The organism is Streptomyces sp. NPDC013455 (assembly GCF_040632975.1).
Taxonomy (GTDB): Bacteria; Actinomycetota; Actinomycetes; order Streptomycetales; family Streptomycetaceae; genus Streptomyces.
Genome location: NZ_JBEYCX010000005.1, coordinates 168,370 through 225,438, shown reverse-complemented (window position 1 = coordinate 225,438; position 57,069 = coordinate 168,370). Strand labels below are relative to the sequence as shown.

At 72.6% G+C, this 57,069-nt stretch carries 50 protein-coding genes (1 of these 50 only partly in view); 30 read left to right on the top strand and 20 right to left on the bottom strand.

What is annotated here, in order from left to right; all coding sequences use genetic code 11:
• The 4 genes in view from ABZ576_RS11415 to ABZ576_RS11400 are tightly spaced (at most 38 nt apart) and all read right to left on the bottom strand, a layout consistent with a single transcriptional unit that may run on beyond the window.
• Positions 1-479: the 5' end (the start) of a cysteine synthase family protein gene (locus ABZ576_RS11415; RefSeq protein WP_360738895.1), read on the bottom strand. Its footprint begins 550 nt before the window's first position; the window shows 479 of its 1,029 coding nt (coding positions 1-479); it begins with the start codon at positions 477-479; the stop codon falls past the left edge of the window.
• A gap of 27 nt (positions 480-506) precedes the next feature.
• Positions 507-1,868: an alanine racemase gene (locus ABZ576_RS11410; RefSeq protein ID WP_360738893.1), complete on the bottom strand. Its 1,362-nt coding sequence runs from the start codon at positions 1,866-1,868 to the stop codon at positions 507-509.
• Entirely contained in the window at positions 1,859-2,860 is a 1,002-nt protein-coding gene (locus ABZ576_RS11405; protein WP_360739150.1) for an ornithine cyclodeaminase family protein, read from the bottom strand. Before ABZ576_RS11405 ends, ABZ576_RS11410 begins: the two co-directional genes overlap by 10 nt.
• A 38-nt stretch (positions 2,861-2,898) precedes the next feature.
• Positions 2,899-3,927: a TauD/TfdA family dioxygenase gene (locus ABZ576_RS11400; RefSeq protein WP_360738890.1), complete on the bottom strand. Its 1,029-nt coding sequence runs from the start codon at positions 3,925-3,927 to the stop codon at positions 2,899-2,901.
• Positions 3,928-4,225: 298 nt separating this feature from the next.
• On the opposite strand from ABZ576_RS11400, the gene ABZ576_RS11395 reads away from it, so the two are divergent.
• The 4 genes from ABZ576_RS11395 to ABZ576_RS11380 are packed head-to-tail and all read left to right on the top strand — an operon-like array spanning position 4,226 to position 9,145.
• A complete protein-coding gene (locus ABZ576_RS11395) occupies positions 4,226-5,779 on the top strand; it encodes an ABC transporter substrate-binding protein (protein ID WP_360738888.1) in 1,554 nt (517 codons plus the stop codon).
• Positions 5,764-6,777 carry an ABC transporter permease gene (locus ABZ576_RS11390; protein WP_360738886.1) on the top strand — a complete coding sequence of 338 codons (1,014 nt, stop codon included), beginning with the start codon at positions 5,764-5,766 and terminating at the stop codon, positions 6,775-6,777. Before ABZ576_RS11395 ends, ABZ576_RS11390 begins: the two co-directional genes overlap by 16 nt.
• The gene (locus tag ABZ576_RS11385) at positions 6,774-7,601 is read left to right on the top strand and encodes an ABC transporter permease subunit (RefSeq protein ID WP_360738884.1); all 828 of its coding nucleotides are present in this window, start codon (positions 6,774-6,776) and stop codon (positions 7,599-7,601) included. Before ABZ576_RS11390 ends, ABZ576_RS11385 begins: the two co-directional genes overlap by 4 nt.
• A complete protein-coding gene (locus ABZ576_RS11380; protein WP_360738882.1) occupies positions 7,598-9,145 on the top strand; it encodes an ATP-binding cassette domain-containing protein in 1,548 nt (515 codons plus the stop codon). The genes ABZ576_RS11385 and ABZ576_RS11380 overlap by 4 nt, the downstream gene beginning before the upstream one ends.
• A 493-nt stretch (positions 9,146-9,638) precedes the next feature.
• Here ABZ576_RS11380 and ABZ576_RS11375 read toward each other — a convergent pair whose 3' ends face one another.
• Complete coding sequence (locus ABZ576_RS11375; RefSeq protein ID WP_360738879.1) at positions 9,639-10,058, bottom strand: CBS domain-containing protein; 420 nt, start codon at positions 10,056-10,058, stop codon at positions 9,639-9,641.
• 321 nt (positions 10,059-10,379) lie between these two features.
• Between ABZ576_RS11375 and ABZ576_RS11370 the strand changes: the two genes are divergently transcribed.
• The 6 genes from ABZ576_RS11370 (at position 10,380) to ABZ576_RS11345 (ending at position 20,319) form a co-directional block, all read left to right on the top strand.
• On the top strand, positions 10,380-11,279 hold the full coding sequence (locus ABZ576_RS11370; RefSeq protein WP_360738877.1) for an NAD-dependent protein deacetylase: 900 nt from the start codon (positions 10,380-10,382) through the stop codon (positions 11,277-11,279).
• A gap of 492 nt (positions 11,280-11,771) precedes the next feature.
• A complete protein-coding gene (locus tag ABZ576_RS11365; RefSeq protein ID WP_360738874.1) occupies positions 11,772-12,794 on the top strand; it encodes a LacI family DNA-binding transcriptional regulator in 1,023 nt (340 codons plus the stop codon).
• 421 nt (positions 12,795-13,215) lie between these two features.
• The gene (locus ABZ576_RS11360; RefSeq protein WP_360738871.1) at positions 13,216-14,346 is read left to right on the top strand and encodes a cellulose binding domain-containing protein; all 1,131 of its coding nucleotides are present in this window, start codon (positions 13,216-13,218) and stop codon (positions 14,344-14,346) included.
• A 116-nt stretch (positions 14,347-14,462) separates the two neighbouring features.
• A complete protein-coding gene (locus tag ABZ576_RS11355; RefSeq protein ID WP_360738869.1) occupies positions 14,463-16,706 on the top strand; it encodes a glycoside hydrolase family 3 N-terminal domain-containing protein in 2,244 nt (747 codons plus the stop codon).
• An 87-nt stretch (positions 16,707-16,793) separates the two neighbouring features.
• The gene (locus ABZ576_RS11350) at positions 16,794-19,025 is read left to right on the top strand and encodes a glycoside hydrolase family 6 protein (RefSeq protein WP_360738865.1); all 2,232 of its coding nucleotides are present in this window, start codon (positions 16,794-16,796) and stop codon (positions 19,023-19,025) included.
• Positions 19,026-19,182: 157 nt separating this feature from the next.
• Positions 19,183-20,319: a lytic polysaccharide monooxygenase gene (locus ABZ576_RS11345; RefSeq protein WP_360738862.1), complete on the top strand. Its 1,137-nt coding sequence runs from the start codon at positions 19,183-19,185 to the stop codon at positions 20,317-20,319.
• A gap of 60 nt (positions 20,320-20,379) precedes the next feature.
• Here the strand turns inward: ABZ576_RS11345 and ABZ576_RS11340 are convergent, their stop codons facing one another.
• The gene (locus ABZ576_RS11340) at positions 20,380-20,805 is read right to left on the bottom strand and encodes a DUF3592 domain-containing protein (protein ID WP_360738859.1); all 426 of its coding nucleotides are present in this window, start codon (positions 20,803-20,805) and stop codon (positions 20,380-20,382) included.
• Positions 20,806-20,984: 179 nt separating this feature from the next.
• Here ABZ576_RS11340 and ABZ576_RS11335 point away from each other — a divergent pair, with 179 nt between their 5' ends.
• On the top strand, positions 20,985-21,887 hold the full coding sequence (locus ABZ576_RS11335; RefSeq protein ID WP_360739148.1) for an EamA family transporter: 903 nt from the start codon (positions 20,985-20,987) through the stop codon (positions 21,885-21,887).
• A 192-nt stretch (positions 21,888-22,079) separates the two neighbouring features.
• Positions 22,080-23,768 (top strand): hypothetical protein, encoded by a 1,689-nt coding sequence (locus tag ABZ576_RS11330; protein WP_360738856.1) that lies wholly within the window; start codon positions 22,080-22,082, stop codon positions 23,766-23,768.
• Between the two features lie 99 nt (positions 23,769-23,867).
• Here the strand turns inward: ABZ576_RS11330 and ABZ576_RS11325 are convergent, their stop codons facing one another.
• From ABZ576_RS11325 to ABZ576_RS11300, 6 genes are all read right to left on the bottom strand, one after another.
• The gene (locus tag ABZ576_RS11325; RefSeq protein WP_360738854.1) at positions 23,868-26,543 is read right to left on the bottom strand and encodes an ABC transporter substrate-binding protein; all 2,676 of its coding nucleotides are present in this window, start codon (positions 26,541-26,543) and stop codon (positions 23,868-23,870) included.
• A 266-nt stretch (positions 26,544-26,809) separates the two neighbouring features.
• On the bottom strand, positions 26,810-27,424 hold the full coding sequence (locus ABZ576_RS11320) for a peptidase inhibitor family I36 protein (RefSeq protein WP_360738852.1): 615 nt from the start codon (positions 27,422-27,424) through the stop codon (positions 26,810-26,812).
• 193 nt (positions 27,425-27,617) lie between these two features.
• On the bottom strand, positions 27,618-27,926 hold the full coding sequence (locus ABZ576_RS11315) for a hypothetical protein (RefSeq protein ID WP_360738850.1): 309 nt from the start codon (positions 27,924-27,926) through the stop codon (positions 27,618-27,620).
• A gap of 19 nt (positions 27,927-27,945) precedes the next feature.
• The gene (locus ABZ576_RS11310) at positions 27,946-28,068 is read right to left on the bottom strand and encodes a hypothetical protein (RefSeq protein ID WP_360738847.1); all 123 of its coding nucleotides are present in this window, start codon (positions 28,066-28,068) and stop codon (positions 27,946-27,948) included.
• A gap of 59 nt (positions 28,069-28,127) precedes the next feature.
• The gene (locus ABZ576_RS11305) at positions 28,128-28,778 is read right to left on the bottom strand and encodes a hypothetical protein (protein WP_360738845.1); all 651 of its coding nucleotides are present in this window, start codon (positions 28,776-28,778) and stop codon (positions 28,128-28,130) included.
• Entirely contained in the window at positions 28,778-28,912 is a 135-nt protein-coding gene (locus ABZ576_RS11300; protein WP_360738842.1) for a hypothetical protein, read from the bottom strand. The genes ABZ576_RS11305 and ABZ576_RS11300 overlap by 1 nt, the downstream gene beginning before the upstream one ends.
• 482 nt (positions 28,913-29,394) lie before the next feature.
• Between ABZ576_RS11300 and ABZ576_RS11295 the strand changes: the two genes are divergently transcribed.
• From ABZ576_RS11295 to ABZ576_RS11245, 11 genes are all read left to right on the top strand, one after another.
• On the top strand, positions 29,395-30,594 hold the full coding sequence (locus tag ABZ576_RS11295; RefSeq protein WP_360738839.1) for a hypothetical protein: 1,200 nt from the start codon (positions 29,395-29,397) through the stop codon (positions 30,592-30,594).
• An 11-nt stretch (positions 30,595-30,605) separates the two neighbouring features.
• Entirely contained in the window at positions 30,606-31,196 is a 591-nt protein-coding gene (locus tag ABZ576_RS11290; RefSeq protein WP_360738837.1) for a hemerythrin domain-containing protein, read from the top strand.
• Positions 31,197-31,396: 200 nt separating this feature from the next.
• Entirely contained in the window at positions 31,397-33,136 is a 1,740-nt protein-coding gene (ctaD, locus tag ABZ576_RS11285) for a cytochrome c oxidase subunit I (RefSeq protein ID WP_360738834.1), read from the top strand.
• Positions 33,133-33,510, top strand: a complete 378-nt coding sequence (locus tag ABZ576_RS11280) for a hypothetical protein (protein ID WP_360738831.1) — start codon at positions 33,133-33,135, stop codon at positions 33,508-33,510. The genes ctaD and ABZ576_RS11280 overlap by 4 nt, the downstream gene beginning before the upstream one ends.
• Positions 33,511-33,796: 286 nt before the next feature.
• On the top strand, positions 33,797-33,982 hold the full coding sequence (locus tag ABZ576_RS11275; RefSeq protein ID WP_360738828.1) for a hypothetical protein: 186 nt from the start codon (positions 33,797-33,799) through the stop codon (positions 33,980-33,982).
• Complete coding sequence (locus tag ABZ576_RS11270) at positions 33,979-34,599, top strand: sigma-70 family RNA polymerase sigma factor (protein WP_360738826.1); 621 nt, start codon at positions 33,979-33,981, stop codon at positions 34,597-34,599. The genes ABZ576_RS11275 and ABZ576_RS11270 overlap by 4 nt, the downstream gene beginning before the upstream one ends.
• On the top strand, positions 34,596-35,330 hold the full coding sequence (locus ABZ576_RS11265; RefSeq protein WP_360738823.1) for a hypothetical protein: 735 nt from the start codon (positions 34,596-34,598) through the stop codon (positions 35,328-35,330). The genes ABZ576_RS11270 and ABZ576_RS11265 overlap by 4 nt, the downstream gene beginning before the upstream one ends.
• 361 nt (positions 35,331-35,691) lie before the next feature.
• Entirely contained in the window at positions 35,692-36,897 is a 1,206-nt protein-coding gene (locus tag ABZ576_RS11260) for a M4 family metallopeptidase (RefSeq protein ID WP_360738820.1), read from the top strand.
• A 151-nt stretch (positions 36,898-37,048) separates the two neighbouring features.
• Positions 37,049-37,351, top strand: coding sequence for a protealysin inhibitor emfourin (locus ABZ576_RS11255; protein ID WP_360738818.1), 303 nt, complete (start codon positions 37,049-37,051; stop codon positions 37,349-37,351).
• A 126-nt stretch (positions 37,352-37,477) separates the two neighbouring features.
• Positions 37,478-39,049 (top strand): sodium:solute symporter, encoded by a 1,572-nt coding sequence (locus ABZ576_RS11250; RefSeq protein ID WP_360738816.1) that lies wholly within the window; start codon positions 37,478-37,480, stop codon positions 39,047-39,049.
• Positions 39,050-39,121: 72 nt separating this feature from the next.
• On the top strand, positions 39,122-40,309 hold the full coding sequence (locus ABZ576_RS11245) for an anhydro-N-acetylmuramic acid kinase (RefSeq protein WP_360739147.1): 1,188 nt from the start codon (positions 39,122-39,124) through the stop codon (positions 40,307-40,309).
• Here ABZ576_RS11245 and ABZ576_RS11240 read toward each other — a convergent pair.
• Together ABZ576_RS11240 and ABZ576_RS11235 are read right to left on the bottom strand one after the other, a co-directional pair.
• A complete protein-coding gene (locus ABZ576_RS11240; RefSeq protein WP_360738814.1) occupies positions 40,281-41,513 on the bottom strand; it encodes a cytochrome P450 in 1,233 nt (410 codons plus the stop codon). The two genes, ABZ576_RS11245 and ABZ576_RS11240, sit on opposite strands and share 29 nt — an antisense overlap.
• Positions 41,514-41,669: 156 nt before the next feature.
• Positions 41,670-42,164 carry an N-acetyltransferase family protein gene (locus ABZ576_RS11235; protein ID WP_360738812.1) on the bottom strand — a complete coding sequence of 165 codons (495 nt, stop codon included), beginning with the start codon at positions 42,162-42,164 and terminating at the stop codon, positions 41,670-41,672.
• 25 nt (positions 42,165-42,189) lie between these two features.
• On the opposite strand from ABZ576_RS11235, the gene ABZ576_RS11230 reads away from it, so the two are divergent.
• The 5 genes from ABZ576_RS11230 to ABZ576_RS11210 all read left to right on the top strand — a co-directional run bounded on the left by ABZ576_RS11230 (position 42,190) and on the right by ABZ576_RS11210 (position 46,205).
• Complete coding sequence (locus ABZ576_RS11230; protein WP_360738810.1) at positions 42,190-42,780, top strand: helix-turn-helix domain-containing protein; 591 nt, start codon at positions 42,190-42,192, stop codon at positions 42,778-42,780.
• A complete protein-coding gene (locus ABZ576_RS11225) occupies positions 42,777-43,994 on the top strand; it encodes an MFS transporter (protein WP_360738807.1) in 1,218 nt (405 codons plus the stop codon). Before ABZ576_RS11230 ends, ABZ576_RS11225 begins: the two co-directional genes overlap by 4 nt.
• Before the next feature lie 293 nt (positions 43,995-44,287).
• Complete coding sequence (locus tag ABZ576_RS11220) at positions 44,288-44,968, top strand: DinB family protein (protein WP_360739146.1); 681 nt, start codon at positions 44,288-44,290, stop codon at positions 44,966-44,968.
• Positions 44,969-45,147: 179 nt separating this feature from the next.
• On the top strand, positions 45,148-45,444 hold the full coding sequence (locus tag ABZ576_RS11215; protein ID WP_360738805.1) for a hypothetical protein: 297 nt from the start codon (positions 45,148-45,150) through the stop codon (positions 45,442-45,444).
• 137 nt (positions 45,445-45,581) lie between these two features.
• Entirely contained in the window at positions 45,582-46,205 is a 624-nt protein-coding gene (locus ABZ576_RS11210) for a histidine phosphatase family protein (RefSeq protein WP_360738802.1), read from the top strand.
• Between the two features lie 151 nt (positions 46,206-46,356).
• Here ABZ576_RS11210 and ABZ576_RS11205 read toward each other — a convergent pair whose 3' ends face one another.
• The 4 genes from ABZ576_RS11205 to ABZ576_RS11190 form a co-directional block, all read right to left on the bottom strand.
• Entirely contained in the window at positions 46,357-47,586 is a 1,230-nt protein-coding gene (locus tag ABZ576_RS11205) for an SUKH-4 family immunity protein (protein ID WP_360738799.1), read from the bottom strand.
• 182 nt (positions 47,587-47,768) lie between these two features.
• On the bottom strand, positions 47,769-48,191 hold the full coding sequence (locus ABZ576_RS11200) for a hypothetical protein (protein ID WP_360738797.1): 423 nt from the start codon (positions 48,189-48,191) through the stop codon (positions 47,769-47,771).
• A 171-nt stretch (positions 48,192-48,362) separates the two neighbouring features.
• Positions 48,363-49,913, bottom strand: a complete 1,551-nt coding sequence (locus ABZ576_RS11195) for a phosphodiester glycosidase family protein (RefSeq protein ID WP_360738795.1) — start codon at positions 49,911-49,913, stop codon at positions 48,363-48,365.
• Positions 49,914-50,230: 317 nt separating this feature from the next.
• A complete protein-coding gene (locus tag ABZ576_RS11190) occupies positions 50,231-51,454 on the bottom strand; it encodes a saccharopine dehydrogenase C-terminal domain-containing protein (RefSeq protein ID WP_360738792.1) in 1,224 nt (407 codons plus the stop codon).
• Positions 51,455-51,581: 127 nt separating this feature from the next.
• On the opposite strand from ABZ576_RS11190, the gene ABZ576_RS11185 reads away from it, so the two are divergent.
• Positions 51,582-52,343, top strand: a complete 762-nt coding sequence (locus tag ABZ576_RS11185) for a TetR/AcrR family transcriptional regulator (protein ID WP_360738790.1) — start codon at positions 51,582-51,584, stop codon at positions 52,341-52,343.
• Between the two features lie 893 nt (positions 52,344-53,236).
• Here the strand turns inward: ABZ576_RS11185 and ABZ576_RS11180 are convergent.
• Positions 53,237-54,244, bottom strand: a complete 1,008-nt coding sequence (locus tag ABZ576_RS11180; RefSeq protein ID WP_360738788.1) for a LysR family transcriptional regulator — start codon at positions 54,242-54,244, stop codon at positions 53,237-53,239.
• Positions 54,245-54,425: 181 nt separating this feature from the next.
• Between ABZ576_RS11180 and snpA the strand changes: the two genes are divergently transcribed.
• The gene (snpA, locus tag ABZ576_RS11175) at positions 54,426-55,112 is read left to right on the top strand and encodes a snapalysin (protein WP_360738786.1); all 687 of its coding nucleotides are present in this window, start codon (positions 54,426-54,428) and stop codon (positions 55,110-55,112) included.
• Positions 55,113-55,273: 161 nt separating this feature from the next.
• Here the strand turns inward: snpA and ABZ576_RS11170 are convergent, their stop codons facing one another.
• Complete coding sequence (locus ABZ576_RS11170; RefSeq protein ID WP_360738783.1) at positions 55,274-56,641, bottom strand: alkaline phosphatase PhoX; 1,368 nt, start codon at positions 56,639-56,641, stop codon at positions 55,274-55,276.
• Between the last annotated feature and the right edge of the window lie 428 nt (positions 56,642-57,069).

Below are 57,069 nucleotides of genomic sequence, written 5' to 3'. Positions count from 1 at the left end.
GCGTTGGCCGGGTTGTTGTGCTGTTCGGTGAAGCAGGCGCCGGGGTCCTCCTTGGCCAGTTGCTCGGCGAACTCCTCGCGGGCGGCCGTCGCCAGCTCCTCGTCGCCGTCCGCGGCGACGTAGAGGAGTTCGGCGCCGAGCGCCTTCATGCCGCGCAGTTTGTCCGCGGCGGCGTGGTGGTCGACGACCGCGGTGAAGGTGTAACCGCGTTCGGCGGCGATGACGGCGAGGCCGAGCCCGGTGTTGCCGGAGGTGGACTCGATGATCCGGCCGCCCGGGCGCAGCGCGCCCCGTTCCTCGGCGTCGAGGATCATCTGGCGGGCCATGCGGATCTTCGCGGTACCGGTCGGGTTGAACTGTTCGAGTTTCAGCAGCAGTCGGCTGCCGTTCCCGGTGCGGCACAGTTCGAACAGGGGGGTGTGGCCGATGAGGTCGGAGACCCGGCTGACCACGGTGGGACGCTGCTGCGCCTTGTCCATCGGGCGGCTCCAAGCGAGGGAGGGGAGTCAGGCGAGGGGGTGGCGGTCGAGCCGCCAGCGGGTACGGCCGCCACCGGTGTCGAGGACGACCTTCGGGGGCAGCGGCAGCTCGTGGAAGGGGGACTCGTTGGAGTCCATCTGGTATCCGGCGGTGTTGGGGTAGACGAGCAGGTCACCGGGGTGCGGGCGGGCGGGCAGCACCACCTTGCGCCAGGTGACCATGTCGGATTCCAGGCAGCTGGCGCCGCCGACGGCCGCGGCGTACGGCCCCTCCCCCGCCGGACGGACGGTCGCGGGCAGCAGTACCGGATCCGGCAGGTACTCGCTGTCGAACCACTGCTCGGACAGGCTCAGGCTGGTGCCGTCGACGGTGACGATGCCGTAGTCGCCGCGGTCCTTCACCCCCTGCACCCGGAACACCGTGCACCCGGCCCGGGCGAGCAGTGCGCGGCCCGGCTCCAGCAGGAGCGCCACCCCGGCCGTGCGCAGCCGGTCGGCGAGGTCGTGGGTGGTGAGTACGGCGCGCAGGGCGTCGGCGCCCGCCACGGGTGAGTGGTACGGGTAGAAGTCCGCCGCCTCGAAGGACTTGCCCGCGTGGTACTGGCCGGGCCGCTGGCCGCCGAGGTAGCGCGCCCAGTGCCCGGCGTCGGTGTAGTCGACGGCGAAGCCGCCGCCGATGCTGATCCGGTCGGCCCGCAGTCCCGTGCCCCGTGCCGTGAGGCACGCCTCGACCAGTTCGCACGCGAGTCGTGCGCGCGGCTCGGTGGCGTAGCCGGCGAGGTGGAAGGAGAAGCCCTCCATCACGACCACGGTCTCGCCGGCCGCGGCGCACCGGGCCAGGGCCGCTTCCCACGCGCCGTCCGCGAGGCCGAACCGGCTGTGCGGCTGTGCCGGGGGCAGCCGCCGCAGCAGCACGCGCGCCGGGCGGGCGACGGCACGGGCCTGCGCCAGGAGGCGCTCCAGTTCGTCGAGGGCGTCGACGGCGATCAGGCAGCCCTGGAGAACGGCGACGCGGAGCAGTGCGTCGGCCTTGGCGGGTCCGGTGACCACGATGTGCTCGCCGCGCACCCCGTGGCCGAGCGCGTCCCGCAGCTCACCGCTGCTGGCCACGTCGACGCCCGTTGCGGACAGCGCGCAGCGGTCCATCCAGACGGCGGCCTTGTTGGCCTTCTTCGCGTAGTACACGCGGCCTTCGACACCCGTGTCGCGCAGCACCGCGGTGAAGGAGGCCGCGTTGGCGTCGAAGCGGTCGGGCAGCAGCAGGTGGTACGGGCCGCCGAGCCCGTACGACAGCTCGTGCGGCAGCCCGCTGCCCAGGATCGCGTCGAGTTCCGGGTCCGGATGGGCGGGCAGCGGCGGAGCGCCGGCGGAGGTGGCGGTCACTGCCACAGTGGCACCCGTGTTCCCAGGCCCTGTGCGACGGCCAGTTGCGCGAAGCGGTGCCCGAGGGCGATGTCGGTGACGACGAGGCCGCTGTTGTAGGCGAAGACGCGTTCGCCGGCCGAGCGCCGGCCCTCGGCCCGTCCGGCCAGCACCTGGGGGAACTCCGCGTCCACGGGCGGGAAGCCGCCGTCGGCGCCGGCCATGTCGGTGCCGGTGACCTTCATCTGCGCCTCGCTGGTGGCGATCACGCGGTCGGCCTCGTGCAGGGTCGAGGGCGCGATGCCGTGGCCGACGAGGACGGAGAGCGCGCCCGGCTTCAGGTCGGCCGCCTCGACCGCGGCGGGCGTGTGCCGGCCCGCGGTGGCCACCACCACATCGGCGTCGGCCGCGGCGGCCCGGGCGTCCTCGACGACCTCGGGTTCCCGGTCCGGGAAGTGGTGGCGGAGCCGCTCGCGGACCGCGGCGATACCGTCGGGGTGGGTGCCGTAAACCATGAGGCGGTCGAGGTCCGGGAGGGTGGTGAGGAGGAAGGGCAGGGCCAGCCGGCCCTGGGTGCCGGTGCCGATGACCAGCGCGCTGCGGCTGCCGGGTGCCGCCAGCTCGCGCGCGAGCAGGGCCGAGACGGCCGGGGTGCGCAGTGAGCCGACGCGGCCGCAGTCCATCAGCGCGACCGGCAGTCCGGTGACGTCGTCGTAGAGCGTCAGCGTCGTGTAGTAGTGCTGCTCGTCGCGGGAGCGGTCCAGGCCGTGCTTGTAGGACGTCTTCACGGCGACGACCTCGCGGACGCCGTCACGGCCGAGCATGGCGTACGAGACGGAGTGGCCGTCCTCGGGCTTGACGGTGAGTTTGCGGGGATTGGCCGACGTGCCGTCGGCCAGGGCGCGGTACGCCTGCTCGACCACGTCGACCACGTCGGCGAGGGAGATCTCGAGGCCCGCGAGGTCGCCGGTGCCGAGGACGCGCAGGGTCCGGTCGTCGGCGGGTGGGCCGGCGGGTATGCCGGCCGGGGTGTCGTCGGTGCGTGCGGAGGTGCCGGTCACGGCTCGTCCCTTCGTAGGGGGTGGCGGGCGGGTGGTCGGAGGCGGGCCACGAGCGCGGCCTGGCCGTAGCCGTGTTCGCCGGCCTCGGCCGGCGGCCGGCTGCGGCGGCCCGGCACACGCACCGAGGCGCGCTTGAGCCAGCGGTCGGTGCCGTCGTAGCGCGCCCGGAACGGCACCCGGCCGTGGACGACCACGTCGTTGTCGACGACCAGGACGTCACCGGGCTCCAGGGCGACGGCGACCGACACGCGTTGCAGTTCGGCGGTGAGCCGGCCGTAGGCGGCGCGGTAGCCGGCGGGCGCCGCGTCGAGCGGGGTGTAGGCGGGGTCGTAGCGCAGGGCGGGGCCAGCGGCGGTCCGCCACAGGACGGGGACCTTCGGGGGCTCCCCGGCGAACGACTGCGCCTCGGTGTAGGCGTCGTCGGGAAGGATCGGCAGTACCGGGCGGGACAGCAGTGCGACGTCGTCCGCGGCGAGCCTGACCTTGCGGATGCTGGCGGCGGTGGTGGGAACGGCGTCGTGGTTGCGCATGCAGGCGAGCAGCAGCAGGTGGGCGCGGCCGGGGTGGAAGGCGTCCTCGGTGTGCGGGCTGAGCAGCACGCTGCTGCTCGCGCCGGTCTGCTCCTGTTCGTGGCCGCGGGAGGGCACGATGTTGTGCACGAACCGGCCTTCCTGCTGGCCTTCCCAGGCGATCGGGTGGCCCATGGCGGTGGCGAGCAGGAGGAGGATCACGTCCCACTCGGCCGCGCGGTCACCCGCCGTGGCCCAGCCGGCCGGGGTGGGGCCGATTCCGCCGTCGTCGACCGGCAGGCCGCGCAGGACGAACAGACCGTCGTCGGTGTCGACCGGGCGGCAGTGGTGACGGATCGTTTCATCCAACCGGGTGGCGGAGGCGGCGACCCGGCCGAGCAGTCCGGGCCGGGCGGCCGGACTTCCCGAGTCGGCGAGGATCTTCCGAGCGGTCCGGGTCAGCTCGTCGACGGCGCACGGGGCGAGCTGCCGAAGGGGTGCGGCTCCGGTGGGCATGGCGGAGTCATCCGTTTCGGGTGCGGTGGGGGTGCGAGGACGGCGCGAACCCGTTCCTGTGGGTTCGCTGTGTGTCGGCGCGCCGAACGTAGCACCGCTAATTAGGTAAGGCAATCCTTACCGAGGTGCACGCACCCACCGACGCTCCGCGCGCCCCCCTGGCGCCAACTCGTGCGCCCGTGCGCCTATTTGACACACCGACAGGAGTGCGAGCGGTCACTCCGCACAGCTTGCGCACAGGCTCTACTTAGGGTAGGCAACCCTAAGCAACCTGCTCATCACGGGAACGAGGTCGTACGTGAACTGGAACAGACGCCAAGTGCTGTGGGCCGGCGGCGGGATGGGCGCGGCCGCGTTTCTGGCCGCCTGCGGCGGCGGTGACGAGACCTCGTCCACGTCGCCCGCGAAGGCCGGCGGGAAGCCTCGCCGCGGCGGCACGCTCCGGGTGGGGGCGCTGGGACGCGCCTCCGCCATCACCCGTGACCCGCACGGCACCCAGGCCAACGAGAGCGACTACCTGATCATCTCGCTGGTCCACGACACCCTCACCGTCCCCGGCTCCGGGCCCAATACCGTGCCCCGGCTGGCGGCCTCCTGGAAGGCGTCGGACGACCTGAAGACCTGGCGCTTCACGATCGCCGAGGGAGCGGCGTTCCACGACGGGACGCCCGTCACCGCCGAGGACGTCGTCTGGTCGCTCAAGCGGCTGCGCGGCACCCCCTCGGGCGCCTCCCGGCTGCCCGGCATCAAGGCCGGGAACATCGAGGCCGGGGACGACCGCACCGTAGTCCTGGTGTCCGACTACGCCAACGCCGAACTGCCGCAGCTGACGCGGCTGACGACGTTCGTGCTGAAGAAGGGCACGGCGGACGAGGACCTCGGCAGGGCGCCGGGCACGGGCCCCTTCAAGCTGGACTGGTTCCGCTCCGGCAACGCCCGGCTGGTGCGCAACGCGGAGTGGTACGGCGGTGAGGTCCTCCTCGACGCCATCGAGGTGAGGATCTTCGAGAGCCCCCAGGCGATGGCCAACGCACTGCTGGCCGGACAGATCGACGTGGCCTCCAACGTCGGTGCCGTCGCGGCCCGCACGGCCGAGAAGCGCGACGACATCCAGATCGTGCGGCGGTCCGACGACATGGCGATGCCGATCGTCATGCGCACCACCGACGGACCCTTCGCCGACGCCAGGGTCCGGGAGGCCCTGCGGCTGGCCGTGGACCGCGAGGCCATGGTCAAGCAGGTGCTCTCCGGCTACGGCACGGTCGCCAACGACATCCTCGGCACCGGCGACCCCGCCTACGCCAAGGACATCCCGCAGCGCGGGCGGGATCTGGCCAAGGCCGCGTCGCTGCTGAAGGAGGCGGGCTTCGACCTGTCGAAGACGTACAAGCTGCTGACCACCGAGGACATCGCCGGCCTGGCCGAGGCGGCCACCCTGTTCGCCTCCCAGGTCCGCGAGGCCGGGGTGAAGGTCGAGGTCGTCAAGCAGGAGTCGGCCGCCTTCTGGGAGAAGACCTGGCTCAAGGGCGACCTGTACACCACCTACTGGGGCACCAACGACTCGGTGGTGTTCTTCGCCAGCAAGACCATGGTGTCCGACTCCGGCCAGAACGAGGCCGGCTGGAAGAACGCCGCCTTCGACGCCGCGTACAAGAAGGCGATGGCCACCAAGGACGCGGCGGAGCGCACCGAGGTGCTGCACGAGCTCCAGCGGATCGAGCACGACGAGTCCGGCTACCTGCTGTGGGGCATGGCCGACGGCATCGATCTCGCCGCCGCGGCGGTGCGCGGCCTGCCGACCCTGCCCGGCTACGGACGCGTCCAGCTCGAGACGGCATGGCTGGCTCGCTGATCCAGGCGGCGCACCCCGGACCGGCCGGGGACGACGCGCCCCGGCCGGCCCCGGCGGTGGCGCGTCTCCTGCTGCGCGTGGCCGGGGTGCTCGCACGCCGGGTGGCGCTGCTCGCCGTACTGCTCGCACTCGTCTTCGCCGCCGTGGAGCTGCTGCCGGGCGACGCGGCCACCGCCACGTCCGAACGCGGGGAGAGCGCGGCCGACCTCGCCGAGCGGCGGCGCCTGCTCGGGCTGGACCGGCCGGTGCTCGAACGCTTCCGGGAGTGGATGACCGGCCTGCCCACCGGCGATCTCGGCACCTCCGCCCGCGGCGAGTCCGTCGCCGGCCTGCTGGCCGGCCCCTTCCCCAACACCCTGCTGCTCGGCGGGCTCGCGCTGCTGCTGACCCTGGCCGTCTCCCTCGCGCTCGGCTGCTGGGCGGCGGCCCGGCCCGGCGGGACGGTGGACCGGACGGTCTCGGCGACCGCCACCGGTGTGCTCGCACTGCCGGAGTTCGTCGTCGCGGTGGCGCTGGTGCTGGTCTTCGCCCTGTGGACCGACTGGCTGCCCGCCGTCACCCTCACCGACGCGGAGGGCTCACCCGCCTCCTGGAAGATGCTCGTGCTGCCGGTGCTCGCGCTGGCGATCCCGCAGATCGGCTGGAACGTCCGCATCGTGCGGGCCGCGCTCGCCGACGAGGCCAAGGCGCCGCACATCGAGACCGCCGTGCTCGACGGGCTGCCCAGGCACCGGATCTTCACCCACCACCTGCTGCCCGGCGCCCTGCCGACCATCGCCGCCGGCCTCGCCACCTCGACGGGCATGCTGCTGGGCGGCGCGGTCGTGGTCGAAACCGTCTTCAACTACCCCGGTGCCGGTTCGGTCCTCACCGGAGCGGTGACCGACCGGGACAGTCCCCTCATCGCCGGAGTCGTCGCCGTCACCGGGGCCGTCGTCAGCGGTGTCCTGCTGCTCGCCGACCTGGTACGCGCCTGGGCCTCGGGAGGCCGTTCATGACCGCCGCCGCCCCGCGGCCCCGGCGCGGGACCGTGCTCCGCGTCCTGCCCGCGCTGGTGCTCACCGCACTCGCCCTGGCCGGCCCCTGGCTCGCCCCGCATGCCATCGACACCCCGGTCACCGCACCGTACGCGGAGCCGGGTGGCGACGCGCCGTTCGGCGGTGACCAGTTGGGCCGTGACGTGCTCAGCCGCGTCCTCGCCGGCGGGCGTGAACTGGTCGTCACGTCCCTGCTCGTGGCCGCCCTCGTCACCGGCTCCGCCGCCCTGCTCGGCGCGGTCGGCGCGCTGCGCCCGGCCGTCGGACGGTTCGTCGAACGCTCCGCCGACGTCCTGATGCTGCTGCCCGCCGTGCTCGGCATCCTGCTGGTCACCCTGTCCTGGCCGGACGGCGGACGGCTCGCCGTGGTCGCCGCGTCGGTCGTCCTCGGGGTGCCGTACGCGGTACGGCTGGTCGCGGGCGCGGCCGCGCCCGTGGCCGCTTCCGGGTACGTCGAGGCGGCGGCCGTCGGCGGCGAACGGCTTTGGCACCTCGTCGCACGGGAGGTGCTGCCGAACCTGCGGGCGACGCTCCTCGCCCTGTTCGGACTGCGGTTCGTCGCCGCCGTGTACCTCGTCGCCACCGCCGGGTTCCTCCAGGTCGGACCGCAACCGCCCGCCGCCGACTGGGCGTTGATGATCCGCGAGAACTCGGCCGGCATCCTGCTCAACCCCTGGGCGGTGCTCGCGCCCGGGATCGGCATCGGTCTGCTCGCCATGAGCGTCAACCTGGCGGCCGCCGCCCTCGTCCCCACGACCGGCCGGAAGGCGGTACCCGCGCTGTGAACCACATGCCCGACCGGTATCCCGAGGCCCCGCCGGCGGAGGAAGAGCACGCCGTCGAGGTCTCCGGCCTGACCGTGGCCGGCCCGGACGGCCGGCTCCTGCTGGAGGGCGCCGGGCTCGCGCTGTGCCCCGGCCGGGTCACGGTGGTGACCGGACCGTCCGGCTGCGGCAAGACGACGCTGCTGCGGGCCGTGGCGGGCGCGCTGCCCCCGGGGGCCCGGCGTACGGGCGGCACCGTCACGGTCCTCGGACAGGACCCGCTCGGCCTCCCCCCGGCCGAACTGCGCGCCCTGCGCAGGAACCGTCTCGCATACGTCGGCCAGGATCCCGGTTCCGGGCTCAACCCGCGCATGCGGGTACGGCGCCTGCTCGCCGAGGTCGCCGTCGACCGCACCCGGGAAGCGATCGGGGCGCTGCTCGCCGAGGTGCGGCTGCCCGTCGACGGCGGGCTGGCGGAGCGCAGGATCGGCGCGCTGTCGGGTGGCCAGCAGCGGCGGGTGGGGCTCGCCCGCGCCCTGGCCCGCCGCCCGGCCGTCCTGCTCCTGGACGAACCCACCGCCGGACTCGACCCGGCGCTGCGCGACGAGATCGCCGATCTCCTGCGCCACCTCGCGGAGAGCCACCGCATCGCGATCGGCCTGTCCTGCCACGACCCCGACCTGGTCACCCGGCTCGCCGACGACGTCGTCGACCTGACCCGCGCGCGTCTTCGGCCCGCCGCGCGCACCGCGCCCGTCCCGCCCGCGCCCGCCCCGCCCGCGCCCGCCCCGGGCGACGGCCCGCCCAGGCTCACCGCGTCGGGGCTGCACGCCGCCCACATCCACCGCGGCCGCCGTGTCCCCGTGCTGCACGGCGTCGCCCTCACCCTCGCCGCCGGAAGCAGCCTCGGTGTCGTCGGCGCCTCCGGCTCCGGCAAGACGACCCTGTTGCGCACCCTCGTCGGCCTGCACCGGCCGACCGCCGGCACCGTCACTCTGGGCGGCTCCCGCCTCGCCCCCGCCGCACGCGGCCGCGACCGCGACCAGCGCCGCCGCCTCCAGCTCGTCCCCCAGGACCCTCTCGGCACGCTCAACCCCGCCCGGACCGTCGGGGCCACCTTGCGACGCCCGCTGCTGCTGCACCGCCGGGCCGGACGGGGCGAGGCCCGCGGGCGCGTCCTGGAACTCCTCGACCAGGTCGGTCTGCCCGCCGCCTTCAGCGACCGCTACCCGCACGAACTGTCCGGCGGGCAGCGCCAACGCGTCGCCATAGCCCGCGCACTGGCGGCCGATCCCGACGTACTGATCTGCGACGAGGTGACCTCGGCGCTCGACCCGGACACCACCGTCGCCGTGATGGAGCTGCTGGCCGGGCTGCGCGCCCGGCGCGACCTGTCACTCGTCCTGGTCAGTCACGACCTGCGCCTGGTCGCCGACCACACCGACACCCTGGTCGTGCTCTCCGGGGGGCACGTCGTCGAGTCGGGCCCCACCGGGCGGCTGTTCACCTCACCGGCCCACCCCGTGACCGCCGCACTCGCCATGGCGTCCCCGCTCGGCGGCTGACCGCCGGGGCGGCCTCGCGGACCGAGCGCGGGCGCCCGCCGTCCCCCCGAGCCTTACGGGGGCGCGGCGGGGCCGGGCCGGGCCGGAGTAACCACCCGGCCCGGCCCCGGGGCGGTGAGGACGTCCGCGCGGGCACCACCGGTGTGACCGCCGCACTCGCCAGGACGTCCCCGCTCGGCGGCTGACCGCCGGGGCGGCCTCGCGGACCGAGCGCGGGCGCCCGCCGTCCCCAGGAGCCTTACGGGGGCGCGGCGGAGCCGGGCCGGGCCGGAGTAACCACCCGGCCCGGCCCCGGGGCGGTGAGGACGTCCGCGCGGGCACCACCGGTGCCGGAGCACCACCGGTGCGGGAGCACCACCGGTGCGGGAGCACCACCGGTGCGGGAGCACCACCGGTGCCGGAGCACCACCGGTGCCGGAGCACCACCGGTGCCGGAGCACCACCGGTGCCGGAGCACCACCGGTGCCGGAGCACCACCGGTGCGGGCGCCGCCCTACCGGTTCGACTCGGCCGCGCTGATGTCCCCGAGCGCCGACTCCGCGTCCCGCTCGATCGCCAGGTCGCCGAGCGACAGGATCCCGACCGGGTGCCCCTCCTCCACCACCGGCAGGCGGCGCACGGAGTGCTCGCGCATGAGCTCGACCGCGTGGTCGAGATCCTCGTCGGGGGTCACGGTGACCAGATCATCGCTGCACGCCGAGGCGACGGACCTCTGCTCCAGGTCTCCGCCCTGCGCGAGCGCGCGCACCACGAGGTCGCGGTCGCTGACCAGACCACGCAGCTCGTCGCCCTCGGTGACCAGGACGACCCCGATGTCCTCGTCACGCATCCTCTGGGCCACCGCCGTCACCGATGCCTGCGGTTCCACCGTCACCAGCCGGCTGGTCATGATGTCTCGCACATGCTGCGCCATGGTGCATCCCTCCAGTGTTCTCCACGTTCTCGGTGCGCCGAGTACCCGGCGCACGCCGTGTCCCACCTGCGTGCCGGGACCCGGAGGCCGTCGGAGAGTGCCGGGGCCCGCAGGCGTCGCAGAGGGCCGGGACCCGCAGGCGTCGCAGAGGGCCGGGACTCCGCAGGCGTCGCAGAGGGCCGGGACTCCGCAGGCGTCGCAGAGGGCCGGGACCCCGCAGGCGTCGCAGAGCGCCGGGACCGCGGCGGAGCGGGCAGGTGTCCGCCGGCCGCCCCTGACGCACGGGCGCCCGAACGCAGCCCGGTTCCGTACCCTGGCCGCATGCGGATGCGCCCCACCCTGAGCTGGACCCCCACCGAGGACCTGCCACCGGGCACCACGGATCTCGGACCGGTCACCGACGCGCTGGAGTCCGGCGGTGTGCTGGTGCTCAGCGGGGCGGGGATCTCCACGGAGTCGGGCATCCCCGACTACCGGGGCGAGGGCGGGAGCCTGAGCCGGCACACCCCGATGACCTATCAGGACTTCACGGCCACCGCCCAGGCCCGGCGCCGCTACTGGGCGCGCAGCCACCTCGGCTGGCGCACGTTCGGCCGCGCCCGCCCCAATGCCGGGCACAGGGCCGTGGCCGCGTTCGGACGGCACGGCATGCTCTCCGGCGTGATCACCCAGAACGTCGACGGCCTGCACCAGGCCGCCGGCAGCGAGGGCGTGGTGGAACTCCACGGCAGCCTGGACCGGGTCGTCTGCCTGTCCTGCGGCGCCTCCAGCCCGCGCCGCGAACTCGCCGGACGGCTGGAGGAGGCCAATCCGGGCTTCGAGCCGGTGGCCGCGGGCATCAACCCGGACGGCGACGCCGACCTCACCGACGAACAGGTCGGGGACTTCCGCGTGGTGCCCTGCGCGGTCTGCGGCGGCATCCTCAAGCCGGACGTGGTCTTCTTCGGCGAGACCGTTCCGCCGGGGCGGGTCGAGCACTGCCGCGCGCTGGTCCGTGAAGCGGCCGCACTGCTGGTCCTGGGCTCCTCGCTCACGGTGATGTCAGGGCTCCGCTTCGTCCGCCAGGCGGCCGAGGCCGGAAAGCCCGTGCTGATCGTCAACCGGGACCCGACCCGGGGCGACCGGCACGCCCTGACCCGGGTGGCGCTCCCGCTGGGCGCGGCCCTCACGAGCGTGGCCGAACGGCTCGGCATCCCGGTCGACGACCGCACGGCCGCCTGAGCCGACGGCGGCCTGGGCCGACGGCGGCCCGAAGCGGGGGCGGGTTGAGCCGGGGCCGGACTGAAGCGGGGGCGGCTTGAGCCGACTGCGTCCCGAAGCGGGGGCGGCTTGAGCCGGGGGTGGATTGAAGCGGGGGCGGCTTGAGCCGGGGGTGGATTGAAGCGGGGGCGGCTTGAGCCGGGGGCAGACCGAGCAAACCGCGTGGCCTGAGCAGCTGGCGTGACCGGAGCGGGTGGCGTGGCCTGAACAGATCGCGTGGCCGGAGCGGGTGGTGGACCGAGCCGGCCGCAGCCGCGCACGCCCCCTGCCGGTTCCCGCCGGAGAAGACCGCGACCGGCCGCGCACGCGCCTGCCGCTTCCGGCCGGAAAGAGGCCACGACCGGCCACGACCGCCCGCCCCCGCCGGACCACCGACACGGCCGACGACCCGAGCCCCGTGTGCCCAGTGCGCGCGGGATCGTAAGATCGTGGTTCTCGTGGGGGGAGGTAGTCATGGACAGGCGGCGTCCTGGCACGCCGACGCTGGAGGAGGTGGCCGCCCGCGCCGGTGTCGGCCGGGGCACGGTCTCCCGCGTGGTGAACAACGCGGCAGGGGTGCGGGAATCGACCCGCGAAGCCGTACAACGCGCCATCGCCGAACTCGGCTACGTACCCAATCTCGCCGCCCGCTCCCTGGCCGGCCGCCGCGCCGACGCCGTGGCGCTCGTCATGACGGAGCCGGACTGGCGGATGTTCGCGGAGACCTTCTTCTCCGAGGTCGTCCGCTCCCTCGGGGACGCCCTGGCCGACACGGGCATGCAGCTGCTGCTGACCCTGGTCCGCTCGGACACCGAGCGGCGCCGTTTCCTGGAGTACGCCCGCGGCGGGCGGGTCGACGGGGTGCTGGTGATGTCCGTGCACGCCGACGACCCGCTGCCCGACATGCTCGCCGAGGCCCGGCTGCCGACCGTCCTGCTGGGCCGCCGCTCGGGCGACGAGCAGGTCAGCTACGTCGACGCGGACAACGTCGGCGGCGCCCGTGACGCCGTCGCCCACCTCCTCGCCACGGGCCGCAGGACGATCGCCACGATCACCGGACCGCTCGACATGTACGTCGCCCAGTGCCGGCTGCGCGGCTACCGCGACGCCCTGGCGGCGGCCGGCCTGACGACCGACGATTCGCTGATGGCCGAGGGCGACTTCACCGAGGAGAGCGGGTACCGAGCCATGGCCCGCCTCCTCGAACGGCACCCGGAGACCGACGGCGTACTGGCCGCCTCGGACACCACGGCGGCCGGTGCCCTGCGGGCGCTGCGTGAAGCCGGCCGCCGGGTGCCGGAGGACGTCGCCGTCATCGGCTTCGACGACTTCCCGCTGGCCGAACAGACCGCGCCGCCGTTGACGACGGTCCGTCAACCGGTCGAGGAAATCGGGCGGGCGATGGTCCGGCTGCTGCTGGAGGAGCTGGAGGAGCCGGCCGTGGCCTGGCGGCACGTGATCCTGCGCACGGAACTGGTCGTACGCGAGTCGGCCTGAAACACGAGCCGGCCAGAACCCGAGCCGGCCTGAACGCAAGCCGGCCCCGACACCTCGCCAGTCGGCCCCGGAACCACGCCAATCGGCCCCGGCTGCACGCCGGCCGGTGACGCTCGCCGGTCCGCGGGCCGGCGGCCGGCCCCGGTTCGGGGGCACTGCGGCCTCATCCCCGTATGCCGAGCGCTGCGGCCTCCCCCGGTTCGGGAGCGCTCCCAAACGCCAAGCCACGGCCACCAGTTGAGCGCACCCCCACCCACCTGCGCATTCGAAACCTCTTCGATGCAATCCCTGTCCCAGACCTTGTCAGGGATACGCGCCCCTCCCTACAGTCCCTCCCGGTACCGAGGGATGGGAGCGCTCCCATGTGCAGCATGGGAGCGCTCCCGCCACTGACTCCCCCACTCCTTCGGAGAGGACCCGCATGCGACCGTCACCGCACCAAGTCCGGAGCGTGCGCGGCGTGCTCGGCGCGCTGCTCACCTCGCTCGTCTCGCTCGCCGCGCTGTTCACCACCGTCTCGCCGGCCCAGGCGGACACGTCGATCTGCGAACCGTTCGGGTCGACGACGATCCAGGGCCGCTACGTCGTGCAGAACAACCGCTGGGGCACCAGCGAGACCCAGTGCATCACCGTGACCGACTCGGGATTCCGGATAGCCCAGGCCGACGGGTCCGTCCCGACGAACGGCGCCCCGAAGTCGTACCCGTCGGTCTTCAACGGCTGCCACTACACCAACTGCTCGCCCGGCACCAGTCTGCCCGCCCGGCTCAGCACCATCTCCAGCGCGCCGACCAGCATCTCGTACGGCTACGTGAGCAATGCGGTCTACGACGCCGCGTACGACATCTGGCTCGACCCGACGCCCCGCACCGACGGCGTGAACCGGACCGAGATCATGGTCTGGTTCAACAAGGTCGGCTCCATCCAGCCGGTGGGTTCGCAGGTCGGCAGTGCCACCGTGGCCGGGCGCCAGTGGCAGGTGTGGTCCGGCAACAACGGCTCCAACGACGTGCTGTCCTTCGTCGCGCCGTCGGCGATCACCAGCTGGAACTTCGACGTCATGGACTTCGTCCGGCAGGCCGTCTCCCGCGGGCTGGCGCAGAACGACTGGTACCTGACCAGCGTCCAGGCGGGCTTCGAGCCCTGGCAGAACGGCGCGGGCCTCGCCGTGACCTCGTTCTCCTCGACCGTCAACACCGGTTCCTCGGGTGACCCGGGCACTCCCGGCGGGTCCACGGCGTGCAAGGTGACCTACGCGACGAACGTCTGGCAGGGCGGTTTCACGGCGGACGTCACCGTCGCCAACACCGGCTCCGCCCCCGTCAGCGGCTGGAAGCTCGGCTTCACCCTGCCGTCCGGCCAGCGGATCACCAGCGCCTGGGGCGCGACCGTCTCCCCGGCCTCGGGAGCCGTCACGGCCGCCAACCTGGCCTACAACGGGCAGATCCCGGCGGGCGGCCAAGTCTCCTTCGGCTTCCAGGGCACCTACAGCGGCAGCTTCGCCAAGCCGTCCGGCTTCAGCCTGAACGGCACGGCCTGCACCACCGCGTGACACACGCCCCCCGACTCCGGGTCCCGCCCGCCTTCCCGCGCCGACGAACGGGCGGGACCCGGATCCCACCGGCGCCGCCCCCACCCTGGGACACCCTCCCGGAAAGGCCCGTCCTCATGCGCCCTCTGTCCGCCCGCCGCCCGGTGACGACGGCCCTGGCCCTGTGCGTCGCGGCCCTGGCCCTCACCGCACCGGCACTCTCCGCACCGGCCGTCGCCGCTCCGGAGCCCGTCGCCCCCTCGTCGGCCGCCGGCCTCCCCTACCAGGACGCCTCCTTACCCGTGCCGGACCGCGTCGACGACCTGCTCGCGCGGATGACCCTGGACGACAAGCTCGGCCAGATGACCCAGATCGAGAAGGACGCGCTGGTCCCCCAGTCCGACCTCGCCGCCTACCGCATCGGGTCCGTGCTGTCCGGGGGCGACTCGACGGTCAGCCCCAACAACGCGCAGACCTGGGCCGACACCTACGACTCCCTCCAGCGCACCGCGCTGACGACGCCGCTCGGCATCCCGATGATCTACGGGATCGACGCGGTGCACGGCCACAACGCGGTCCGCGGCGCCACCCTCTTCCCGCACAACATCGGCCTCGGCGCCACGCGCGACGCCGCCCTCGTCCAGCGGGTTGGACGCGCGGTGGCCGAGGAGGTGTCGGGCACCGGCATCGACTGGGACTTCGCCCCCTGCCTGTGCGTGGCCCGCAACGACCGGTGGGGCCGTACGTACGAGTCGTTCGGCGAGACGCCCGAACTGCCCTCGGCGATGACGACGTTCGTCACGGGTCTCCAGGGGGAGACCCTGGGCACCGGTCCGGCCCCGGTGCTCGCCACCGCCAAGCACTACCTCGGCGACGGCGGTACCACCGGTGGTGTCGACCAGGGGAACACCCAGCTGTCCGAGGCCGACCTGCGGGCGATCCACCTGCCGCCGTTCAAGGAGGCGGTCCGCCGCGGCGTCGGGTCCGTGATGCTCTCGTACAGCAGCTGGAACGGCGTGCGGTCCCATGCCAACAAGTACCTGGTGACCGACGTCCTCAAGGGCGAGCTGGGCTTCACCGGGTTCGTCGTCTCCGACTGGGCCGCGGTCGACCAGCTCGACGGGCAGAGCGGCTTCACCGGAGCCGAGATCACCACGGCCGTCAACGCGGGCGTCGACATGGTCATGGTCCCGCACGACTACAAGAAGTTCCTCGGCCTGCTGCGGGGCGAGGTCACCGCCGGCAGGATTTCGCAGGCCCGCGTCGACGACGCCAACCGCCGCATCCTCACGAAGAAGTTCCAGCTCGGCCTGTTCGAACACCCGCTCACCGACCGCTCCTACACGTCCACGGTCGGCTCCGCCGCGCACCGCACCCTGGCCAGGCAGGCCGTACGCGCCTCCCAGGTGCTGCTGAAGAACGACGGCGGCGTCCTGCCCCTGGCCAAGTCCGCCAAACTGTTCGTCGCCGGGAAATCGGCCGACGACATCGGCAACCAGAGCGGCGGCTGGACCGTGGGCTGGCAGGGCCGCAGCGGCGCCGTGACCGACGGCACGACGATCCTGCAGGGGATCCGCTCCGCCGTCACCGACCCGTCCCAGGTCACCTACGACCGCTACGGCAACGGCATCAACTCCGGTTACAGCGCCGCCGTCGCCGTCGTCGGGGAGACGCCGTACGCCGAGGGCCGCGGCGACCGGACGGACGGCATGGGGCTGGACCAGGAGGACCTCCAGACGCTCGCCAGGCTGAAGGCGAGCGGCGTACCGGTCGTCGTGGTGCTGGTCTCCGGCCGTCCGCTCGACATCGCCGCCCAGCTGCCCGACTGGAAGGCGCTGCTGGCCGCCTGGCTGCCCGGGACGGAGGGCGCCGGTGTCTCCGACGTCCTGTTCGGCGCCTACGCCCCCACCGGGAAACTGCCGGTGACCTGGATGAAGAGTGCCTCGCAGCAGCCGGTCAACGACGGCGACGGCAAGAGCCCGCTCTTCCCGTACGGGTACGGGCTGACCTACGACGGCACGAGCCCCACCCCCACCCCCACCCCCACCCCGACGCCGACCCCGACCCCGACCCCGACGCCGACGCCGGCCGCGTGCACCGCGCAGTTCCGCACCGCCTCGTCGTGGCAGGGCGGCTACCAGGCCGAGGTCACCGTCAAGAACACCGGCTCGGGCGCGCTGACGGGCTGGTCGGTGGACTGGGACCTGGCCGGGTCCACCATCACCAGCCTGTGGAACGGCACGCTGACCACGTCCCAGGGCCGGGCCCTCGTCCGCAACGCCGCCTTCAACGGCTCCCTCGCGCCCGGTGCCACGACCACCTTCGGCTTCACCGCGAACGGCACCGCGGGCACCCCCGACCTGCACTGCGCCGGCGGCTGACCACCCACCGGACCGCCCACCGCCGTCACGCACCCGACGTCCCCCGGTTCCACCTCGCACACCCGCAGATCATCACGAGGAGGGCACATGACACACCGACCCGTGCGGGCACCCCACACGTCCGGACCGAGACCCGGCCGCCGACGGCGCAGGGCGCCCGCGGTCGCCGCGGGCCTCACCGCGCTGGTCCTCGGCCTGACCGGCCAGCTCACCGCCGGACAGCCCGCCGCGGCCGCCGAGGCCCACGCCGACAACCCGTTCGCCGGAGCCTCCTTCTACGTCAACCCCGACTACACCGGCCTGGTCGGCACCTCCGCGGCGCAGACCTCGGACCCCACGCTCAAGGCCAGGATGCAGAAGGTGGGCACGTATCCCACCGCGGTGTGGCTCGACCGCATCGCCGCCATCGCGGGCGGGAACGCCAACGCCGGGCGCAAGAGCCTGGCCGACCACCTCGACCTGGCCCTGGCGCAGAAGAAGCCGGGCCAGCCGATCACGGCGACGTTCGTGGTGTACGACCTGCCGGGCCGGGACTGCGCGGCCCTCGCCTCCAACGGCGAACTCCCGCTCACCCAGGCGGGTCTGGACCGCTACAAGAGCGAGTACATCGACGCCATCGCGAACGTCTTCAAGAACCCCAAGTACCAGGACATCCGCATCACGACGGTGATCGAGCCGGACGGCCTGCCGAACCTGGTGACGAACACGGCCGACGCCGAGTGCGCGCAGGCCAAGAGCAGCGGCATCTACGTCAAGGGCATCCAGTACGCCCTGGACAAGCTGCACGCCATCCCCAACGTGTACACCTACCTGGACTTCGCGCACTCCGGCTGGCTCGGCTGGGACACCAACCTGTCCCAGACCGTGCAGCTCTACACGGACGTCGCCAAGGGCACCGCGGCCGGACTCTCCAGCGTCGACGGCCTGATCACCAACGTCTCCAACTACACCCCGCTGGAGGAGCCCTTCCTGACCAACCCCGACAAGACCGTCGGCGGGAACATGGTCAAGTCGAGCAAGTACTACGAGTGGAACCCCAACTTCGACGAGTCGGACTTCACCAGGAACGTGCACCGGGCGCTCGTGACGGCCGGCTGGCCCGCCTCGACGGGCATGGTGGTCGACACCTCCCGCAACGGCTGGGGAGGCAGCGGCCGGCCCACCGCCGAGAGCACCAGCACCACCCTGGAGACCTACGTCAACGACTCGCGCGCCGACCGCAGGGCCCACCGCGGCCTGTGGTGCAACGTCAGCGGCGCCGGACTCGGACAGCCCCCGCAGGCCGCGCCCTCCGGCTACCCCGACTCCCACCTCGACGCCTTCCTGTGGATCAAGCCGCCGGGCGAGTCGGACGGGGCCAGCACCGAGATACCCAACGACGAGGGCAAGCGCGTCGACCCCATGTGCGACCCGACGTACACGGCCCCCAACGCGGGCAACAACAAGACCGGTGCCCTGCCCGACGCCCCGCTGGCCGGCCACTGGTTCCCCGAGCAGTTCGCGATGCTCGTGAAGAACGCCTACCCGGCCGTGCCCACGGACGGCGGCGGCACCCCGGGCGGTGACACCACGGCGCCCACCGCGCCGACCGGTCTGAAGGCCACCGGCAAGACCTCCTCCAGCGTCTCCCTGGCCTGGACCGCCGCCACCGACGACACCGGCGTCAGCGGGTACGACGTCTACCGTGACGGCACCAAGGTCACTGCCTCGCCCGTGGCGGGCACCGCCTTCACGGACACCGGGCTCAGCGCCGGCACCGCCTACAGCTACACCGTCCGTGCCCGGGACGCCGCCGGAAACGTCTCCGTACCGTCCACCGCGCTGAGCGTCACCACCGATACGTCGGGGGGCACACCGGAGCCCACGGGCGGCCTGAAGGTCCGCTACCGGAACAACGACTCCTCCGCCACCGACAACGCCATCCGGCCGGGCCTCCAGATCGTCAACACCGGCACTTCCGCCGTCGATCTGACCAAGGTCACCGCCCGCTACTACTTCACCCGGGACGGCGGCTCGGCCACCGTCAACGCCTACTGCGACTACGCGGCCGTCGGCTGCTCGACCCTCAAGCTGAAGGTCGTCCCCCTCAGCACCCCGGTGGCGGGAGCCGACGCCTACCTGGAGGTCGGCTTCAGCGGCGGCACCCTGGCCGCCGGCAAGGACACCGGCGACCTCCAGCTGCGGATGAACAAGTCCGACTGGTCGAACTTCAACGAGGTCGGCGACTGGAGCCGCGGCACCAACACCGCCTATGGCGACGCCCCGACGATCCCGGCGTACCTCGGCACCACGGCGGCCTGGGGCACCCCGCCCGCCTGAGCCGCCCGCGCCGGGCGGCCCCCGGCGCGGCTCGCACGTCCTCGCCCGCCCGGGTGGCACGGGCCCCGGGCGGGCGGGGATCCCAGCATCTCCCCGACGCACAGCCGAACGGAAAGCGTGCGCAACGCACGACGAAGCGAACGGAAAGGAGAGAACGTTGGCTCGACGCAGCAGACTGCTGTCCCTGGCGGCGGTCCTGTCGACCCTGGCGGCGGCGCTCGGCCTGGCCCTCCTGGGACAGGGCGCCGCGCAGGCCCACGGGGTGGCGATGATGCCCGGCTCACGCACCTACCTGTGCTACCTGGACGCCCGCACGACGACCGGCGGACTGGACCCGACCAACCCCGCCTGCCGGGACGCGCTGGCCAAGAGCGGAGGGAGCGCGCTGTACAACTGGTTCGCCGTGCTCGACTCCAACGCCGGCGGGCGCGGTGCCGGTTACGTCCCGGACGGCACCCTGTGCAGCGCCGGCAACCGCTCCCCCTACGACTTCTCCGCCTACAACGCGGCCCGCTCCGACTGGCCGCGGACCCATCTGACCAGCGGCGCGACCATCCAGGCGCAGTACAGCAACTGGGCGGCGCACCCGGGTGACTTCCGGGTCTACCTCACCAAGCCGGGCTGGTCCCCCACCTCCGCGCTGCGCTGGGCGGACCTCGACCTGATCCAGACGGTCACCAATCCACCGCAGACGGGCTCACCGGGCACCGAAGGCGGCCACTACTCCTGGGACCTCAAGCTGCCGTCCGGGCGCTCCGGTGACGCCGTGCTGTTCATCCAGTGGGTCCGCTCGGACAGCCAGGAGAACTTCTTCTCCTGCTCCGACATCGTCTTCGACGGCGGACACGGCGAGGTGACCGGTATCAGGAACTCCGGCAGCACGCCGACTCCCACGCCCACCCCGACACCCACCCCGACGCCCACGCCCACGCCCACGCCCACGCCCACGCCCACGCCCACGGATCCGCACACCGGTTCCTGCATGGCCGTGTACTCCGTGGTGAACTCCTGGAACGGCGGCTTCCAGGGTTCCGTCGAGGTCATGAACCACGGCACGGCCCCGCTCGACGGCTGGAGCGTGGCGTGGAAGCCGGGGACCGGAACCAAGATCGGCAGTGTGTGGAACGGCACGGCGTCCACGGCCGCCGACGGCACGGTCACGGTCCGCAACGCGGACCACAACCGGGTCGTACCCGCGGACGGCAGCGTCACCTTCGGCTTCACCGCCACCTCGACCGGCAACAACCTGCCCGCCGGCTCGATCGGCTGCGTCACGGCACAGGGCGCCTCCTGAGCCTGACGTCCCTCGCCGCCTCCCCGGATCGCTCCGGGCGGGGCGGCGAGTCCTTTCGCGTCAGAGGGTGAGCAGCCGGACGAGCAGCACCGTCACCGTGCCGGCCGTGAACACCGACCCCAGCACCGTGAAGAGCCGGTCGAGCGTCCTCGTGTCCCAGCCCTCGATCTCGAACCGCTGCGGGGCGTCCGGGTCGTAGCGGACCTTGACGCGCGCCCCCACGCCGAACCGTGCTCCCACCGCCGAGCGGCCCAGCCTGGACGAGTACGCGCACGCCCGGCCGTCCTCGGTCGTCCAGGCCGCCACCGGGTGGTGGTACGTGGCTTTCTCCTCGTCCCGCCTGACCTCGTGGCGGACGATCCGGGCCTCGGCCTCGACGCCGACGCGGTCGAGCACGGCTGCACGGCGCAGACCGTACACACCGAAGGCGAGGAAGACCACGCCGATCGTCAGGGGGATGAGGGAGAAGAGCCATTCACGTTCCATGTGTCACACGACGCGTGGACCGCATCGCCGGTTGCGGGTCACCCCGCCACCGGCCGGCGCCCGCGCGGAGTCCGGCGACGGCCGTGGCGCCGGTGCGGCTGCCGGGTCCGTGCTCCGGCCGCGTCGGAAAATCACGTGCCTCTGGGCGTCCGACGGCCGACAATCCACGCGTGGCCATCATGAGTGTCGACAGGACCGAGCGCGGTCCCTCCCCCCGGTTCTCCCCGACCGCACTGGCCGGGCGCTCCTTCGGGGCCGTGCCGCCGACGGCACTGGTCCTGCTCGGCATCCTCAGCGTTCAGGTGGGCTCGGCAGTGGCCAAGCACCTGTTCGGCGCGGTGGGCAGTTTCGGCACGGTCGCGCTGCGGCTGTTCTTCGCGGCGGCGGTGCTGATGCTGCTGTGGCGCCCGTCGCCGCGCCTTGACCGTCGCACGTGGACCGTGGTGCTCGGCTACGGCGTGACGCTCGGCCTGATGAACCTCTGCTTCTACCTGGCGCTGGCCCGTATCCCGCTGGGCATCGCGGTGACCGTCGAGTTCCTCGGGCCGCTGACGGTGGCGCTGGCCGGGTCGAGACGATGGCTGGACGCCTTCTGGGCCCTGCTCGCGGCGGGCGGTGTCGCCCTGCTGATGGAGGGGCGCGGCGGTCTCGACCTCGCCGGTCTGCTGTTCGCCCTCGCCGCGGGGACGTGCTGGGGCCTGTACATCCTGGTCGGCGCGGCGCTCGGCCGACACACCACGGAGGGCGAGGGGCTGGCGCTGGGCATGGCCGTCGCGGCACTGGTCGCCGTGCCGTTCGGCGTGGCCGAGAGCGGAACGGCGCTGGTGCGGCCGTGGGTCCTGGCGGCGGGGCTCGGCGTGGCACTGCTGTCGTCGGTGATCCCCTACTCGCTGGACCTGGAGGCGCTGCGCAGGATCCCGCCGCGGGTGTTCGGCATCCTGATGAGCCTCGAACCGGCGATGGCGGCCCTCATCGGCCTCCTCGTGCTACGGGAGTCGCTGCGCTGGCCGCAGTGGATCGCGGTGCTGTGCGTGGTGGCCGCGTCGGCGGGCGCCGCACGCGGCGACCGCCCGGACGTCTGACCGCCGGCCCCGGGGGACCGGCGCCGGCGGAACCGGTGGCCTGCGTCCGGCCGGACACCACGCCCGGGTGTTTTCCGCACGGACCGGGCGGTACCCGCGCGGTGCTTCGCTAGGGTCGTGGCACCGGACCCTGTTGTACCGTGCCGCCGTCCCGGTGACCAGGGCGGCCGGCCGTCAGCTTGAGGAGCTCGTATGGACTACTACGACCTCGGCGACCACGGCCGGCGTGTGACGACGTCGTCCTCGGACGCGCAGACGTGGTTCGACCGCGGGCTGAACTGGACCTACGCCTTCAACCACGAGGAGGCCGTCCGCTGCTTCGAGGCCGCCGCCGCCGCGGATCCCGGCTGCGCCATGGCCGACTGGGGCCTGGCCTACGCCCTCGGCCCCAATTACAACAAGCCCTGGGCGTTCTTCGACGAGCGGGAGCTGGGGCGGACGGTGGAGCGTGCGCACGCCGCCGTGCAGCGTGCCCACGCCAAGTCGGCCGGGGCCACGGATGTCGAGCGGGCCCTCATCGGTGCCCTGGCGGACCGTTACCCACGGGCATGGGCCACCGACGCCGAGGACTGCTCCGTGTGGAACGTGGCCTACGCCGACAGCATGCGGACCGTCCACCGCCTGGCCGGCGACGACCCGGACGTCGCCGCCCTGTACGCCGACGCCCTGATGAACCTCACGCCCTGGCAGCTGTGGGACATCCGGACCGGTGATCCGGCCCCGGGCGCACGGACCACGGAGGCCAGGGCGGTGCTGGAGCGGGCGATGGCCACGGAGGCGGGCGCACGGCACCCGGGCCTGCTCCACATGTACATCCACCTGATGGAGATGTCGCCCACGCCGGAAGCCGCCCTGCCCGCCGGTGACCTGCTGCGCGGACTGGTCCCCGACGCGGGCCACCTCCAGCACATGCCCTCGCACCTGGAAGTCCTCTGCGGCGACTACCGCCGTGTCGTCTCCGACAACACCGCGGCCGTCGCGGCCGACGAGAAGTTCCACGCCAGGGCCGGGGCGATGAACTTCTACACCCTCTACCGGTGCCACAACCACCACTTCAAGATCTACGGGGCGATGTTCCTCGGCCGTTTCAAGGACGCGATCGAGACCGCGGACCGGCTGGAAGCGGCCGTGCCCGAGGAGCTGCTGCGCGTGGAGAGCCCGCCCATGGCGGACTGGCTCGAAGGCTTCCTGGCGATGCGGGTGCACGTACTCATCCGCTTCGGCCGCTGGGACGACATCCTCGGCCTGCCCCTGCCCGCCGACGCGCGGCTGTACTGCGTCACCACGGCCATGCTGCACTACGCGCGCGGGGTCGCCCTCTCGGCCACGGGCCGCGTCGAAGAGGCCGAGAGGGAGCGGGACCTCTTCCGCGGCGCGGCCGCCCGGGTCCCGGAGACGCGGATGCTGTTCAACAACACGTGTGCGGACATCCTGGCCATCGCCGCGCAGATGCTGGACGGAGAGCTGGACTACCGCAAGGGCCGGTACGAGGCGGCGTTCGCGGCACTGCGCCGGTCGGTCGAGCTGGACGACAGCCTTCCGTACGACGAGCCGTGGGGGTGGATGCAGCCCACCCGGCACGCCTTGGGCGCGCTGCTCCTCGAACAGGGCCTCGTCGCGGAAGCCGAAGCCGTCTACCGCGCCGACCTCGGACTCGACGACACGCTGCCCCGCCCGCAACAGCACCCCGGCAACGTCTGGGCCCTGCACGGCCTGCACGAGTGCCTGGTGCGGCTCGGCAAGAAGGGCGAGGCGGAGATCCTGGCCCAGCAGCTGAAGATCGCCACGGCGATGGCGGACGTGCCGGTCGAGGCGTCCTGCTTCTGCCGCCTGCCGGCCGGCGCACCCTCTTCTCCCCCGCACCCCTGCCACGACGTCTGACCGGGAACCCGTCGACCGCCGGCGGACACCGGGCGGGGCGTGACGGACCCCGCCGAGCGGGACGCTCGTGCAAGCAGCGCGCGCTCGGACGGGGGCCGCTCAGCTCGTGCAGGGTGGTCCCTGTGCCTCGCTCGACTGGTCCTCGCGGTAGGCGCCGCAGGCGAGGACGGCCTCCGGGTGGTCCCCCGACTGGCGCAGCAGGACGAGGGTCTTGTCGTGGGGCGGGGCGTTGGGTCCGTCGTAGGAGACGAATCCGGTGGCTCCGTTGAAGGAGATGCCGGTGCTGAGGACCAGCAGGACCGACTTGCGGTCGATGTCCGGGTCGCTCAGCCCGGCCTGGCGCACCGCCTGCGACAGGACGTGGAAGGCGTCGTACGAGACCGCGGAGTGGCCGTCCTGCCTCCAGGGGTCGGTGCCGTCGGTGGTGGCCCTCACATAGGCGTCGTAGTCGGTGATGAACTGCCGGGTCCGGTCGCCGGCGGCCGGGTGGTCGCCGGGCAACCGGTGCGCGGAGTAGTACAGGCGCAGCCAGTCCTTGTTGGCGAAGGCTCCGGTCTGCGCCACGTTGGTCAGCTCGTTCCCGCCGAGCACCGTCACGTCACGGGTGGTGCACGTGCCGGCGGTGTCCATGGAGTTGATGAGCGCGGTGAAGTCCTTGGCCCGCGCCGACCAGTACACCACCGAGTCCGGCTCGTTGTTCAGCGCGTCGCACAGCGCGCGTGCCAGCAGGTCGGCGTTGGGCTGGCTGACGGCACCGTCCAGGGGCGTGGGCCCGAACTCGCCCTCCTGGTTGAAGTCGAAGACCTGTTCCGTACCGGGGAACGCGCGGACGAAGCGGCTGGCGAGGCTGTGGCTGTACAGGTCGGCGGAGCTCTCGATCACGATCGCGTGCCGGGCCGGCCGGCACCGGTCCTCGGAGCCGGGCTCGGCCACGATGTTCTGCGTGTGCGCGAAGTCCGCCTCGATCCTGGCCTCGCGCGAGTTGAACGGCGTGGACGGCCAGTACGTGCGTGCGGCCGGGCCGGCGAGCATCTCGTCCGCGGTCGCGGTCGTGCCGATCGAGGGGATCCCCGCCTTGCCGAGGACCCGGAGTGCGGCCTGCGTCTCCTCCCGGCTCTGCGCGAAGCCCAGGACGCCGACGACCCGGCGCTGTGCCGGGACGCTCTTCTCGCGGGCGACCTCCGCGACGAGCTTCTCGGCCTGGTTCTCGGCGTCGCCGAAGGCGACTCCCGCCTGGCGTACGTCCACCCGCAGCGGTATGAGGGAGTCGTCGGCGGCGGCCTCGCGGTTCAGCCTCTCCTGCCACATCGCGATGCCGCGCAGTTCGGGGATCATCCCGTCGAAGCGCGTGTCGTCATCGGACTTCGGCGGGTCGGACACGAAGGCGACGACGGTCCGTACGGCCCGGCCCCGGGCCGCGTAGTCCGCGACGCGCTCGTTCTGCTCGTCGATGGTCTTCCTGGCCGCCTTGTACCAGGCGGCGGCTTCCACCGGTATCGGTTTGGTGGGGGCGGACTCCGCCACCGACCCGGTGCCGCCGAGGCAGTCGCGCTGCGCGGGGACCACGCCCGGGAGCACGAACGCCGCCGTGAGCAGGGTGAGCGCGGACACCCCGCCGACGATCGCGGTCGGAACGTGCCGGCTGAACCTGAACCTCCTCGGCTTGACGGCCAGGACGGGCACGCCGCGCGCCGCCAGGGCGTTGTCGGAGATGGCGACCAGGACCGGGGGCTGATCGGCGGAGCCGTCGTCGGCGAGGCGCACGCTCGCCTCCGGGAAGGTGCTCTCGACCGGATCGCCCAGCTCCCGCAGCAGCGCGTCGGAGGGCACGCCCACGGCCATGACGAGCGGCCCCGGCGGCCGCGCGGTGGACTGGGCCCGGCGCAGGGACCGCAGGAATCGCTCGGCGGCGCGGGCGCCCGGGTGTCCCGCCGGAGGCAGCTCCACGAACAGGACGGGGCGGCTGGTCCTGCGGCGCCGGCCGGGCAGCATCCGCCCGATCGCGGGTCGGCACAGGTCCTCCAGCAGGGCGCGCAGGACGAGCCAGTCGAACTCCTGGAGCGCCTCCTCGTGGGCCTCGTCGTCCATGAGCTGCACGGAGCGCTCCGCGGCCACACGGTCCATCAGCCGGAAGAGGCTCTTGCTGCCCTGGGCCACCTGTTCCGCGCCCAGCCAGCTCCGCATCACCCTGCGGGAGATCCGGCGGGCCCACAGCCAGCGCGGGAGCAGCTGGACGAACGACAGCCAGCTCAGATTGGCCAGGAAGCCGGCGAGCCCGTCGAGGGCCGGCCCCTGCATCCGGGTGAAGCCCAGGACACCGCCGCGATGGGCCCGTCGCTCACCGGCGTGACGGCGCAGTTCCGCCGCCTGGTTCGCGTTCGTCGCCCACTCCTGGGGGTGCGACCTGATGTACTCGACCAGGTCGCACATGACGTGGAACTGCGGGAAGCGGTCGGGAGTCATGTGCGGCGGGGCACTGCGGTACAGCTGGGTCCCCGCGTTGACGGACAGCAGCCTGGAGTCGGCTTCCGCCCTGGTGCCCGCCGGCAGGTGGGCGAACGGCACCCGTTGCCGCAGCGCCCCGGTCAGGGCCGCGACGACACGGTCCACCCCGCTGCGGTACGACGCCTCCGGCACGCGGAGGAGGAACAGCGGCGGACTGGTCCCCAGCTTCGCCCGGTTCTCGTACTCGGGGGCCACGGTGACCCGGAACTCCCGTACGAACTCGATGGCCTGGTCGTTCGGAAATCTGGGGCCGTCGAGAGGTGCAGTCATGCGGAACTCCCCCATGTTCGACCTGATCACCCCACGCCACGAGACGAGACGACTCCGACTCCTGGCCAACTCGACATTGCCCGGCAGAAGTTGAACGAAGCGGGCCGAGATGGGGGAGTTGCAGGGTAACGGCAACGCGGCAGGGGTAACAACGGATCGCCGAAAGCGCTTCAGCGGTCCTCGGGCGCGCCCCCGTCACACCCGTCCCGCAGGCCCCCACCGCCTCGTGCGCCCCTTCAGGTCACCCCGTGCGACGGCGGGAACGGTCAGTGGGTGCACGACCAGACGAGATCGGCCTTGTCGTCGTTGGTGTCACCGACATACCCCGCGGCACTGTTCGGGTTCATGTACCAGAGGGTGTCGAACTTGGGGAACGCCCGCCAGTTGCCGACGCCGACGAAACGGTCCGAAGTCGCGTTGACCCAGGAGGACGCCCGGTCCCGGAAGCCGTAGTCACCCAGCTCGAGGTAACGGCCCTTGGCGCCGGTGTCGCAGTAGAAGCGGCTCCACTTGAGCAGACGTCCGGCCCCCGGCCCCGTCTCCCCGGCAGCCTTGAGGCCGTTGAAGTTCTTGTTCTCGTAGAGGCAGTACCAGTTGACGGGGCAGCCGTACGCGTACCGGGCGGGGTCGTCCTTGACCGGGGACGGTGTCCCGGACGCCGTCGGGAGACTGAGGACGACGGTGCCGGCGCCCTCCGGGTGCCATGTGATCTCGTTGGGGGCGGTCTTCGTGCCGCCGTGCTCCCTCAGCACCTGATCGATCTCGGCGGCGAGCGCCTGCTCGGTCCGCTCGTGGGTGTCCGACCACGCCAGGCCCGGAGTGATCATGCCGACCGACAGGGTCATCGTCACCGTCATGACGAGGGAAACACGCCGGGCCATACCGAACCTCCGATGTATCGACATATGCCGAGAGCATCCTTCCCTCCCGTCGTCGGCGCATCGATCCGCCAAGCGCATGATCCTTCGGACCCGGCCGGGACACGGGGCCCGGCCCCTTCCCCGGCCGGCCCCTTCCCCGGCCGGCCCCTTCCCCGGCCGGCCCCTTCCCCGGCCGGCCGCCTCCCCCGCCCGCTCATGGCCTGGGGTTGGTGCGGTGCCACCGCGGGCGGGCGTCGGGGCCACGGCGTCCGGCGACGGAGGCGCAGCGCGGGCAGACGCGCCGCACGCGGTCCGCCGCGCCTCCCGATTCGGGGAACGTGTCGGCCCAGGTGACGTGCGGGAAGCGGACCAGCTGGGATCGGCTGAGCGACAGGCCGCAGACGGTCTGGTTGAGTCCCGGCTCCCAGGCGTGGACCTCGCCCGCGGGGAGCCGACGACGGCCTTCCTCCTCGTCGGTCCACTGTCCGGAGGCGGCGACGGCGTAGCGCTTGGAGCGAGCCATGGCGTGCGCGGGCCGGCGGTCAGCCGGCCGCCTCGTCGGTGCCGGTCCGCCGGTCCCCCGCCGGCCGTCGGCGCGGGCTCGCGCCGGTCGCGTTCTCGGTCTTGTTCGTGCCTGTGGGGCGGAACGGAGTGGCCGGGCTCATATCGGCACCTTCCCGGGCTCGGACGTGTACACCGTCCCGCGTGCCCGGACGGCCACGGGTCAAGCCTCGCGGGCGGGGACGATCGCGCGGCGCGGGGCGGCTACCGTCGTCGTGACCCTGACCAGGCTGGGCCTGCGGGGCGTGGAGCCGAAGCCGAAGCGCACGGGCGGCGTCACGGCGGTGAGGGGGCCGAGGTCCCGGCCTTCGAGGACGGCGGTCGCCGCCGTGATCGGATGCAGGTCGCGGGCGCCGTACCACTCGTACCGGCCGCCTCCGGCGGTCCCCCGGGTGCGCACGCCCAGCAGCAGCCGGGCGAGCGGGTCCGTCACCGCCGTCCAGCGCGGGTCGGCGGCCAGGGCACCGGGGACCGCCCGCAGCAGGCGCCCCGGCAGGCCGCGCCGGCCGACGGTGAACCGCAGGTCGAGCAGCGGGCCCGTGGTGACCGCCCAGCGGTCGTCGGCGGCACGGACGCGCACGGGTTCGACGCGCACCTCGTCGAAGGCGTAGGTGGACGCGATGAACTCCGCCGTACGGCGGGTGGGGGCCAGCAGCAGCCGGTGGCCGTCGGCCCGTTCGAGCATGACGTCGCTGAACGGCCCGAAGGGTGAGCGGGGCCAGTGGCCGAGGACCAGGCGGGTGCCGGACGTCGTGCCGATCCCGGCGATCCAGCCGTCGAACCGGAGGCGGGCGAGCCGCGCGGACCGCCGCATCAAACCCGCCGCCAGGCCAGGAGCCGGCCGGTCCGCGCGGCCGCGGCCGGCGGGCGGGCCGGGCGGATCCGGCCCGGCGGCACGCGGACCCGGTCGGACAGCCGGAGGGCCCGCGCCAGGAGCACCGGGTTCATCCCTGTCTCCTCCCTGCCGGCCGCACCGGGCGCGAGACGCCGCAGCGGCCGTCGTGGACCCCGTCCGGGACGGCGGGCCCGGTCTCGAAGGCCCGGGCCCGCCGTCCCGCACACCGTGCCGGAGCGCACACACGCCGCTCCGGTCCCTGCGACACCACGCGCACCGACTCCCCCGCAGACCCGCGACGAAACCCGCGGGCGACCGCGGCGCGGCCCGGCGGAGGCGGGGCGGGGAGGACGCCGGGCCTTCCGGGCGGACGCTCCCGGGCCGGGGAGCGCGCGCCCCTGACGTCCCGGGCCGGACGCTCCCGTCCATGGCCGTCGCCCCGACTGGGCCGGCCGGGGGAAACGGTGACGCCCCGGGTGGACGGTGGTGGCCGGAACCTGACGGTGACGCGCAGACTCGATGACGGCCCCGTGACCGCCTTCCCCGGCGGGGTACCCACCGTCCACGATCCACCCTGCCTCAGGAGGGCTTCCCCATGACCTTCGATCCCCTGGAACAGCGGGGCATCCCGTTGGACCGTCAGCTGCGGAGCTGGCGGGAGCTGAACGTGCAGCCGATCGACCCCGACCGGTGCGACCCCTACACCCGGTGCCGGATCATCACCATGAACGGCATCGAGGTGGAGGCGATCCTCTTCAGCCATCAGCTCGCCCGCAACACCGTCGATCCGGAGGTGAAGCAGCAGCTCGCCCGGACCCGCTACATCGAGGCCCAGCAGCAGAAGGTGGTGAACTGGCTGCTGCCCGGCGTGTCCTCGGTGCTGGAGACGACCATCGCCTACGAGCAGGTCGCGGTCGACCTGACGGCCTGGGTGGCGCGCATGGAGCCGGACCCGTACCTGAAGCAGGCCTACCAGTTCGGCGTGCTGGAGGACTTCGACCACCTGTACCGGTACGCCAACCTGTACGAGATGATCGAGCACCGCAAGGCCGAGTCGATCGTCGACGGCCTCGACGAGGTCATGCCGGGCCGGCCCACCAAGTTCCACCACCGCGATCCGGTCGACAACGTCCGCGACCCGTACGACAAGAACGCCACGGATCCGCTGTCGAAGCTGCACGCCCTGACGATCATGTCCGCCGAGCAGCAGACGATGAACTTCTACATGAACACCGGCCCCACCTACATGGAGCCGATCGCCCGCCAGCTCTACCAGGAGATCGGGCTGATCGAGGAGGAGCACGTCACCCACTACGAGTCCCTGGTCGACCCGGGCGAGACGTGGTGGGAGCAGCTGGTCAACCACGAGTACAACGAGTGCTACCTGTACTACTCCTTCATGGAGCAGGAGAGCGACCCCAGGGTGAAGTCGATCTGGGAGCTGCACCTGAACATGGAGCTGGAGCACCTGCACACCGCCTGCGACCTGATGCGCCGCATCGACGGACGTGAGCCGCGGGAGATCCTCGCACCGGAGCTGCCGAACGTGCTCACCTTCGAGCCGAACAAGCAGTACCTGCGCGAGCTGCTGGACACCCAGATGGACCTGACCACCCTCGGCACCGGCTACGTGCGTGAGGCGCACGAGCGCTTCGAGAAGATGCAGGAGCGGATCCACGGTGGCGAGGAGCCGCCCAGCGAGCGGGTCATGGCCGAGCACGACGCGATGTTCGGCCGCGAGTACCGCGTGCAGTCCGAGGGCGAGCACCCCGACCCCGCGATGCGTGAGAAGTGAGGCGGCCGCCCATGTCCGAGACGCGCACCCCGCAGGCGGGCGACGACCAGGCGCAGGACATCGACGTCGTCGCCCTGCTCATGCGTCAGCACGGTGACATCCGCAACCTCTTCGACGAGGTCGAGCAGAGCGGCGGCGAGGAGCGCCGGGACGCGTTCCACCGCCTGGTGCGGCTGCTGGCCGTGCACGAGACCGCCGAGGAGGAGGTCGTCCATCCCTTCGCCCGGCGCATGCTGGCCGGTGGCGAGCAGGTGGTGGCGGACCGGCTGGCCGAGGAGCGGGCGGCGAAGGAGACGCTCGCCGCCCTGGACGAGATGGACACCGAGGACCCGGACTTCCTGCCCCGGCTGCGGGAGCTGCGCACCAAGGTGCAGGAGCACGCCCGGGCGGAGGAGCGCTACGAGTTCGCGCACATCCGTCGCAGCACCGACGTCACCAATGTCGCGGCCATGGCCAAGGCCGTGAAGGCCGCGGAGGCCGTGGCGCCCACCCGCCCGCACCCGGGCGTGGAGTCGGCCGCCGCCAACGTGGCCCTCGGCCCCGTCGCCGCCCTCATGGACCGCACCAAGGACGCCGTCCGCAAGGCCATGGGCACCGACTGAGCCGGCGGTACGGCTGCCGCGCCGCCGTCACCCCGTACCGCCGACGGGCAACGACGACACGCCCTGACTACGCAAGTCGGGTCTGACTGTCACGCGATCGGCCGTACGGGAACCGCGCGAGGTGGCATCGGTGTGCCCCGCGCGGCCAGGATGGCGCCTGACTGGCGACGCGAAACGCGAGCATCGGGAGAAACCCACTAGTGAGCATCCTCAATGAACCCCACGGTGCCGCGGCACCCGAGGACTCGTACGAGAACGAGTTGCCGGTCCGGCGCAAGCAGCCCGGCAATGTCGTGGTGAAGTGGCTGACGACCACCGACCACAAGACGATCGGCACGCTTTATCTGGCGACGTCGTTCGCGTTCTTCCTGATCGGTGGCGTGATGGCGCTGATCATTCGCGCCGAGCTGGCCCGTCCGGGCCTGCAGCTCATCTCGAACGAGCAGTACAACCAGGCGTTCACGATGCACGGCACCGTGATGCTGCTGATGTTCGCCACCCCGTTGTTCGCCGGATTCACCAACTGGATCATGCCGCTCCAGATCGGTGCGCCCGATGTGGCGTTCCCGCGGCTGAACATGTTCGCCTACTGGCTCTACCTGTTCGGCTCGTCCATCGCGGTGGGCGGCTTCCTCACCCCGCAGGGTGCGGCCGACTTCGGCTGGTTCGCCTACACCCCGCTGTCGGACGCGGTGCGCACCCCGGGCATCGGCGCCGACCTGTGGATCATGGGCCTCGCCTTCTCCGGCTTCGGCACCATCCTCGGCGCGGTCAACTTCATCACCACGATCATCTGCATGCGCGCCCCGGGCATGACCATGTTCCGCATGCCGATCTTCACCTGGAACGTGCTGCTGACCGGTGTCCTGGTCCTGCTGGCCTTCCCGGTGCTGGCCGCCGCGCTGTTCGCCCTGGAGGCGGACCGCAAGTTCGGCGCCCACGTCTACGACGCGGCCAACGGCGGCCCTCTGCTCTGGCAGCACCTCTTCTGGTTCTTCGGCCATCCGGAGGTGTACATCATCGCCCTGCCGTTCTTCGGCATCATCACCGAGGTCATCCCGGTCTTCAGCCGCAAGCCGATCTTCGGCTACATGGGCCTGGTCGCCGCGACCGTCGCGATCGCCGGCCTGTCGGCCACGGTGTGGGCGCACCACATGTACGTCACCGGCGGGGTGCTGCTGCCGTTCTTCTCCTTCATGACCTTCCTGATCGCGGTACCGACCGGTGTGAAGTTCTTCAACTGGATCGGCACCATGTGGAAGGGCTCGCTGTCCTTCGAGACACCGATGCTCTGGGCGGCGGGGTTCCTCGTCACGTTCCTGTTCGGCGGACTGACCGGCATCATCCTGGCCTCGCCGCCGATGGACTTCCACGTGTCCGACACCTACTTCGTGGTGGCGCACTTCCACTACGTGGTCTTCGGCACGGTGGTGTTCGCCATGTTCGCCGGTTTCCACTTCTGGTGGCCGAAGTTCACCGGCAAGATGCTGGACGAGCGCCTCGGCAAGATCACCTTCTGGACCCTGTTCGTCGGCTTCCACGGCACCTTCCTGGTGCAGCACTGGCTGGGTGCCGAGGGCATGCCGCGCCGCTACGCCGACTACCTGGCGGCCGACGGCTTCACCGCCCTGAACACGGTGTCGACCATCAGCTCCTTCCTGCTCGGCCTGTCGATGCTGCCCTTCCTCTACAACGTCTGGAAGACCGCCAAGTACGGCAAGCCGGTCGGCGTGGACGACCCGTGGGGCTTCGGCCGTTCGCTGGAGTGGGCGACGTCCTGCCCGCCGCCGCGGCACAACTTCGTCACCCTGCCGCGGATCCGCAGCGAGTCCCCGGCCTTCGACCTGCACCACCCCGAGATCGCCGAGTACGAGCACCAGGCCAACCTCGGCGCCCGCGACGCGGTGGAACCGTCCGGGCACAAAGGCGGCCGGCCTTGACCTCGCCGGGCGCTCATGGAGCCCCGCTGAACCGGCAGAGCGCCGCCTTCGCCAACGAGGTCGAGGGCTACCTCCTGCTGCACGCGGAGCGGGAGCAGGCGCAGCGCGAGGCCGAGGCCCTCTGCGCGTGTCTGCCCTGGCTCACCACCGGGCAGGCCGACGATCTCACCCGGCACTACCTCGAGCAGCGCCTCGGTCTGACACGCCAGGCGCTCCAGGTCACGGCCGACCGGGCGAAGCGCCTGCGGGGCGAGTACGAAGCCCGCTACGCCACGTTGCGCCGCACCCTGCTGAGGCGGCACGCGGTGGTCGCCTGCCTGCTGTTCGGCTGCTCCACGGCGGCCAGTGCGGGTGTCGGTCTGCTGACCCGCTGATCTTGTACCCGTACGGGTACCACTACCCGTACCAGTAGCCGTACCGCCGGGCGTTCGCCCGGCGGTACGGCTTTGGGCACACCCGCGGACGCGTCCCCGCCCCGATCACACCGCCATCATTCTGATCGGATCACGATCAGAACGGATCCATTCCTGAACGCAAATTTTTCTGATGGTCAGCCTGCACGTTTGCGGCCTCCCGAACGCTCTATTGATGGAGGCGTTCGCCTTCCGACGCCGAGGGGGGAGGCGGCGAAAATGAATCCACTTCCAACGGGGAGGGCACGTGCACGACGCTGTTACGGCGTTGCTGCTGACCGCACTGACCGTCCGGGTCTTCGGCCCCGACACGATTCGGCTCTCGAAGCGGATACTCACCGCCTTCGTCCGCGTGGGCATCAGCGGGATGCGCCCGACCGTCCGGGACCAGGAACACACCGCCCCGCACGAGTTGACCGGGAGGGACCGGTGAGCGAGGGCGGAACCGAGGAGTCCAGCGGGGCCGTCGGCCTGCCGAGCCGGCGACGCAAGGCGGTGCCCATGGCCCAGTGGCCGGACGCCGCCCGGGCCCGGTACTGGGCGTTCCACGCCGACCGGCGCCAGAGTTACCTGGGCTTCGCCTATCTCCAGCTCGGCTCGGACGCGGACACCGAGGAGGCGGTGGACGCCGCCTTCGACGCCGTCATGGACAAGTGGGACCAGATGCGCCAGATGGAGAACGCCGAGGCCTACGCCTGGGCCATTCTGAAGAACCGCGTCAGGGACCAGCAGCGCAAGAGGAAACGCCGGCCGGAGCCCATGGACATCGCCGCCTTCGAAGCAGCGTTGCGGGACGACACCGAGGACCCGTACGACGGGCTGGCGGACGCGATCACCCTGTACTCCGCCACCCGGAGGCTGAGCGAACGTCAGCGCGATCTGGTCACGCTCCACTACGGGCTGGGGTACAGCACGGTCGAGGCCGCGGCGCTCCTGGGCCTGGAGGAGGCCACCGTCCGCTCGCACCTGAGCCAGGCCCGTCGGCGTCTGGCCCGTCTCCTGAAGGCCGAGGACTGCGACCGCGCCGACGAGGGGAAGAAGACGTCATGACCCACCCCGCCAAGCCCGCTGCGAGGCACACCCTCGACGAGTGGCTGGCCCGAGCGAGGACGAAGGACCGATACGACACCTACGACCTGACCGCAGCCAGAGCGCGCCTCGTGCGGCGCCGCGATCTCCGCCACCGGTCCGTCTCCCCGCTCCACGGCGGTGACGCCCTCGCCGGCGCGGAGGCCGCGGCCTTCATGCCCGGCGGACCCGCCTGGACCGCCCCGGGCACCCGCACCACCGACGGCATCGGCCGAGCGGACGCGGATCTCCGGGCCGTCAGCCTCCTCGTCCTGCTGTCCGCGGGAGCCGGGCGGGACCTGGCCGCGTTCATCGACCATCACTACGCGCACCGGACCGGCGCCAGGACGTTCGCCTGCATGCTCCACCTGTGGGGCCACTGCGAGGGCGCCGGCTTCTGGTGGCGGTTCGCCGCCGGCGCCGGGGACCGCATCGCCGAGTACTGCCTCTTCCTCGACCACACCCGGCGGGGCGAGCTCCACGACGCCGAGCACTGGGAGGGTCAGCTCGTCGTCCACGGCTTCCAGCCCGAGGAGCAACTGGGCGACCGCGCCGCCGCGCCCGTCCTGACCGAGGACCTGACCAGTTGCATCAACGACTACGTCTTCGAACGGCACCACCCGGACGTCGGCATCGTTCCCTTTCCCAAAGCCCTGCTGCTCCGCCACGTCCGCCGCCTGGCCACCCTCCCCACCCGGCCGTGCGCCACCTGAGCCGGGTGCGGTGTTCCCGGGCGGTCCGGTGCCGGCGTCACGGACCCGCGCTGAACTGGGGGGACGGGTCGCGTTGCGTTTGCCAGCCGCCGTGGACGGCAGGAAAATATACGTGTCAGCGTGGTCCTGCCGCTGCCAACGGGGCTGGTGGCGCCAACGCTTCCCTTACCGGTGCCGCGCCGGCGTACCCGCGCCGGCCCGCCCGTCCGCAGACGAACAGTGCACGCCGAGCCGACGGCGTCGGACCGCTGCCGCGTGATCGTCGACCCCCCAGTGCGGTGAACGGTGACACGGGCATGCGGTGCGGCCGCGCTCGAACGACCGATGGCTTTCCCGCCGCTCCTTTCACGGGAGGCGTTCCATGAGCAGGACCGTCAATTGCATCATTCCCCCGCACCTCCTCGACAAGCTCCTGGAGAGCGACGACAGCGATGTGCGCCAGGCCGCCCTCGACACCATGCTGACCACCACGCGGTTGCGGGGTGAGCGATCCGTCCGGGCGGCCATCGCCGGAGCGGCGGCTCTCGGAAACAGCAGGCGGACGATCTTCGACTGCCAGCAGGGAAGGTTCCTCCCGCTGGCCGTGCTCGTCCGGTCGGAGGAGGGCGCGGCGTCCGGGGACAAGTCCGTCAACCGGGCCTTCGACGGGCTCGGGGTGACGAGCGACTTCTACCAGAAGGTGTTCCAGCGCAATTCGCTCGACGGCATGGGCATGCGCCTGGACGGTTACGTCCACTTCGACAGGAGCTACAACAACGCGTTCTGGGACGGGCGCCAGATGGTCTTCGGCGACGGTGACGGGAGGACCTTCACCGACTTCACCGGATCCCTCGACGTGATCGCCCACGAGCTGGCGCACGGAGTCACCGAGTTCACCGCGGGGCTCGCGTACCACCACCAGCCCGGCGCCCTGAACGAGTCCATGTCGGACGTCTTCGGGTCGCTGGTCAAGCAGTGGTCGGCGGGTCAGACGGCCGAGACGGCGGACTGGCTGATCGGGGCCGAGGTGTTCACCCCCGGGATCGAAGCGGACGCCTTGCGATCCCTGAAGGCTCCGGGCACGGCGTACGACAACGCCCTGTTCGGCAAGGACCCGCAGCCCGACCACATGAGCGGATACGTCAACCTGCCGAACACCGAGAGAGGGGACAACGGCGGGGTGCACGTCAACTCCGGCATCCCCAACAAGGCGTTCTACCTGACGGCCGTACGCATCGGTGGGTTCGCGTGGCAGGCCCCGGGGCTCATCTGGTACGAGTCGCTCAAGGCGTCCAGCATCGAGACCCAGTTCCAGGACTTCGCGGACACCACCTACCAGCAGGCCGAGACGCTGTTCGGGGCCGACAGCGCCGAACAGCTGGCCGTACTGGCGGCGTGGCAGGAGGTGGGCATCCAGATCAGCGGGGTGCCGGTCGGGCTCGCCCGGGCGCGGAGCCGCGCGGCCGACCGGAACGGGGGCGGGGGCCGCGAGGACGGCCTGGCGGCCCTGTCCCAGCAGATCGGGGCGCTGACCACCGAGGTGAGGCAACTCGCCGACGATGTCGCCGCGCTGAAGGCGACCAGGTGACCACGGCCGGCTGACCACGGCCATTGACCACGGCCATTGACCACGGCCATTGACCACGGGCAGGTGACCACGGGCAGGTGCTGCGGGCCGGTCCCCGGGCGATCGTCACGGCACGCGGGAGCGCCGCTCGGTCGGCCGGGAGGTGTGCAGGATGAGGGTGACTCTCGCGAGGCACGGCGGGCTGGCGGCCGCCATCCGGCTCGGCCTTCCGCCCCTGGAGCTGGACACCGATACGCTTCCCGGCGCCGCGGCGGAGGAGCTGGCACGGCTGGTGGCGGCGGCCGCCGCGGTGCCGGCGGAGGACCGGCCCGGCCGTGCCGGGGACGCGATGAGCTACACCATCACGGTGGAGGAGGGCGGCCGGTCGACCGAGCTCACCCAGTCGGACACCACCATGACCCCGGAATTCGCGGCCCTGCTGGGCCGGCTGGAGGAGCATCTCGGGCAGCGGTGACGAGCGGCGGGGCGAGTTGCGCCAGAGGCGGACGGATGCCGGAGGACCATGACGACCAAAGGAGTCGCGTGGCCCGGACCGGGTCGTCGCGCCCACCAGCCGTCCCCGCGAGTGCTTGGAGCAAGCGTGCGCCGACTCGACGTCGTGGTGATCGTCGTCTACCTGGTGGCGATCGCCGTGACCGGACTGCGTCTGGCAGGCCGGCAGAAGACGTCGAAGGACTACTTCGTCGGCGAGGGCCGCATGCCGTGGTGGACCGTCGCGTTCTCCGTGGTCGCCACCGAGACCAGTGTGCTGACCGTCATCAGCGTGCCCGGCGGCGCCTACAGCGGGCAGGGCTTCGGCAACGTCGAACTGGCCCTGGGCTACGTCCTCGGCCGGATCGTCGTGGCCACCGTGCTCATCCCCCTGTACAAGCGGGGCGGCTTCGTCAGCGCCTACCAGTATCTGGGCACGCGGTTCGGGCCCGGACTGCAGGGACTGGCCTCCGTCGCCTTCGTCTTCACCCGTCTCCTCGCGGAAGGCGTCCGGCTGTTCGCCTCCGCGATCCCCATCAAGCTGCTGCTCGACGAGTTCGGAGTGCACGCCGGCTACCGCGCCGTCATCATCGTGCTCACGGTGATCACCGTCGTCTACACCTATCTCGGCGGCATCGCGGCGGTCATCTGGACCGACGCCATCCAGATGGGCCTCTACCTGGGCGGCGCGCTCGTCGCCATCGGCGTTCTCTCCGCGCACGTGGGCGGCGCGGGATTCGCCCGCGCCCTGCACGCGGGCGCGTTCCGGCTGTTCGACACCGACTTCGGTTTCGCGCACATCCTGACCAGTCCGTTCGCCCTGCCCACCGCGGTCGTCGGCGGCGCGATCTTCGCCATGGCCAGTCACGGCTCCGACCAGCTCATCGTCCAGCGCGTCCTGGCCACCCGCTCACTGCGCGACGGGCAGAAGGCCATGATCGCCTCCGGTGTCTTCGTCACCGTCCAGTTCGCGGCGTTCTCCCTCGTCGGCGCGCTGCTGTGGTCGTACCACCAGGGCAGGAGCTTCCGGGAGCTGGGCCTCGGCAGCTCCGACGACCTGTACCCCGACTTCATGCTGCACGGGCTGCCCGTGGTGCTCTCCGGGCTGCTCGTGGCCGGCATCCTCGGCGCCGCCATGGGCTCGCTGTCCTCGGCGCTGAACTCCATGTCGAACTCGACCGTCGCCGACATCATCCACGGCTTGTTCCGTACGGCGCCCTCCGAGGCGTCGCTGCTGAAGCTCGCCCGGGTGATGACGCTGGTGTGGGCGGCGCTCATGGCGGTCTTCGCCTGCGCGTTCAGCACCGGCACCGGCAACGTGTACCTCACCGGCCTGACCATCGCCGGCTACACCTACGGCGCCCTGCTCGGCGCGTTCCTGCTGGGCCGCGTCGTCCGGCGCGCCGACGAGAGCGACTCGGTCGTGGCGTTCCTGGTGACGGTGGCGCTCATGACGTACATCGTGCGGGAGGTGCGGATCGGCGTCGGCACGGCCGGCGGCACCGTGCCGACGCCGATCGCCGCTCAGTGGCTGGTCCCGATCGGCGTGGTGGCCACGCTCGTCGTGGGCGGCGTGATGAGCTTGTCGCACCGGGCTCCCGGTGCCCCGCGGTCGGGGGCGGACGACGGAGAGCGCGGCCCCGGCCGGGAACGGGTCGCCGAGGCCGCTCCCCGGGACTGAACCCCCGCCCCCCGGGGCACGGCACCGCGCCGGTGGCGTGCTGTGCCGACCGACGCGTTCTTCGGAGGCACCATGCGGGTGATCGGCCTGATGTCGGGCACGTCGTACGACGCGATCGAGGCCGCCGCCGCGGATCTCACCCTGGACGGGGACACCCTGCTCATGCGGCCCCTCGGGCACCTGTCCACGCCGTACGCGGAGGACCTGCGCGACCTGATCGCCGCGTCCTTGCCGCCGGCCGCCACGACCACCCGGGACGTCTGCGCGCTGGACAGCGGGATCGGGCGGGCTTTCGCCGGTGTGGCCGTGCGTGCGCTCGGGGAGTTGTGCGCGGGCGAGGCGGACCTGGTGGTCTCGCACGGTCAGACCGTGCACCACTGGGTGGAGGACGGCGTGGTGCGCGGCACCCTCCAGCTCGGCCGGCCGGCCTGGATCGCGGAGGCCACCGGGCTGCCCGTCGTCTCCGATCTGCGCAGCAGGGACGTGGCGGCCGGCGGCCAGGGCGCCCCGCTGGTGGGCCTGCCCGACAGCCTGCTGCTGCGCGCCCTCCCCGGCACCCCCGCGGCGCTGAACCTCGGCGGCATCGCCAACGTCACCGTCCTCGCGCCGGGCGCCGAGCCGCTGGCCTTCGACACCGGCCCCGCCAACGCCCTGCTCGACGCGGCGGTTCGGTCCTTCACGGGCGACGGTGCCGGCTACGACAAGGACGGACGCCGGGCCGCCGCCGGACGGGTCAGTCCCGAGCTGCTCCGCTGCCTGCTGCGGGATTCCTACTACCGCAGGCCCGCCCCGAAGACCACCGGCAAGGAGCACTTCCACCTGCCGTACCTGCGGCGGGCGCTCGACGCCGTGCCCACGCCCGCCCCCGACGACGTGCTGGCCACACTGACCCGGCTCACCGCGGTGACCGTGGCCGACGCCTGCCGTGCCCACGGGGTCACCACCCTCGTGGCCTCCGGCGGCGGCACCCGCAACCCGGTGCTCATGCGCATGATCAAGGAAGAACTCCCCGGTGTGCCGGTGTGCCTCAGCGACGACCTCGGTGTGCCGTCGGACGCCAAGGAGGCCCTGGCCTTCGCCGTGCTGGGGTTCCTCACGGTGCACGGGCTCCCCGGCACCTGTCCCTCCGCCACCGGCGCCTCCCGGGCCACGCTGCTCGGCAGCATCACCCCCGGCCTGACGCCCCTGCGACTGCCCGCACCCGTCGCCCGGCCGCCGCGCCGGCTGCGGATCACGCGCGGCGGCCGGTCCCCGCGGTGAAGGTGACGGGAAGACGCGCGGGGCCGCGGAGACCGGCGGGCCGCCAGCCCAGTTCCTCCGGCGGCACGGCGAGGGCCAGGTCCGGGAGGCGGCGCAGCACCGTCCCGATGGCGATCTGGCCCTCCAGCCGGGCGAGCGGCGCGCCCAGGCAGTAGTGGATGCCGTGCCCGAAGGCCAGGTGGCCGTTGTCGTGCCGGGTGACGTCGAGCGTGTCGGGGTCCGGGAACCGTGCCGGATCTCGGTCGGCGATCGCGGACGCGACGAGGACGGTCGCGCCGCGCGGGATGGTGACGCCCGCGATCTCGACGTCTTCGCGGGCGAAGCGGGCGATGCCCGGGCTGACCGGGCCGTCGTAGCGGAGGAACTCCTCGACCGCGTCGGGCAGCAGCTCGGGGCGGGCCCGCAGGAGGGCCAGCTGGTCCGGGTGGGCGAGGAGCGCGGCGATGCCGCCGCCGATCAGGTTGACCGTCGTGATGTACCCGGCGACCAGCAGCAGGAAGGCCATGGCGACCAACTCGTCGTGGTTCAGCCGCTGCTCCTCGTCGTGGGCGCTGATCAGTGCGCTGAGCAGGTCGTCTCCCGGCCGGTCGCGCTTGGACCGCAGCTGCGTCGTCAGATACGCGTGCATCCGCCGCCACGCCTCGTCGACCACGGCCGGGTCGGGCGGCTCCGCCCCGCGCAGGAGCATGGTGTCGGTCCACCGCTGGAATTCGTACCGGTCGTCCGCCGGTACGCCGAGCAGTTCGCCGATGACGGTGACCGGCAGGGGCAGCGCGAAGTCCCCCACGAGTTCGGCGCGGCCCGCCGGCACCACCGCGTCGAGCAGCCGGTCGGCGATGTCCTGGACGCGCGGCCTGAGCCGGGCGACGCGGCGGGCGGTGAACGCCTGTGACACCAGCCGGCGCAGGCGGGTGTGGTCGGGCGGGTCGGAGCGCAGCATGTTGCTCGTCATCGACTCGCGCTCGAAGCGGGGCAGCTGCTCGATGAGGCGGGGGTCGGCTGCGTCCCGGACATCGCTGCTCAGCCGGGGGTCGGAGAGGGCGGCGAGCCCGTCCTCGTACCGGGTGATCAGCCAGGCGTCCAGGCCACCGGCGATGACCGCGCGCCGGACCGGGCCGTCCTCGCGCAGCTGTCGGTAGAGCGGGAAGGGGTCCGCCACGAAGGCCGGATCGGTGTAGGGGAGGAGGACCGGCTGCTGACTCATCGTGCCTCCCGACGGTGTGCGACCGGACATGCCCTTTTAGGGCACTTAAGGGTCTATACCCAGAATGACCGGAGTGTGCCGGAACGTACGGTTACGTCGGATGGGCCGGGCGGCATGGGGCGGGCGGTGGCCGAGGGTCCGGCGGCGTCGGGAAGTTCAGTCGAGAGGGAGCCGCATCAGCGTCAGGTCGAGCCAGCGGCCGAACTTGAGCCCGGCCTCCCGTACCGTGCCGACGTGCTCGAACCCGAACCTCTCGTGCAGGCGGATCGACGCGGCGTTCTCGGCCTCGATGCCGGCGATCACGGAGTGGTGGCCGGCTTCCCGCGCCGAGGTGACGAGGGCGTCGAGCAGCGCGGAGCCCAGGCCGAGCCCGTGCCGGTCCTCGCGGACGTAGACCGAGTCCTCCACCGTGTGGCGGTAGCCGTCCAGTGCCCGCCACGGGCCGTATACCGCGAAGCCGGCGACCTCGCCGTCCACCTCGGCCACGAACGCCGATCCCCGCTCCAGGTGGGCGGCGAGCCAGGCGGAACCCTCGTCGGCAGTCTGCGGGGTGTCGGTCCACAGCGCCGTCGACCGCTCGATGGCGTGGTTGCGGATGGTGCGGATGGCCTCCGCGTCACCCGGCCGGGCGGGCCGCACTGTCACGCCCATCGCGTTCCTCTCGTATATTGGATCCGTGTCCAACATAGTAGATCCCCTGGTGGGCCGGATCGCCTCCCGGGTCAGGACCGAGCGGGAACGGCGGCGCTGGACCCTGGCGCAGCTCGCGGACGTCTCCGGGGTGTCCCAGGCCATGATCAGCAGGATCGAGCGCGGTGAGAGCAGCCCGACCGCGGTCGTCCTGGGCAAGCTGTCGGCCGCGTTCCAGCTGAGCGTCGCCTCCCTGCTCGCCCTGGCCGAAGGGGATCCGGACGCCCCGGAGGCGGTGGCAGGGGTGCGTCGCCGGGCCGGCACCGCCGAATGGCGGGACCCGGGCACCGGTTACCGGCGCCGCCAGATCACCGGTGCGCGCTTCCCGGCGGAGGTCGCCGAGATCCGCCTGCCCGCCGGGGCCCGCGTGCCGTATCCGGCGGCGGCCTTCGCCTTCGTCCGGCAGGTCGTCTGGGTCCTCGACGGCCGTCTGACCTTCCACGACGGCGACACGGTCCACGAACTCGACGCCGGCGACACCATCGAACTCGGCCAGCCCACCGAGCGCGTGTTCGCCAACACCGGCGAGGCGGAGTGCCGTTACGCCGTCATCCTCGCCCGTACCGCACAGCCGTGACCCGCCCGCTCCGCCGCGGCGGCTCGTTCCTGCTGGCCTGTGTCGCGGGGACAGCCATCGCGAACAACTACGCCATCCAGCCGGCGCTCACCACGGTGGCGGCCGAGCTGGGCGTACCGGCCTCCGTGATCGGTCTCGTCCCGACCGCGGCCCTCGCCGGCTCCCTGACCGGCTACGCCGTCCTGCTCCCCCTCGCCGACCGTCTCGCGCCCGGCCGCCTGGTCGCCGCGCAGCTCACCGCGCTGGCCGCGGCCCTGGTCCTCGCCGCGGCAGCCGGCGGTCCCGCGACGCTCCTGCCCGCCTATCTGCTCATCGGCGCGGCTTCCAGCGTCGCCGCCCAGGCCAGCAACATCGCGGGCCGGCACGCGGCTCCCGAGCGTCGCGGAACCGGCGTCGCCACCGTGGCCGCCGGTATGTCGGCCGGCATCCTGCTCAGCCGCCTGACCGGCGGAACCCTCACCGACGTGCTCGGCTGGCGGCGCATGCTCCTCGTGTTCGCCGCCCTCTGCCTGATCGGCGCGACCGCCGCCGCGACGCTCCTGCCCCGGCAGCGCCCGCAGCCGGGCCCCGACCGCCGCGCCGCCCTGGCTCCGCCGCTCCGCCTGCTGCGCGAGGTGCCGCGGCTGCGACACGCGGTGGCCGTGGGCGGACTGTGGTACTTCGCCTTCAACCTCATATGGGTCTCGCTCGCGCTCGCCCTGGCCAGGCCGCCCCACTCCCTCGATCCGACCGCGATCGGTCTGTACAGCCTGGCCGGACTCCTCGGTCTCGCCGTCCTCCCGTTCACCGGGCGCCTCACCGACCGGCGCACCCCGGCCACCGTGATCACCGCCTGCATGCTGGCCGCGGCGTCCGGGACCGCCCTGCTGGCCACCGGTCTGGACTCGCCGCCCGCCACCGTCCTCGGCCTCGCCCTCTTCGACGCCGGCTGCTTCGCCGCCCAGGCCGCCAACATGAGCCGCGTCATCGCCCTCGACCCGCGCCGCTCCGGGAGCCTCACCAGCGTCTACCTGGTCCTGTACTTCACGGTCGGCGTCCTCGGCACCGCCCTCGCCGCGCCCCTGCTCGGCGCCCTCGCCTGGCCGGGCACCGCCCTCACCGCGCTCGCCGCCCTGCTGCTGGCCGCCTCCCTCGAACGGACGGGCCGCCGGCGCACCCGCGGCGAACCGGCCGACGGCACACTCCGCGACCGCCTGCCGCGTACGCGGACGTGAGTCTGCGGCTTCCGACCCTGCCGACCGGGCCGTTCCGAGATGCCGGGACGGCCCGGCGGTGGCTCCCCGGTCGGGGCGGCCCCGTGCGGACGGGAAGAGCACCGCACGCGACCGACGGCAGGGCAGCTGTCCCCGGGGACAATTGTGTCGCGCCCGGCGAGGCCGAGCCGCTAGCCTCCGGCTGGGCGTGGCGACGCGGTACGGCACCGCGGAGGCAGCCGCGCGAGGGGGCGGAGCGCGTGCGGAGCAACCGTTCGGACTTGCTGCTCGACCAGTTCGACCGCGCCACGGAGATGGCCAGGGTGCGGCTGACAGGGCTCGGCGACGAGGAGTACCTGTGGGAGCCGGCACCCGGCAGCTGGTCGATCCGGCGCCGCGGCGAGGCGGTGACGCCCAGGGCGTTCGGGCCCGGTGACTGGGTGCTCGACCGGGGCGCCCCGGAGATCCCGGCGAGCGAGTACGACGAAGTCGCCCGGCAGGCCGCCGGCGGCATGACCGTCGAGAAGATCGCCGAGGACTGGGGCGTGAGCGCCGAGCGGGTCGAGCAGGTCCTCGGTCACACCGGACCGCCGGAGCCCGACGCGACCGCGGTCACCACGATCGCGTGGCGACTGGCACACCTGCAGGTCGGCTTCGCGGGGCGGTGGGAGTGGACCTTCGGCGAACGTCGGCGGGATCCCCTGCTGCTGGTCGACTTCACACCCCGCGCCGCCCTGGCGGTCGAGCGGTTCCTGGCCCTGACGGACCGCTGGCGCGACAGCGTCGCCACCCTCGCCGACGAACAGCTCGACACGATCGGCCTCTCCCGGTACCCGTACGGCTCCGACCCCGACGACGCGTTCATCGACGTGCTGTGGTGGTGCAACCTCGAACTCATCCACCACATGGCCGAGATCGCGCTCCTCCGCGATCTCTGGCGCGCCCGGGCCACGCGTCAGGGCCAGGGGGACCACGCCGGGTCGTCAGGAGGATGACCGTCTTGCGGGTCGAGTGGTGGTGACGCCGGACAACCCCCGCTAGGATTCTTCCCGTTCTACCGAGAGCTGTGCAGCACTGGCGACGTGTCCGATGGGGGACAGTGCTCCGGTCTCGGCCGGTGACGAGCAAAATGAGTCTCTGATCGTCGCGGAGCCTCAGCGGACCATCGCAAGCGGTGGTCGAGCTGAGGCTGCCCGCCGACTGGTCGACCACCCTCGTGGAAGGGGATCGACTGATGAGGCCGACATTTCCTGTTCAGGTACTTCTGGTGCTCTTGTCTTTCGTGTCGTCGCTGCTGGCCTCGGTCGTGGCGGGCGTGCTCTCGCACGAGGCGGGGACCCAGGTGGCCGGTGCGGTGCTGTACGGCGGCGGCGCCTTCGTCGGCTGGATGACGTTGTGCGTGACCGTGCTGACCGCGCTCGGTTTGCTCGGAACCCCTGCGGAAGGCGGGCGCCCGAACGATCCCGAGTGAGGAACGATCCTGAGTGAGAGCGGCCCCACCGCGGCGAGAGTGACGGCCCGTGACTCGGACGGGTCGCGGGAACCGGCGCGGGAGGAGGCAGCGTCCATCGACGTACAAGATCACTGATGGGCGCGGAGGAGCGTGAGATGACCGGCACGGCCACCCGATACCTCTATCTCGTTCGGCACGGCGAGGCGTCACCGGACGAGAGCGGGCTGACAGAGGGCGGCCGCCGGCAGGCCACGCTGCTCGGGCAGCGCCTGCGGGACATCCCCCTCGCGGTCGTGCACCACGGTCCACTCCCCCGGGCGGAGCAGACCGCACGCCTGATCGGCGACCAGCTGAAGGACGTCCCCCTGCGCGTCTCGGAAGTGGCCGGTGACTACGTGCCCCACATGCCGGCCAGGGAGGAACTCCCGGCGGAATCAGCGGACTTCCCTCTCCGCTTCCTCGACGGTGTCACCGACGAGGAGCGGGTGCGGGGAGCGGAGCTGGCCCGCCGGGCGGTGGATCTGTTCACCGGTCCGGTGAACGGCGATGAGGACCGGCACGAACTCGTCGTCACCCACAACTTCCTGGTCGCCTGGCTCGTCCGGGACGCCTTGCACGCGCCGAAGTGGCGTTGGCTCGGCCTCAACCACGGCAACGCGGCGCTGACGGTCATCCGCTACGCCCCCGGCCGGCCGTCCTGCGTCCTCGTCTCCAACGACATGCGTCATCTGCCGCCCGAGCTGCGCTGGACGGGTTTTCCCCCGGAGTGGCACGTGTGAGTGCCGAGGCGGGGGCCGGTGCCTTGGGTGAACCGCGCCCGGTGGCCCGGGACGACTTCGGCCGGTGTTCCGTGACACGGCGGGCAGCCTGAGTGGGCCGTACCCGGCGGGTGGCCGGCGGTCTGTCGTCGGCGGGTGGTGTCGGCTGCCGTCAGAGCACGCCGCCCGCCTCGTCGTGGAAGACCTCCGGCCAGTACCGGTAGTCGTCCGGGCCTTGCGCGGGGCGGCAGGCGGTCGGGTCGACCGAGGCCAGTACCTCGATCATGGTGTCGGCGAGCTGGTGGTAGAAGTCCTGCGTGAAGTCGTGCTGTTCGTCGAGGACTTGCTCGCGCTGGTGCAGCCAGAGCGTGAACGCCAGTGTGGAGACGTCGGCGTTGACCGGGACGACACGGTCGGCGCCGAACTCCGTGTGGAACAGCGCACCGGTCCGGCCGTCGATCAGCAGGCCGAAGTCGTGCACCAGCCCGCCCAGCACCACCAGGTGTTCCGCGTCCGGTGGCAGCCGCCGGCTGCCGTTCCACAGGTGGGCGTGGCGGGGGTTGCTCTGCGACTCGGCCCACTCCTGCGGGAGCGTGGGCAGCGGGGCCGGCTCGGGGCCGTAGAACATGTACCCGTCGCCGGGCAGGCCCACTTCGGTCAGGAAACGCCGGGTCGGTGCGTGGGTCAGGGCAGGCGGCAGCTGGTCGTCCGTGAGCCGCACCAGGTTGTCCGTCCCGAACGCTTCGTCCAGCAGCCCCTCCGGGAGGTCCAGGGCCAGCTCCCGCCCGGGTCCGGCGATCAGGCCCAGCGGTCGGACCACCGCCGCGATCCGCCAGTAAGCGGGTATCGGGTGCGCCCAGCCGGAGCGCGGGCCGGCCGGGCCCCAGCCCTCCTCGCCCCACTGCTCCTCGGTGAACACCTCGGTCAGCAGCCGCTCCCCTTCCCGCACCGCCTCGCGGCCCGTCCGCCCCGCCAGGGCGGCGAACCCGCCGCGCAGGGTGCGGAACTCGTCGACCGCGGCGAGGAAGCGGAGCAAGGCCGGCACCGACGGAGCCAGCGGGAACAGCTCCGCGTCCTCCGGCGACTTCGCGTAGAGCCACATGCTGAAAACCCGTCCGGTGACGCCGTCGAGGACGACCTCCTCACCGTCGCCCTCTCCCTCGACGACCAGGTGGCCGATCAGCAGCAGGCCGGAGAGACCGGGGTCGAGCTGTGCGGGGTCACCGTCCAGCGCGGCGAGATGCTCGCCGACCGTCGGCAGCGTGGGGCCGGTGAGCGGGGAGAAGTCGACGAGGCCGTGGCCGTCCAACCGCTCGCCCGGGGCCAGGGCGCGGCGGGCCGGCTCGTGGACGATCGACGGATGCGATCCGTTCGCCTGCATGACGACGCTGGTCGCGGACATGGGCTCCCCCGTTGTGCCGAGCTCGAGTGCTGCTGCCACCATAGGGGCGGCCACTGACAACGAAGGAGCCCTTGCCCGGCGGCCGGCCCCGCACGGAAAACCGCTCGCTCCCGGCGGCCGGCCCCGCACGGAAAAACGCTCGCTCCCGGCGGCCGCCCCGCACGGAAGCCGCTCCGGGGCACTCAGGCCTGACCGGGCGGCGTCCACTCCTTCCGCGGGGGCGGCGGGGCTTCCAGGGCACTGCGGAACTTCTCCTTCAGGCTTTTCGCCGGAGCCTCCTCCTCTTCCCTGGTGTGCATGAGCCGGGCGGTGGTCACCCGGACATGGCACTCCCGGTGCCGCTGCCTGAGGAGCACCACCCAGGCACCGTCGCCGGTGAGCAGCGCGTGTCGCGCCGGCTCGTCTCCGGGCCGGGCGTGGCGGGCGAGGAGCTGGGGTGTGTAGTGCAGCGCCGCGTCCTCGGCCGCCGCGACGGCCTGTGCCTCGTCACCGTCGATGCGGTGCGCGCCCACCAGCGCCCACCGGTGCAGTTTCAGTTCGACGCCGTCGACGCGTTCCGTCACTCGCGTGTCCTCTTCGATGAGGACGTACCACTCGCCAGTCATGGCCGGTGCCTATCTGTCCGTTGGGGCCCGGGCGGGCCGACGCTTCCTCCGGCCGGCCACGAACGCGTGTTTCATGTTCGGCTCCGCAGATCCTGTCATGTGGATCATGGACGGTGACCGCCGGGGCAGGCCCTGGCCGCACGGCCGGGACGGGCGGGAACGTACGGTCCGTCAGTGCTCCGCCGGCAGGACCTGGACGGTGTCGCCGACCGCGCGTTCGCCTGCGGCGTCGGACGGCTGGTTGACCAGTGTGCCGTTGACGGCCATCGCCGTGGAGCCGCCGCCGTCGAGGTTCATCGCCTCCACGGCACCGAGCGACCGCATGAACGCGGCGGCCTCGTGGAGGGTGAACCCCTCGCTGCCGTTCTTCAGCCGTCCGTCCACCGTCACGAGGAGCAGCCGGCCCCGGGCGTCGGTGCCGGCCAGGGTCCGGGGCTGGCGGACGTTGGCCCACGCGTAGCCGAAGGAGGTGTACTCGGGGTCGACCACGCCTTCGGCGGCGGCGTCGATGTCGATGCGGCCGTCCTTCACGAGCGTCGGTGCCGCGCTGACGATGGAGTCGTCACCGTCCAGGGTGACGCGCCGGCCCCCGGTGGTGCGGACGACTTCGCCGACCTTGACACGGCTGTGCGGCTCGGCGTGCTCCGTCAGCCAGTCGGCGGCCCGGCCGATGCCCTGCAGCACCTGCCCGCCCTCGGGTACGCGGCCGCCGCGCGCGCCGACGGAGACGACGCGGCCCGACGCGTCGAGCGCGACCTGCACTCCGGGTCCGGTCGGCAGGTCGGCCTGGAAAGCGGCGGTGAAGCGGACCAGGTCGTCGGCCATCCGGCAGGTCACGTCCTGCCAGGGCAGCTCGCTGGGCGTGCTGCCGGGACGACCGCAGTCCCGGACCGTGCCGGGCACGCGGTTGACGCCCTCGACGGGGTGGGTGGCGCTGCCCGCCCGGACGGTGGCGGTGCTCGTCAGGTCCGCGATCCGGATGTCGTGCCCGCCGTCGCCGATGAGCAGCGCGGAGCGGGAACCGACCGCCATCGACTCCAGCTCACCCTGGTAGGCGCCGATTCCGGACATGGTGCCGGGCACACCGTCGCCCGGTGACAGCACGAAGAAGCCTCCGTTGACCGCGACGAGCGAGTTCAGCCTGCGGGCCAGCGCCGAGGTGGTCTCGCGCTGCGCCACGTTGCCGCCGTGGGTGGCTTCGACGCTTCCGTCGAAGACCTTCGGGTCGATCACCGCGACGTGGATGTTCTGCTGGTCGGCCGGCTCCTGGACGTCGTAGCCGGTCCAGGAGAGGGTCGTACGGAACCCGGCCGCGGTGACCGCCGAGGCCGCGGTCCTCGCCTCGCCCTGGGTGGCGAAACGGCCGACACGGACCCGGTACCCCATCAGCCCGTGCGGGGTGTCGGCGTAGTCGGGCCACCGCACGCCCTCCACCCGGGGCGGGAAACCCGCCTCGGTCAGCTTGCGCGAGGTGTCGTCGGCCCAGGCGCGGGTGGAAACCTCGGCCCAGGTCGCGGGGGCGTCGGGATCGTTCGCGGTCCAGCGGGTGCTGCTCGGGGCCTGAACGGTGACCGTCCAGGAATGGTGCACGCCGGGGTGCCGGACGACGCCGGTGCGGAGCGTGACGCCGGGAGCCAGGCTCCGCGTCGTCCACTGCTCGGTCACCGCGGTGTGCCCGGAGCCCACCCGCCCCGCGCCGGACAGCAGGACGGGAGCTGTCACGGCGAGCACCACGACGGTCGCGCGTCTCGCACGCACACGGGCGGGGCGCCGCGCGGCACCCCGGACGCGGGTGGCACCCATGCCCATTCACCTCACCATGGATCCGGGGACGGGCCTGACACCCCGTGCGGCCGTCCCGCACACACCTTGACCGACGGTGGCCCACTTCACCGGCCGCAGGTGACGACCACCGTTCTCGGCGTCAAAGTAACCACGGCACTCATGTGAACTCGACAGCGCCCCCCCTGCTACGGGCACCTCGCCGGCTCCCCCACGCAACCGGCGCTCGCAGGCGACGCCCCCCTCCGGCGCCCGGATCAGTCCTGTTCGCGCAGACCCCAAGGAGAGCCGTACTCGGTGAGCAGGTCGAGGAAGGGGCGGGGCGGCAGGGCCTCGGGGCCGAGGACGCCCCGGCCCGACCAGGCTCCGGTGGACAGGAGCTCGAGGGCGACGACCGGGTTGACGGCGGTCTGCCAGACGACGGCCTGGGAGCCGTACTCGCGCATGGACCACTGGTTGTCGACCACGTGGTAGAGGTAGACCTCGCGCGCGGCACCGTCCTTCGTGCCCTTCACCCAGGTGCCCGCACAGGTCTTGCCGGTCATCCGCTCGCCGAGCGTGGCGGGGTCGGGCAGGCAGGCGGCGAGCACGTCGCGCGGGGAGACCCGCACGGGCCCGTCCTCGCCCGGGACGGTGACCTTCGCGGTGGAGTCCAGACCCAGCTCGTGCAGCGTCTTCAGCTTGGCGATGAAGTCGTCGCCCAGGCCGTACTTGAAGGTCACCCGGCGGGCGTCCACCCAGCGCGGGATCAGCAGCACCTCCTCGTGCTCGACGTTCACGCACTCCACCGGGCCGATGCCCTCGGGGAAGTCGAAGACCTCCGGCTCGCTGAACGGCGCGGTGGTGAACCAGCCGCGGTCCTTCTCGTAGACCACCGGGGGGTTCAGGCACTCCTCGATGGTGGTCCAGATGCTGAAGGAGGGGGCGAAGCCGTAGCCCTCCACGGTCAGGTCGGCTCCGTCCCGGACGCCGATCTCCTCGATCTCGTCGAAGAGTTCGTCCGCGGCGTACCGGGCGAAGACGTCGGACAGGCCGGGTTCCACGCCCATGCCGACCAGGGCCAGGCGGCCGGAGTCGGCCCAGTTGCCGGCCAGCTCGAACTGGCCGTCGCCGAGCTTGACGCCGCACTCCTCGTGCGGGCGCTCGGCGTGCGGGGCGGACAGGGACATCGCCATGTCCAGGTAGTGCGTGCCCGCCGCGAGGGCCGCGCGGAACAGGGGCATCACGAAGCGCGGGTCGGTCGCGTTCAGCAGGACGTCGCAGCGCTCCTCGGTGAGCAGCCGGCGCACGCCGTCCTCGTCGGAGGCGTCCACCCGCCGTGCGCTGAACCGGTCCCCGTGCTCCCCCAGCGCGGCCACGGCCGCCTCGGCCCGGGCCAGTTCGTAGTCGGCGACGACCATGTGGGTCAGGAAGTCGCGGCGGGCCGCTATCCGGGTGACGGCGGTTCCGACGCCGCCCGCGCCCACGAGCAGTACTCGCATGTCACACACCTCTTCTCTGGAGGGCCCACGCCCTGCGCAGGGCCCTGATGCAACGGGATGGCCCGGTGTAGAGTCAACGGTGTTGGCATAAGAGCCGCCGTCGGGCGGGCGGGAGGGAATGGTCCTCATGGCCAAGGACGTGGTGCCCGAGGCGGCCCGGCGCAGGCGGCGGCCGACCCGGCAGGGCACGGTGCTGTCCGAGAGGCTGATCGTGGACACCGCGCTGCGGGTGCTGCGCGAACACGGCGGTGCGGGCCTCACCGCGCGCCGGCTGGGTACCGCGCTCGGCGCCGATCCCAGCAGTCTGTACCGTTACTTCGCGGGTATGGACGACCTGGTCCGGGCCATCGGCGAGGAGTTGCTGGGGCGGGCGCTGGACAGCTGGTCCGCCGCCGGCCGGTGGCGGACCGACCTGCGCGCCCTCGGGCTCGCCATCCACTCCTCGTACCTCGCCGACCCGCAGGCCGCCGCCCTGACCGCGAGCCGGGTCACCGGCCGGCCCCGGGAGATCGCGGTCGACGAGACGATCCTCGGGATTCTGCGGACGGCCGGGTTCCCGGACGCCACCGCCGTGCGCCTCTACCACGCCTTCATCGACCTGACCATGGCCTTCGCCTCGCTCGACGCCGGAGCCCTCGCCCTGGCGGAGGAGGCCAGGACCAAGGACGAGAAGATGTGGACCTCCACGTACGCCCGGCTCCCCGCCGAGTCCTACCCCCACATCGCCGCGACCGCCCCCCTCCTGGCCGCCCGCATGCCCCACAGCGCCTACCCGGTCGTCCTGGACACCCTGCTGGACGACGCCGCCGCACAGCTGGCCGCGGCACGGCCCCCGGCCACGGCCCGCGGCAGGTCCGCCCGGCGGAAGGGCCCGGCCGCCGGAGGGTGAAGCGACATCGCACCAGGCGCGGGCGACACGGCCGGCGGAACCTGGCGACACGGCCTCGTCAGCCGGCGGCACGGTCCTCGGCAGCCGGTAGCCGGCAGTCGTCAGTCGTCAGTCGTCAGTCGTCAGTCGGCAACGCGGTCCTCGTCCGCCGGCGGCACGGTCCTCGGCAGGCGGCGGCACGGGACAGCGCGGCCAGGTGCCCGCCGCCCGGCACCTCATGCGGCGCGGGTGCCGGCCGCCGCGCCGCGACCGCGTCGGCGCTGCGTGGGCAATACGACCGCCGGACGGTCGCGACGTCGGCCTCCGCGGCGGCTGTGCGTCCGTCCGCCCTCCACGGCGTACGCAGCCGTTCGCTCACCACGGCGTACGCGCCCGTTCGCTCCGCACCGAGTGCGCTTCCGGCCATCTCCCACGGCGCGCGAGCGCCGCGCACGCCGGTGTTGCACGTCCTGTTGCGTATGCACCGGTCGGCCTCCCTGCCCGATCCGCTGCTGCTCGACCAAGGAGGCTCTCGCCGGCGCCGGGCGATCCGCTCACGGAGTGACCGGCCGGTGCCTGTGCCGTGCCGGCCGGCGGCGGTCCCTGCGCCTGGTGGACGAGGCGCTCGGTCCCGGCACCGCGGCGACCGCGTGTCCTCCCGGCCGTTCCCCCCGGCGGCGATCCCGTCTCGGCCTCCGGCCGGTTCGCGCGGATGTCTGGGCCCCGACCACCCCGACACCCCCGACACCCTCGCCGCCCTTGCGGACCTCGCCGTCATACTCCGGCAAGCAGGACGCGTCTCGGAAGCCGAGAGCGTACGGCAGCACCTGGGCCCCGATCCCCGACGATGGCTGGGCTCCGGGCCGGGAGCGCCGTTCGCCCGGAGGCAGTGGAACGCCAAGCGCAAGTCCTGATCACCGGGGCGCCACGGCGGTTCCCGGAACGTGCGCGCGCACGCCCGGCCGGCCCGCCGCGCGCAGGACCGGTCCGGCCGCGCCCGCACGCCTCAGCCGCTCACGGCAGGCCGGCGCGTCATGGGCCACCGCCCAGTACGCCTCCTCCAACTCGGGGTAGGCGTCGTCCAGTTCCTCCTCCGTGCGGGCCGCCAGCAGCAGCCGTACCCCGATCGGGTCGCCCTCGATGGGGCGGATCGCGAGGTCGGGCCGGGGAGGGGCGGTCGGCTGGCTGACCGTGACCACCTCGCCGGTGGCGGCCAGCGAGTAGGCGGTGAGGTAGTCGCCGTGCAGGATCTCGGAGTGCAGGCCCGCGGTGCGCAACACCCTTGCCAGGGCGTCCCACTCGCCGTCGACCGTGGCGTCGACCATCCAGCGGTCGCCGGCCAGGTCGGCGAGGCGTACCTCGGGCCGTGAGGCCGCGGGATGGTCCGCGGCGAGCGTGACGAACTGCGGTTCCCGCTCGATGAGCACCCGCAGGCGCAGCCCCGGCGGGACGCGCAGCGGGCTGCCCTCGACCTCGTGCACGAAGGCCATGTCGAGCCGGCCGGTGGCGACCATGCCGAGCAGGGCGTTGGCGGACACGTTCATCTGCAGTGTCGGTTCGATGCGCGGCAGCCGTGCCCTCAGCAGGCGCAGCCAGCCCGGGATGGCCCGGCTCGCCGTGGCGCCGATGCGCAGTCGGAACCCGCCGGCGGCCCGGGCGGCCGCCGCCCTGGTCTCGGTGACGATGGCGGCGAACTCCGCCACCAGTGGCCTGGCCCGGCTGAGCACCGCCAGTCCCAGCGGGGTGGGCCGGCAGCCGGTCCGGTCGCGCACGAAGAGCTGGGCCCCGAGGGCACGCTCGATGCGTCGCAGTTGCGTGCTCAACGACGGTTGTGCCAGGCCGAGTTGGCGCGCCGCTTTGTGCAGACTGCCGGTGTCGGCGATGGCACAGAGAACACGCAGGTGCCTCACCTCCAACTCCATGGCAGGAGCGTAGGACGGCGGGGGTCATGACACCAGATGTTCAAGGTCCAACGAATGTGGACGAGTTGATCGCCGATAGCCTCGTGCTATCCCCGATTGCCATCATCCGCCGCCCCGTTGGCCTGCCCGAGACTCACTGGCAACCGATCGTTCAACCCCACAGGACGAGAAGGAGCCCCCCATGGCGCCGTTCCGCAGCAGCACCGGGTCAAAGGCCCCCAGACGACTTGTGACCCTGGCACTCGGCCTCGGTCTGGCCTCCGCGGCGCTGGGCACCGCGACCCCGGCGAGCGCCCAGAAGACCACCGGCACACCTGCCCGCACGGCCGTCGGCTATGTGGGCACGGCCGAGAAGGCCGACACCAAGGCGTTCTACGACGCCGTACTGAAGTCGGTCGCCGAGCGGCAGGCCGCCCAGCCGTCGCTGAAGGTGGTGACCGTCTACTACAACGCCTCCCAGGCCCCGAGCTTCCGCTCCCAGATAACGAGCGCCGCCTCCATCTGGAACAGCTCCGTGTCGAACGTCAAGCTCCAGGCCACCACGGGTACCGGCGACTTCGCCTACTACGAGGGCAGCGACCCGCGCGGGTCCTACGCCTCCACCAACGGCCACGGCCGCGGGTACATCTTCCTGGACTACGCGCAGAACCAGCAGTACGACTCCATACGGGTCACCGCCCACGAGACCGGTCACGTGCTGGGTCTGCCCGACCACTACAGCGGTCCGTGCAGCGAGCTGATGTCGGGCGGCGGCCCCGGCCCGTCGTGCACCAACCGGTACCCGAACGCCACCGAGCGCTCCCGGGTCAACCAGCTGTGGGCCAACGGCCTCGCCAAGGCCCTCGCGCAGGTCGCCAAGGCCGGCTGACCCGTACCGCCCGGGCCGTTCCGCCGAACCGGGCGGGTGGCCCTCCCCCGCCGCCCAGGACCACCTGCCCCCACACCGGCCGCCCGTGCACCGCGTGACGGACGGCCGGTGTGGCGCGGGTCCGGGCGCCTCCTCCCGGGGTGGTCAGGGCTGTCCGGTGCCTACCTGCGCCACGGGCCGGTCACCGCGAACGTGGTGCCGGGCGTGTAGCAGTTGACGTACATCGTCGCTCCGTCGGGGGAGAACGTGACCCCGGCGAACTCGCCCCACTCGGGTTCCCGGTCGGTCCCGATGTTCTGCCGGCCCCGGGCCATCGCGTACACCTCGCCCCGGCGGGTCACGCCGAAGACGTGCTGGGCGCCGTTGCCGTCCTCGCACACCATCAGGCCGCCGCTGGGAGCGAGGCAGATGTTGTCCGGGGACTCGCCGGGCAGCCGGACATCGGTGTCCGGGCCGAAGACGACGACCAGGGTCAGCCGGCGGCGTGCCGGGTCGTAGCGCCAGACCTGGCCGTAGTGGTCGGCCGCCGAGCCGTCCGCGCTGCGGGCGAAGGACGACACGAAGTAGACGCTGCCGCCGCCCCAGTAGCAGCCCTCCAGCTTCTGCGCGTGGGTGATGCCTCCGGATCCGTATTCCTGGAACCGGGTGGGCGTGGAGGCGGCCAGCGGGTCCGGTACGTCGACCCATTCGACGCCGTCGAAGCGGGCGCCGGTCTCCTGGATCGTCGACAGGTCCGCCACGCCGGGCACCCGCATCGCCTGGAGCCGGCCGCCCGCGCGCAGCGAACCGACGCCGCCCAGCGGTTTGTCCGGCAGGAAGCGGTAGAAGAGGCCGAAGGGCTTCTCGAAGGCGTCCTCCGTCTCGTAGACGATGCCGTGGCGCGGGTCGATCGCGATCGCCTCGTGCTGGAAGCGGCCCATCGCGGTGAGCGGGACCGCGCCGGTGCGGTGCGGGTCGGCGGGGTGCACCTCGAAGATGAAGCCGTGGTCCCGGGTGTAACCGTTGGTGCCCGCCTTGTCCTCGGTCTCCTCGCAGGTCAGCCAGGTGCCCCAGGGAGTCGGGCCGCCCGCGCAGTTGACGGCGGTACCGGCGATGGCGACCCGTTCGGACAGCACCTGGTTGTCGGGGCCGAGCGTCAGGGCCGTACAGCCGCCCTTGCCCGCCGGGTCGTAGGTGAGGCCGCCGACGGCCGGGACGGGGATTTTCGCGGTGACACGGTTCTCGTGGTTGCGGACGAGGTGGGTACGGCCCGCCCTGCCGGCGAAGGCGGCCATGCCGTCGTGGTGGGAGGGGACCGGGCCCTCCCCCGAGCGGAGCTGGTCGCCCTCCCGGGAGAGCACGCGATAGCGGAAACCTTTCGGCAGGTCGAGCAGACCGTTCGGGTCGGTGACGAGGGGGCCGTAGCCGGTGTGGCCGAGGCCCTGCGCGGCGGCGGTGCCCGCGAAGAGCTCGGAGAGCGCCCCGCTGAAGGCGATCCCCGCCCCCAGGGCAGCGGCTCTGGACAGGACCTGTCGACGTGTTGCGGACATGCGGCACCAACCTTCCTGCTGGCGGACAGGAGCTGTGACCTTGCTGTGTCTACCACCTGGTGGGGGTTGCGGGAACCACGCGCGGAGCACGTGTCACCGGCGACACGGGCGTCCCGGAGACGGACGCCGGGGCGAGGTGCCGCCTCCGACGGCCGCCGGGGCGTGACGGCGGCGGCCCCCTGCCCGGACACGCCCTCGCCGTGGTCCCCCGGGCCGGCGACGGGCGGCGCCGAGGTGCCCGAACGGCGGCCCGGCTCGTCATCCGGAGTCACTGGTCGTACGACCACAGGCCCTGAAGGCGCAGGGGCGAGGCCCGGTCCGTGCCCGAGGGCCGCCGTTCGAGTGAACCGTCGTGAACCGCGGGCGGCCGCGGAATCCAAGGGACGTCGACTCATCGCGCACTTCTCGCGCACGTGGAGATCGATTCG

What these genes read in the sequence shown, in the direction of transcription:
- ABZ576_RS11400 (WP_360738890.1), bottom strand. Translation starts at nt 3,927, where the DNA reads ATGCCCACCGGAGCCGCACCCCTTCGGCAGCTCGCCCCGTGCGCCGTC.
- ABZ576_RS11390 (WP_360738886.1), top strand. Translation starts at nt 5,764, where the DNA reads ATGGCTGGCTCGCTGATCCAGGCGGCGCACCCCGGACCGGCCGGGGAC.
- ABZ576_RS11385 (WP_360738884.1), top strand. Translation starts at nt 6,774, where the DNA reads ATGACCGCCGCCGCCCCGCGGCCCCGGCGCGGGACCGTGCTCCGCGTC.
- ABZ576_RS11375 (WP_360738879.1), bottom strand. Translation starts at nt 10,058, where the DNA reads ATGGCGCAGCATGTGCGAGACATCATGACCAGCCGGCTGGTGACGGTG.
- ABZ576_RS11370 (WP_360738877.1), top strand. Translation starts at nt 10,380, where the DNA reads ATGCGGATGCGCCCCACCCTGAGCTGGACCCCCACCGAGGACCTGCCA.
- ABZ576_RS11365 (WP_360738874.1), top strand. Translation starts at nt 11,772, where the DNA reads ATGGACAGGCGGCGTCCTGGCACGCCGACGCTGGAGGAGGTGGCCGCC.
- ABZ576_RS11360 (WP_360738871.1), top strand. Translation starts at nt 13,216, where the DNA reads ATGCGACCGTCACCGCACCAAGTCCGGAGCGTGCGCGGCGTGCTCGGC.
- ABZ576_RS11355 (WP_360738869.1), top strand. Translation starts at nt 14,463, where the DNA reads ATGCGCCCTCTGTCCGCCCGCCGCCCGGTGACGACGGCCCTGGCCCTG.
- ABZ576_RS11350 (WP_360738865.1), top strand. Translation starts at nt 16,794, where the DNA reads ATGACACACCGACCCGTGCGGGCACCCCACACGTCCGGACCGAGACCC.
- ABZ576_RS11340 (WP_360738859.1), bottom strand. Translation starts at nt 20,805, where the DNA reads ATGGAACGTGAATGGCTCTTCTCCCTCATCCCCCTGACGATCGGCGTG.
- ABZ576_RS11335 (WP_360739148.1), top strand. Translation starts at nt 20,985, where the DNA reads ATGAGTGTCGACAGGACCGAGCGCGGTCCCTCCCCCCGGTTCTCCCCG.
- ABZ576_RS11330 (WP_360738856.1), top strand. Translation starts at nt 22,080, where the DNA reads ATGGACTACTACGACCTCGGCGACCACGGCCGGCGTGTGACGACGTCG.
- ABZ576_RS11325 (WP_360738854.1), bottom strand. Translation starts at nt 26,543, where the DNA reads ATGACTGCACCTCTCGACGGCCCCAGATTTCCGAACGACCAGGCCATC.
- ABZ576_RS11320 (WP_360738852.1), bottom strand. Translation starts at nt 27,424, where the DNA reads ATGGCCCGGCGTGTTTCCCTCGTCATGACGGTGACGATGACCCTGTCG.
- ABZ576_RS11315 (WP_360738850.1), bottom strand. Translation starts at nt 27,926, where the DNA reads ATGGCTCGCTCCAAGCGCTACGCCGTCGCCGCCTCCGGACAGTGGACC.
- ABZ576_RS11310 (WP_360738847.1), bottom strand. Translation starts at nt 28,068, where the DNA reads ATGAGCCCGGCCACTCCGTTCCGCCCCACAGGCACGAACAAGACCGAG.
- ABZ576_RS11305 (WP_360738845.1), bottom strand. Translation starts at nt 28,778, where the DNA reads ATGCGGCGGTCCGCGCGGCTCGCCCGCCTCCGGTTCGACGGCTGGATC.
- ABZ576_RS11300 (WP_360738842.1), bottom strand. Translation starts at nt 28,912, where the DNA reads ATGAACCCGGTGCTCCTGGCGCGGGCCCTCCGGCTGTCCGACCGGGTC.
- ABZ576_RS11295 (WP_360738839.1), top strand. Translation starts at nt 29,395, where the DNA reads ATGACCTTCGATCCCCTGGAACAGCGGGGCATCCCGTTGGACCGTCAG.
- ABZ576_RS11290 (WP_360738837.1), top strand. Translation starts at nt 30,606, where the DNA reads ATGTCCGAGACGCGCACCCCGCAGGCGGGCGACGACCAGGCGCAGGAC.
- ABZ576_RS11265 (WP_360738823.1), top strand. Translation starts at nt 34,596, where the DNA reads ATGACCCACCCCGCCAAGCCCGCTGCGAGGCACACCCTCGACGAGTGG.
- ABZ576_RS11260 (WP_360738820.1), top strand. Translation starts at nt 35,692, where the DNA reads ATGAGCAGGACCGTCAATTGCATCATTCCCCCGCACCTCCTCGACAAG.
- ABZ576_RS11255 (WP_360738818.1), top strand. Translation starts at nt 37,049, where the DNA reads ATGAGGGTGACTCTCGCGAGGCACGGCGGGCTGGCGGCCGCCATCCGG.
- ABZ576_RS11245 (WP_360739147.1), top strand. Translation starts at nt 39,122, where the DNA reads ATGCGGGTGATCGGCCTGATGTCGGGCACGTCGTACGACGCGATCGAG.
- ABZ576_RS11240 (WP_360738814.1), bottom strand. Translation starts at nt 41,513, where the DNA reads ATGAGTCAGCAGCCGGTCCTCCTCCCCTACACCGATCCGGCCTTCGTG.
- ABZ576_RS11235 (WP_360738812.1), bottom strand. Translation starts at nt 42,164, where the DNA reads ATGGGCGTGACAGTGCGGCCCGCCCGGCCGGGTGACGCGGAGGCCATC.
- ABZ576_RS11220 (WP_360739146.1), top strand. Translation starts at nt 44,288, where the DNA reads ATGGCCAGGGTGCGGCTGACAGGGCTCGGCGACGAGGAGTACCTGTGG.
- ABZ576_RS11210 (WP_360738802.1), top strand. Translation starts at nt 45,582, where the DNA reads ATGACCGGCACGGCCACCCGATACCTCTATCTCGTTCGGCACGGCGAG.
- ABZ576_RS11205 (WP_360738799.1), bottom strand. Translation starts at nt 47,586, where the DNA reads ATGTCCGCGACCAGCGTCGTCATGCAGGCGAACGGATCGCATCCGTCG.
- ABZ576_RS11200 (WP_360738797.1), bottom strand. Translation starts at nt 48,191, where the DNA reads ATGACTGGCGAGTGGTACGTCCTCATCGAAGAGGACACGCGAGTGACG.
- ABZ576_RS11190 (WP_360738792.1), bottom strand. Translation starts at nt 51,454, where the DNA reads ATGCGAGTACTGCTCGTGGGCGCGGGCGGCGTCGGAACCGCCGTCACC.
- ABZ576_RS11185 (WP_360738790.1), top strand. Translation starts at nt 51,582, where the DNA reads ATGGCCAAGGACGTGGTGCCCGAGGCGGCCCGGCGCAGGCGGCGGCCG.
- ABZ576_RS11180 (WP_360738788.1), bottom strand. Translation starts at nt 54,244, where the DNA reads ATGGAGTTGGAGGTGAGGCACCTGCGTGTTCTCTGTGCCATCGCCGAC.
- snpA (WP_360738786.1), top strand. Translation starts at nt 54,426, where the DNA reads ATGGCGCCGTTCCGCAGCAGCACCGGGTCAAAGGCCCCCAGACGACTT.
- ABZ576_RS11170 (WP_360738783.1), bottom strand. Translation starts at nt 56,641, where the DNA reads ATGTCCGCAACACGTCGACAGGTCCTGTCCAGAGCCGCTGCCCTGGGG.